This window comes from Martinezella sp. CNPSo 3957 (assembly GCF_057784395.1).
Map to the genome: position 1 here is coordinate 1 of NZ_JBXSOU010000004.1, position 56,519 is coordinate 56,519.

Annotated in this window: 52 protein-coding genes and 1 pseudogene (1 of these 53 running past the window's edge); 14 read left to right on the top strand and 39 right to left on the bottom strand. The window is 60.3% G+C overall.

Going from position 1 to position 56,519, the window contains the following annotated elements; translation table 11 throughout:
* Positions 1-218: 218 nt before the first annotated feature.
* The 7 genes and pseudogenes from AC13QE_RS11415 to AC13QE_RS11445 all read right to left on the bottom strand — a co-directional run.
* Positions 219-1,283, bottom strand: a pseudogene (locus AC13QE_RS11415) (IS66 family transposase); the annotation flags it as partial.
* A complete protein-coding gene (locus AC13QE_RS11420; RefSeq protein WP_488483745.1) occupies positions 1,256-1,480 on the bottom strand; it encodes a transposase in 225 nt (74 codons plus the stop codon). The gene AC13QE_RS11420 and the pseudogene AC13QE_RS11415, both read right to left, overlap by 28 nt.
* A gap of 281 nt (positions 1,481-1,761) precedes the next feature.
* Positions 1,762-2,679, bottom strand: coding sequence for an SMP-30/gluconolactonase/LRE family protein (locus tag AC13QE_RS11425; protein ID WP_488483746.1), 918 nt, complete (start codon positions 2,677-2,679; stop codon positions 1,762-1,764).
* A 35-nt stretch (positions 2,680-2,714) separates the two neighbouring features.
* On the bottom strand, positions 2,715-3,665 hold the full coding sequence (locus AC13QE_RS11430; protein ID WP_488483747.1) for an ABC transporter permease: 951 nt from the start codon (positions 3,663-3,665) through the stop codon (positions 2,715-2,717).
* Positions 3,662-4,606: an ABC transporter permease gene (locus AC13QE_RS11435; protein ID WP_488483748.1), complete on the bottom strand. Its 945-nt coding sequence runs from the start codon at positions 4,604-4,606 to the stop codon at positions 3,662-3,664. The genes AC13QE_RS11430 and AC13QE_RS11435 overlap by 4 nt, the downstream gene beginning before the upstream one ends.
* Positions 4,603-6,093 (bottom strand): ATP-binding cassette domain-containing protein, encoded by a 1,491-nt coding sequence (locus AC13QE_RS11440; protein ID WP_488483749.1) that lies wholly within the window; start codon positions 6,091-6,093, stop codon positions 4,603-4,605. The genes AC13QE_RS11435 and AC13QE_RS11440 overlap by 4 nt, the downstream gene beginning before the upstream one ends.
* 81 nt (positions 6,094-6,174) lie before the next feature.
* Positions 6,175-7,191, bottom strand: coding sequence for an ABC transporter substrate-binding protein (locus tag AC13QE_RS11445; protein WP_112337679.1), 1,017 nt, complete (start codon positions 7,189-7,191; stop codon positions 6,175-6,177).
* A 297-nt stretch (positions 7,192-7,488) separates the two neighbouring features.
* Between AC13QE_RS11445 and AC13QE_RS11450 the strand changes: the two genes are divergently transcribed.
* From AC13QE_RS11450 to AC13QE_RS11460, 3 genes are all read left to right on the top strand, one after another.
* Positions 7,489-8,727 carry a GAF domain-containing sensor histidine kinase gene (locus AC13QE_RS11450; RefSeq protein WP_488483750.1) on the top strand — a complete coding sequence of 413 codons (1,239 nt, stop codon included), beginning with the start codon at positions 7,489-7,491 and terminating at the stop codon, positions 8,725-8,727.
* On the top strand, positions 8,724-9,455 hold the full coding sequence (locus tag AC13QE_RS11455; protein ID WP_112413301.1) for a response regulator transcription factor: 732 nt from the start codon (positions 8,724-8,726) through the stop codon (positions 9,453-9,455). The genes AC13QE_RS11450 and AC13QE_RS11455 overlap by 4 nt, the downstream gene beginning before the upstream one ends.
* A gap of 100 nt (positions 9,456-9,555) precedes the next feature.
* Complete coding sequence (locus AC13QE_RS11460) at positions 9,556-11,085, top strand: UxaA family hydrolase (protein ID WP_488483751.1); 1,530 nt, start codon at positions 9,556-9,558, stop codon at positions 11,083-11,085.
* A 12-nt stretch (positions 11,086-11,097) separates the two neighbouring features.
* On the opposite strand, the gene AC13QE_RS11465 is transcribed toward AC13QE_RS11460, so the two are convergent.
* The 3 genes from AC13QE_RS11465 to AC13QE_RS11475 all read right to left on the bottom strand — a co-directional run bounded on the left by AC13QE_RS11465 (position 11,098) and on the right by AC13QE_RS11475 (position 14,043).
* On the bottom strand, positions 11,098-12,093 hold the full coding sequence (locus AC13QE_RS11465; RefSeq protein WP_488483752.1) for a GntR family transcriptional regulator: 996 nt from the start codon (positions 12,091-12,093) through the stop codon (positions 11,098-11,100).
* 337 nt (positions 12,094-12,430) lie between these two features.
* Entirely contained in the window at positions 12,431-13,072 is a 642-nt protein-coding gene (locus AC13QE_RS11470; protein WP_488483753.1) for an alpha/beta hydrolase, read from the bottom strand.
* 14 nt (positions 13,073-13,086) lie between these two features.
* Positions 13,087-14,043, bottom strand: coding sequence for a VOC family protein (locus AC13QE_RS11475; RefSeq protein ID WP_488483754.1), 957 nt, complete (start codon positions 14,041-14,043; stop codon positions 13,087-13,089).
* Between the two features lie 170 nt (positions 14,044-14,213).
* On the opposite strand from AC13QE_RS11475, the gene AC13QE_RS11480 reads away from it, so the two are divergent.
* On the top strand, positions 14,214-15,203 hold the full coding sequence (locus tag AC13QE_RS11480) for a LysR family transcriptional regulator (RefSeq protein ID WP_488483755.1): 990 nt from the start codon (positions 14,214-14,216) through the stop codon (positions 15,201-15,203).
* 88 nt (positions 15,204-15,291) lie between these two features.
* Here AC13QE_RS11480 and AC13QE_RS11485 read toward each other — a convergent pair whose 3' ends face one another.
* The 9 genes from AC13QE_RS11485 to AC13QE_RS11525 form a co-directional block, all read right to left on the bottom strand.
* Complete coding sequence (locus AC13QE_RS11485; RefSeq protein WP_488483756.1) at positions 15,292-16,179, bottom strand: intradiol ring-cleavage dioxygenase; 888 nt, start codon at positions 16,177-16,179, stop codon at positions 15,292-15,294.
* A gap of 9 nt (positions 16,180-16,188) precedes the next feature.
* Positions 16,189-17,943, bottom strand: coding sequence for an FAD-dependent oxidoreductase (locus tag AC13QE_RS11490; RefSeq protein WP_488483757.1), 1,755 nt, complete (start codon positions 17,941-17,943; stop codon positions 16,189-16,191).
* Positions 17,936-19,054, bottom strand: coding sequence for a branched-chain amino acid ABC transporter permease (locus AC13QE_RS11495; protein ID WP_488483758.1), 1,119 nt, complete (start codon positions 19,052-19,054; stop codon positions 17,936-17,938). The genes AC13QE_RS11490 and AC13QE_RS11495 overlap by 8 nt, the downstream gene beginning before the upstream one ends.
* Position 19,055: 1 nt before the next feature.
* A complete protein-coding gene (locus AC13QE_RS11500) occupies positions 19,056-19,919 on the bottom strand; it encodes a branched-chain amino acid ABC transporter permease (protein WP_488483759.1) in 864 nt (287 codons plus the stop codon).
* Positions 19,916-20,626: an ABC transporter ATP-binding protein gene (locus tag AC13QE_RS11505; protein WP_488483760.1), complete on the bottom strand. Its 711-nt coding sequence runs from the start codon at positions 20,624-20,626 to the stop codon at positions 19,916-19,918. The genes AC13QE_RS11500 and AC13QE_RS11505 overlap by 4 nt, the downstream gene beginning before the upstream one ends.
* Entirely contained in the window at positions 20,626-21,345 is a 720-nt protein-coding gene (locus AC13QE_RS11510; protein WP_488483761.1) for an ABC transporter ATP-binding protein, read from the bottom strand. Before AC13QE_RS11510 ends, AC13QE_RS11505 begins: the two co-directional genes overlap by 1 nt.
* Positions 21,346-21,425: 80 nt before the next feature.
* Positions 21,426-22,709 (bottom strand): ABC transporter substrate-binding protein, encoded by a 1,284-nt coding sequence (locus tag AC13QE_RS11515; RefSeq protein WP_488483762.1) that lies wholly within the window; start codon positions 22,707-22,709, stop codon positions 21,426-21,428.
* Between the two features lie 35 nt (positions 22,710-22,744).
* Entirely contained in the window at positions 22,745-23,806 is a 1,062-nt protein-coding gene (locus AC13QE_RS11520) for a maleylacetate reductase (protein WP_488483763.1), read from the bottom strand.
* Complete coding sequence (locus AC13QE_RS11525; RefSeq protein ID WP_488483764.1) at positions 23,803-24,684, bottom strand: dioxygenase family protein; 882 nt, start codon at positions 24,682-24,684, stop codon at positions 23,803-23,805. Before AC13QE_RS11525 ends, AC13QE_RS11520 begins: the two co-directional genes overlap by 4 nt.
* A 79-nt stretch (positions 24,685-24,763) precedes the next feature.
* Here AC13QE_RS11525 and AC13QE_RS11530 point away from each other — a divergent pair, with 79 nt between their 5' ends.
* Positions 24,764-25,714: a LysR family transcriptional regulator gene (locus tag AC13QE_RS11530; RefSeq protein WP_488483765.1), complete on the top strand. Its 951-nt coding sequence runs from the start codon at positions 24,764-24,766 to the stop codon at positions 25,712-25,714.
* Positions 25,715-25,730: 16 nt separating this feature from the next.
* Here AC13QE_RS11530 and AC13QE_RS11535 read toward each other — a convergent pair whose 3' ends face one another.
* The 10 genes from AC13QE_RS11535 to AC13QE_RS11580 form a co-directional block, all read right to left on the bottom strand.
* Positions 25,731-26,327 carry a flavin reductase family protein gene (locus AC13QE_RS11535; RefSeq protein ID WP_488483766.1) on the bottom strand — a complete coding sequence of 199 codons (597 nt, stop codon included), beginning with the start codon at positions 26,325-26,327 and terminating at the stop codon, positions 25,731-25,733.
* A complete protein-coding gene (locus AC13QE_RS11540; protein WP_488483767.1) occupies positions 26,324-27,550 on the bottom strand; it encodes an acyl-CoA dehydrogenase family protein in 1,227 nt (408 codons plus the stop codon). Before AC13QE_RS11540 ends, AC13QE_RS11535 begins: the two co-directional genes overlap by 4 nt.
* Before the next feature lie 43 nt (positions 27,551-27,593).
* Positions 27,594-28,373 carry an alpha/beta fold hydrolase gene (locus AC13QE_RS11545; protein ID WP_488483768.1) on the bottom strand — a complete coding sequence of 260 codons (780 nt, stop codon included), beginning with the start codon at positions 28,371-28,373 and terminating at the stop codon, positions 27,594-27,596.
* 23 nt (positions 28,374-28,396) lie between these two features.
* The gene (locus AC13QE_RS11550) at positions 28,397-29,410 is read right to left on the bottom strand and encodes a zinc-dependent alcohol dehydrogenase (protein WP_488483769.1); all 1,014 of its coding nucleotides are present in this window, start codon (positions 29,408-29,410) and stop codon (positions 28,397-28,399) included.
* Complete coding sequence (locus tag AC13QE_RS11555; protein WP_488483770.1) at positions 29,407-30,444, bottom strand: branched-chain amino acid ABC transporter permease; 1,038 nt, start codon at positions 30,442-30,444, stop codon at positions 29,407-29,409. Before AC13QE_RS11555 ends, AC13QE_RS11550 begins: the two co-directional genes overlap by 4 nt.
* A gap of 4 nt (positions 30,445-30,448) precedes the next feature.
* Positions 30,449-31,306, bottom strand: coding sequence for a branched-chain amino acid ABC transporter permease (locus AC13QE_RS11560; protein ID WP_488483771.1), 858 nt, complete (start codon positions 31,304-31,306; stop codon positions 30,449-30,451).
* On the bottom strand, positions 31,293-32,021 hold the full coding sequence (locus AC13QE_RS11565) for an ABC transporter ATP-binding protein (RefSeq protein ID WP_488483772.1): 729 nt from the start codon (positions 32,019-32,021) through the stop codon (positions 31,293-31,295). Before AC13QE_RS11565 ends, AC13QE_RS11560 begins: the two co-directional genes overlap by 14 nt.
* Positions 32,018-32,746 carry an ABC transporter ATP-binding protein gene (locus AC13QE_RS11570; protein ID WP_488483773.1) on the bottom strand — a complete coding sequence of 243 codons (729 nt, stop codon included), beginning with the start codon at positions 32,744-32,746 and terminating at the stop codon, positions 32,018-32,020. The genes AC13QE_RS11565 and AC13QE_RS11570 overlap by 4 nt, the downstream gene beginning before the upstream one ends.
* A gap of 132 nt (positions 32,747-32,878) precedes the next feature.
* The gene (locus AC13QE_RS11575; protein ID WP_488483774.1) at positions 32,879-34,180 is read right to left on the bottom strand and encodes an ABC transporter substrate-binding protein; all 1,302 of its coding nucleotides are present in this window, start codon (positions 34,178-34,180) and stop codon (positions 32,879-32,881) included.
* 68 nt (positions 34,181-34,248) lie between these two features.
* Positions 34,249-35,067: an SDR family NAD(P)-dependent oxidoreductase gene (locus tag AC13QE_RS11580; protein ID WP_488483775.1), complete on the bottom strand. Its 819-nt coding sequence runs from the start codon at positions 35,065-35,067 to the stop codon at positions 34,249-34,251.
* A gap of 328 nt (positions 35,068-35,395) precedes the next feature.
* Here AC13QE_RS11580 and AC13QE_RS11585 point away from each other — a divergent pair, with 328 nt between their 5' ends.
* Positions 35,396-36,997 (top strand): XylR N-terminal domain-containing protein, encoded by a 1,602-nt coding sequence (locus tag AC13QE_RS11585; protein WP_488483776.1) that lies wholly within the window; start codon positions 35,396-35,398, stop codon positions 36,995-36,997.
* A gap of 141 nt (positions 36,998-37,138) precedes the next feature.
* Here AC13QE_RS11585 and AC13QE_RS11590 read toward each other — a convergent pair whose 3' ends face one another.
* The 7 genes from AC13QE_RS11590 to AC13QE_RS11620 form a co-directional block, all read right to left on the bottom strand.
* On the bottom strand, positions 37,139-38,830 hold the full coding sequence (locus AC13QE_RS11590; protein ID WP_488483777.1) for a dihydroxyacetone kinase subunit DhaK: 1,692 nt from the start codon (positions 38,828-38,830) through the stop codon (positions 37,139-37,141).
* A gap of 11 nt (positions 38,831-38,841) precedes the next feature.
* A complete protein-coding gene (locus AC13QE_RS11595) occupies positions 38,842-39,837 on the bottom strand; it encodes an ABC transporter ATP-binding protein (RefSeq protein ID WP_488483778.1) in 996 nt (331 codons plus the stop codon).
* Positions 39,830-40,927: an ABC transporter ATP-binding protein gene (locus AC13QE_RS11600; RefSeq protein ID WP_488483779.1), complete on the bottom strand. Its 1,098-nt coding sequence runs from the start codon at positions 40,925-40,927 to the stop codon at positions 39,830-39,832. The genes AC13QE_RS11595 and AC13QE_RS11600 overlap by 8 nt, the downstream gene beginning before the upstream one ends.
* A gap of 3 nt (positions 40,928-40,930) precedes the next feature.
* A complete protein-coding gene (locus AC13QE_RS11605; protein ID WP_488483780.1) occupies positions 40,931-41,119 on the bottom strand; it encodes a hypothetical protein in 189 nt (62 codons plus the stop codon).
* A complete protein-coding gene (locus AC13QE_RS11610) occupies positions 41,116-42,057 on the bottom strand; it encodes a carbohydrate ABC transporter permease (RefSeq protein WP_112337709.1) in 942 nt (313 codons plus the stop codon). The genes AC13QE_RS11605 and AC13QE_RS11610 overlap by 4 nt, the downstream gene beginning before the upstream one ends.
* A complete protein-coding gene (locus AC13QE_RS11615; RefSeq protein WP_132720190.1) occupies positions 42,054-43,001 on the bottom strand; it encodes a carbohydrate ABC transporter permease in 948 nt (315 codons plus the stop codon). Before AC13QE_RS11615 ends, AC13QE_RS11610 begins: the two co-directional genes overlap by 4 nt.
* 101 nt (positions 43,002-43,102) lie before the next feature.
* Positions 43,103-44,437, bottom strand: coding sequence for an ABC transporter substrate-binding protein (locus AC13QE_RS11620; protein ID WP_488483781.1), 1,335 nt, complete (start codon positions 44,435-44,437; stop codon positions 43,103-43,105).
* Positions 44,438-44,688: 251 nt separating this feature from the next.
* Between AC13QE_RS11620 and AC13QE_RS11625 the strand changes: the two genes are divergently transcribed.
* The gene (locus AC13QE_RS11625; protein ID WP_488483782.1) at positions 44,689-45,711 is read left to right on the top strand and encodes a LacI family DNA-binding transcriptional regulator; all 1,023 of its coding nucleotides are present in this window, start codon (positions 44,689-44,691) and stop codon (positions 45,709-45,711) included.
* Positions 45,712-45,779: 68 nt separating this feature from the next.
* On the opposite strand, the gene AC13QE_RS11630 is transcribed toward AC13QE_RS11625, so the two are convergent.
* The 3 genes from AC13QE_RS11630 to AC13QE_RS11640 all read right to left on the bottom strand — a co-directional run bounded on the left by AC13QE_RS11630 (position 45,780) and on the right by AC13QE_RS11640 (position 48,711).
* On the bottom strand, positions 45,780-47,183 hold the full coding sequence (locus tag AC13QE_RS11630) for an aminotransferase-like domain-containing protein (protein WP_488483783.1): 1,404 nt from the start codon (positions 47,181-47,183) through the stop codon (positions 45,780-45,782).
* A gap of 354 nt (positions 47,184-47,537) precedes the next feature.
* The gene (locus tag AC13QE_RS11635) at positions 47,538-47,801 is read right to left on the bottom strand and encodes a hypothetical protein (protein WP_112412537.1); all 264 of its coding nucleotides are present in this window, start codon (positions 47,799-47,801) and stop codon (positions 47,538-47,540) included.
* Positions 47,802-48,195: 394 nt separating this feature from the next.
* On the bottom strand, positions 48,196-48,711 hold the full coding sequence (locus AC13QE_RS11640; RefSeq protein WP_488483784.1) for an NUDIX hydrolase: 516 nt from the start codon (positions 48,709-48,711) through the stop codon (positions 48,196-48,198).
* Positions 48,712-49,040: 329 nt separating this feature from the next.
* Between AC13QE_RS11640 and AC13QE_RS11645 the strand changes: the two genes are divergently transcribed.
* The 7 genes from AC13QE_RS11645 to AC13QE_RS11675 all read left to right on the top strand — a co-directional run.
* Positions 49,041-49,904 (top strand): DMT family transporter, encoded by an 864-nt coding sequence (locus AC13QE_RS11645; RefSeq protein WP_132720195.1) that lies wholly within the window; start codon positions 49,041-49,043, stop codon positions 49,902-49,904.
* 351 nt (positions 49,905-50,255) lie between these two features.
* The gene (locus AC13QE_RS11650; protein ID WP_246699022.1) at positions 50,256-51,056 is read left to right on the top strand and encodes a class I SAM-dependent methyltransferase; all 801 of its coding nucleotides are present in this window, start codon (positions 50,256-50,258) and stop codon (positions 51,054-51,056) included.
* 94 nt (positions 51,057-51,150) lie between these two features.
* A complete protein-coding gene (locus AC13QE_RS11655; protein WP_488483785.1) occupies positions 51,151-52,176 on the top strand; it encodes a prephenate dehydratase domain-containing protein in 1,026 nt (341 codons plus the stop codon).
* Positions 52,173-53,600 carry an FAD-binding oxidoreductase gene (locus AC13QE_RS11660; protein WP_488483786.1) on the top strand — a complete coding sequence of 476 codons (1,428 nt, stop codon included), beginning with the start codon at positions 52,173-52,175 and terminating at the stop codon, positions 53,598-53,600. The genes AC13QE_RS11655 and AC13QE_RS11660 overlap by 4 nt, the downstream gene beginning before the upstream one ends.
* Before the next feature lie 36 nt (positions 53,601-53,636).
* Positions 53,637-54,860 carry an alpha-hydroxy acid oxidase gene (locus AC13QE_RS11665; RefSeq protein WP_488483787.1) on the top strand — a complete coding sequence of 408 codons (1,224 nt, stop codon included), beginning with the start codon at positions 53,637-53,639 and terminating at the stop codon, positions 54,858-54,860.
* Between the two features lie 38 nt (positions 54,861-54,898).
* On the top strand, positions 54,899-55,879 hold the full coding sequence (locus AC13QE_RS11670; RefSeq protein WP_041678433.1) for an ABC transporter substrate-binding protein: 981 nt from the start codon (positions 54,899-54,901) through the stop codon (positions 55,877-55,879).
* Positions 55,876-56,519, top strand: partial view of an ABC transporter permease gene (locus tag AC13QE_RS11675; protein ID WP_488483788.1) — the 5' portion only. 289 nt of this gene lie beyond the right edge of the window; the window shows 644 of its 933 coding nt (coding positions 1-644); it begins with the start codon at positions 55,876-55,878; the stop codon falls past the right edge of the window. The genes AC13QE_RS11670 and AC13QE_RS11675 overlap by 4 nt, the downstream gene beginning before the upstream one ends.

Sequence of the window (56,519 nt, forward strand, 5' to 3'; positions counted from 1 at the left end):
GCCGCAGCACCTGGGGAAGATTCAAACGGCACTATTGGGGAGTATTGCTCCGGTACTGACACTGGGCGCTACTTCCTCCGATCGAGAGTCCGCGTGCGAGCCCCCATCCACGCCATTTAGCACCAGAGGTAAGATAACACGGCCGTCCGCATCTGTCGGGGAAGCGACAGCCTACTTCCTCAATTTCAGGGGTCAAGAGCAGGCGTATGCTGAGCAGGTCAGGCCGCGTGAGCGACGATAGTGGACGGTGTCCAATTCCAAGGAAGCAGTTGCTCCAGCTTGGTAATCGGCGCGTCTGCTATACGGGCAAGAATGTCGGCAAGCCATACCTGCAGATCAATGTCGTTGAGCTTCGCCGTCATGATCAGCGTGGCCATGAAGGCTGCACGATCTGCACCGCGGTCTGATCCAGCAAGAGCCACGATTTTCTGCCGAGCGCAAAGCCTCTGAGCGCTCGCTCGGCGGCATTGTTCGTCAGGCAGATTCCGCCATCCTCCAGGAATGACGTAAAGCCATCCCAACGCTTGAGCATGTAGTCGATCGCCTCTGCGACCGGAGAACTGCGTGACAGCTTTAACCGCTCGGTTTGAAGCCAGTCCCTCAGATCGCCGACGAGCGGCAGACTGTCTCTCCGGCGACGCTCCAGGCGTTGATCGGCGGCAAGCCCGTTGATCTCCCGCTCGATATCGAACAGGGCGTCGATCCGTTTGACGGCTTCCAGCGCGATAGGCGAGATCGGCGCAGCGTTTCAACGCCGCGGCACATGCTCCGATCTGGTCGGCCAACGTTGAGAAACTAAGGTCGACGCCCTCGCGGGCATAGCGTTCGCTCTGGCGATTGAGCGGCTGGTGCTGAGCGAACTTCTCGAACAGGATCATCGCGAGCAGGTTTAGCCCGGCAAAGCCGAGTGGCGTCACATAGAAGGGAGCCGGTGGCTGCGTGATCTTCTCACACTCGCGGCAGGTAAACTTCTCCCGCACCGTCTGGATGACCTTCCACTGACGCGTGACGACCTCCAGGGTCTCGGTAACGTCCTCACCAAGCTTCGACAGTTTGGTGGAGCCGCAGCAGGCGCAATTTGCGGGAGCGGCGATAATGACGCGCTCACGCGGCAGGTGTTCCGGGAAGGGCTTGCGTGAAGGACGCTTGCGCTCGAAGGCTTTGACGGCTGAAACTTTGGCTGCGATCTCCTCCGCCGCCAGTTCATCCTCACCGGCGTCCGCTTCCAACTCCTCGAGTTGCAGTTCCATCTGCTCTAGGAGCCGCGCCTTACGCTCTGACCTACTGTTGGCCCCTCGATCCGGCAAAGCTCCTTTCGCCAGCGAAAGAGTTGACTGACATGAATGCCAGCTGCGCGGGCAATCTCAGAGATTACCGCGTCTGGCTCAAAGCAGGCAGCGACGAGGCGCTCTTTATCTTTGAGCGACCACCGCCGACGGCGCTCTACCGACGTGATCACCTCAATCGGATGCTTCATCATATAACTACTCCTAGTATTACCACTAGGACTGGCAATCAGCAGCCCGTCATCGCAAGGCGGCCCTCACCGTGGGCTTACAACCTAATTGAACATGACGTGCTAGCACGCGGAAAGATCGTCATCGATCTTCACGAGACTCTTCCGATGCAGTTTAAATCGCGAAGCTCCCCTCGCTCATCCATGGAAAGCCAATCACAGATCAGCGTGGACGGTACATCGTGGGATGTAGAACATCAGTTACCTATCAACGCAAACCGTTTTATTTGCAATACTCCAACCATTCAAAGCATCTCCACCCCAGTCGTCGTCGTAAAGACACGATAAAGCGACCGCGTTGCCGCAACAAAAAGCTGGTTCCGCTTCGGGCCGCCAAATGTAAGATTGGCGACCGTCTGGGGTATCTTGATCTTGCCGATCAAACCGCCGTCCGGTGCAAAACAATGAACGCCGTCGCCGGCGCTTGTCCATATGTTGCCGTCTATGTCGGCACGGAAGCCGTCCGGAATGCCGGTGTCGATGTTGCAGAAGACCTGGGCGTTTGCGAGTTTCTTGCCGTCTGCGACATCGAAGACACGAATGTGGCGGGGGGCGCTGACGTCGTGGCTTGCGGCGGAGTCGGCGACATAGAGTTTCGTCTCGTCCGGGGAAAAGGCCAAGCCGTTCGGCTGGCGGAAATCGTCCGCCATGACATCCAGTTCGCCGGTGGCCGGATCGAGGCGGTAGACGTTGCAGGTCGGCTGCTCCGGCTCCGCCTTGTAACCCTCGTAATTGGAGAGAATGCCGTAGGTCGGGTCGGTAAACCAGATCGTTCCGTCCGAGCGGACGATCACGTCGTTGGGTGAATTCAGGCGCTTGCCCTTATAACTGTCGGCAAGAACAGTGATGGAGCCATCGATCTCCGTGCGTGTGACACGCCGGCCGCCATGTTCGCAGGATATCAATCGCCCTTGGCGATCGCGCGTATTGCCGTTGGCGAAGTTCGAGGGCGCGCGAAAGATCGAGACATTCCCGCCCGGCACCCAGCGCAGCATGCGCTCGTTGGGAATGTCGCTCCAGATCAGGCATCCGGCATCGGCAAACCAGACCGGCCCCTCGGCCCAACGGCAATCCGAGTAAAGTTCCTCCAGGCCGGCGCTCGGGACGATCAGATTGCGGAAGCACGTGTCGTAGATTTCGTAAATGGAGGCTTCGGTCGGCATCGCAGTTTTCCTGTAGGGGTCTTGGGAGAAAAGTGTCAGCGCCCGCCAGCGGGGCGACCGCCGGCAACGAGAATGACGGCAATAATGATCAGGCCGGTCAGAACAAGCCTTGGGCCTGCGCCGAAACCGTAAGTGTTCAGCATGGAGACGACCAGAAACATGAACAGCGAGGCGCCCCAGATGCCCGGTACGTTGGAATCGCCGCCGGCAACAGCCGTCCCGCCGATGATGACGACGGCAATCGACATCAGCAAATATTCCGCGCCCATGTTGAGGGCCGCACCGCCGGAGAAGCTCGCCAGCAGATAGCCGCAGATCGAGGCGAGGATGGCGCAGAGCACATAGGTCGCAAGACGCGTTCCGTCGACGGGAATGCCGGCCATGCGCGCCGCGAACATGCTCTGGCCGATCGCCGAGATCCAGCGGCCATAGATGGTCTTTTCCAGGAGAACCCACGCAAGCGCCGATAGCAGCAGGGCGACGATGGCGACATTTGGTATGCCAAACACCCCCGATGTCGTGAATTCGGCCAGATATTCGGGCGGCTTGATGCGAAGGCCGCGGTTGCTCCAGATGGCAGTCGACTGAATGATGAAGCTCATGGAGAGTGTTGCGATGATCGGCGGAATGCGCAGCAGCTTGATCAGGGCATAATTGCCGATCCCGATGCCAAGGCCGATGACGACCGACACCAGCAGGCCCGGCACGATCATGCCGTCTTCGACATTCATGAGTTTCAGCGCGAGCGTACCGGCAAGCGTCATCGTTGCCGGCACGGAAAGATCGATATTGCCCGGCCCGAGCGTGATGACGAACATCTGCCCGATGCCGACGATAACAGAGAATGCCGCAAAGGTGAGTGCCGCCTGCGACAGGCCGATGGAACTGGCGCCGCCGGTAAAGAGAACGGTGATGATCCACACCGCGATTGCGGCGACAAAGGACCATATCCAGGGTTTGCGGCCGAGCACGGCAAGCGCGATCATGATTGTTTCTCCCGCTTTTCGAAGCGATTGAGCAAGAGCCTGAGGGCGAGCACAATAATCAGGATTGCGCCCTGCGCACCGATCTGCCAGTCGGGCGATATCCGCAGAAACGATAGGAAGGAGCCCGCCAGGGTCAATGTCAGCGCGCCGATGACGGCCCCCACCGGCGAGACGCGGCCGCCGGTAAACTCTCCACCACCGAGGATGACGCCGGCGATCGACAGCAATGTGTAACGCAGCGCGATATTCGCATCCGCCGAAGTGGTCAGCCCGACCAGCGCAATGCCGGCCAATACGGCAAAGAAGCCCGCCAGCGCATAGGCCGCGGCACGCAGGCTGACGACGGACCAGCCGGCACGCTGCAGCGACCGCTGATTGCCGCCCACACCGCGGATCAGCACCCCGAAGGAAGAGCGCATGACGATCAGATGGGCGAACAGCGCGATAAGGAGGCTGGCTATGATCGCAATGGGGACGAGCGGCGGCTTCGAAGTCATCAGCCAGCGCGCCCAATCGGGCGCAGTGCCGCCCGGCGCCGGCAGCAGCAGGACAGCCAGGCCGCCCCAGACGAAGCTCATGCCGAGCGTCACCACGATCGATGGCAGATCTCTGATATAGATGACAATGCCGATTGCGGCATAGACCGCAATTGCAGCCGCCAGAATGAGGATACCGACGAGCGGAGCAGATTGCAGATAGGTCGCTGCCACACAGGCCGTGAAGCTGACGAAGGTCCCCATCGAGAGATCGAGATCGTTGACCGACATGATCATCATCTGCGCAATCGTCGCCAAAGCAATCGGTACGGCGAGATTGAAGAGCAGATTGAGGCCGATATAGCTCATGGCGCGCGGCTGCAGATAAAAGACCGCAGCGAGCAGGACGGCGAGCGATAGCGCCGGAATGAGCAGGCGCAGGGTAGCGGAGGACGGACGGCTCATGCGCCCTCCCCGGCAAAGGAAGCCGCCAGCACATTTTCCTCCGTGATGTCTTCTCCGACCAGCTCGGCGACGATGGCGCCGTCGCGAAAGACATAAGCGCGGTCGCAGAGCCGGATCTCGTCCATTTCCGTCGAATACCAGATAAATGTCCGGCCGGACGAAGCCTCGTCGCTCAATATCCTGTAAACTTCCTGCTTGGTACCGATGTCGACACCGCGCATCGGATCATCCATCAGCACGATCGGCGCGGTCGTCGCCAAGGCGCGGGCGAAGAGCACCTTCTGCTGATTACCGCCCGACAAGGACAAGATGCCGCTCGCCATCGTCGGCGTACGGATTTCGATACGGCCCTTCCAGTCCGCTCCGAGGCGATCCTCGCGCCCGCGATCGACGACCGACAGACGCGAAAAATCGCTGAGCGAGGCAATACTGAGATTTTTCAGGATGCTCCAAAGCGGAAAGGTGCCGTTCAAGCTGCGGTCGCCGGCGACGAAGGTGATATTGCCTTGCCTACCCGGCAGCCAGTTATGTGAAAGCGAACGATGAAGATCGAGCAGCATGTCGGTCTGGCCATGGCCGGCAAGCCCGGCAAGCCCTATCACCTCGCCCTTCCGAGCATTGAAGCCAAGGCCTCTGCCTCCTCGCGCCGGAAGCGCCAGCAGAGGAGACGATGCGGCGCCTTCCCCGCCCCTGCGCGAGCGGTCCTGCTCCTTGACGACACTACCCATCGCCTGGACCAGGCTATGGACGGTGAAGTCCCGAGCGATGCGATCGGCGACGACGCGGCCGTCCTTCATGACAAGAATTCGGCTTGCAGTCGAAAGGATCTCACCGAGAATATGCGAGATCAGCATGACCGCACCGCCTGCTTGCACGAAGCTGCGCACATAGGCCATCAACTGGGCGGCAAGTCCGGCATCGAGGGATGAGGTCGGCTCATCGAGGATGACCAGCTTCGGCTTCTCGCCAACGGCACAAAAGGTGATCGCGATCTCCACCATCTGCCGCTCGGCGATCGAGAGTTCGCCGACGGTCCGCATGACGTCGATCCTGTGACCGGCGAAAATTTCGTCGAGCTTGGCGCGAACGATTGTGGCCGCCTGCCGACGCCAGCTCCAGCCGGCAAGGCCGCGATGGACCACCCGCATGTTCTCGACGACGGTGAGATTCGGCGCGAGTGACAATTCCTGAAAGACGCAGCGTATGCCGTGGGCGCGCGCCGCATTGATGCCGTGCACGCTGTCGTCTCCCTCATAGGCAACGCTGCCCTCGTGCGGGCTGAGGCCGCCGTTGATGACGTTGACGATCGTCGATTTTCCGGCGCCATTATGGCCAACAAGCCCGATGCACTCGCCGGCAAGAACCGTCAGATCGGCGCCATCGAGCGCTTTTACTGCGCCGAAATGAACCTTGATGCCACGGGCGGAGACGACGGCCTGCGGGCCGGCATCCTGTCTCTTCAAAGTATTGTCTTTGGCTGCAATCATGGATCGTCCGGGTTGGGCGTTTGATCGGCAGGCGCCGCCTTTTCATCGGCGGCACCCGTCTCTATGGCTCGCAGATATCGGTTACTTCGCCGCGGCGATCACCTTCTTTGCGTCGTCGAGCGTATATTCGACATTCGCGACACCGCCGGCCTGCGTGTTGGCAAGATTGGTTTCGAGATTGTCCTGATCGATGCGCAGGAACGGAACGACTAGGTCCTTCTTCACCTCTTTGCCATCAAGAATCTGCTGGGCGACCCAGAAGGCGAGCGTGGAGACGCCGGGTGCGATCGAGACCGACATGGTCTCGTAGCCGCTGGCATCCTTCTCCTTCTTCCACCAGGCAAGTTCATCCTGGCGGTTGCCCATGACGATCGTCGGCATGGGGCGCTTGGCGGCGGCGAAAGCCTGTGCCGCACCATAACCGTCACCGCCCTGGGTCACGACTGCGGCAATATCGGGAAGGCTCGGCAGAATCCCGGCAACGGCGCGCTGGGCGACATCCTGAGCCCAGTCGCCGTGAACCGAACCGACAATCTTGAACTGCGGATATTTGGCGGCAGCCGCATGGATACCCGCGGAAATCTCGTCATCGACGGAGACGCCGGCAAGCCCGCGGATTTCGAGCACATTGCCACCCTTCGGCATCTTCTTGGCGAGATATTCGATCTGGCTGGCACCCATGCCCTTGAAATCGACCGCGATGCGCCAGGCGCAGGGTTCGGTCACGATGCCGTCGAAGGAAACGACGACGATCTTGGCATCGCAGGCTTCCTTGATCGCGCCGTTCAGCGCCGTCGGCGAGGCAGCATCGATGACGATCGCATCATAGCCCTGCAGGATCATGTTCTGGATCTGGGCGGCTTGCTCGGTTGCCTGATTTTCTGCCGTCGTGAACGGATCGGCCGCGGCAACGACACCGGTCTTGACCGCTTCCCCCGTTACCTTCTGCCAGCTCGTCAACATGGCCTGGCGCCAGGAGTTGCCGGCATAATTGTTCGACAAGGCAATTTTCTTGGATGACGTATCTGCAAAGGCAGCACCCGGCGCGGCAACGCAAGCGATAACGGCGGATGCCATAAGCATCTTGGCAATATTCATTTTTTCCTCCCAAAGTGCCTGTACTTCATCTTCCAGGCCAAGATTTCCGAGCGCGCTCCTCAACGAACGATCGAAAATAATATTTGCACTGAAGGTTGCCCTGTCAGTAGAAACAGGATGTCCGAGATTGTGACGCTTGTACAGGCGCTTAAAGGGCGGGACCTTGCGGGATCCCGCAGAAAAGATGCGCAAGTCCGCAAGACGGATCGCTCGGATCGGCGCTTAATAGCGTCGGAAATTTGCATGCTGCGCGGCCGGAGGAGCAGAGGTCGGCGCATTGCCTGGGAGGGCTTGTCCTTGCGCGATCTGGCGCCGCAATCGGTCTTTGACCATTATCTCAACATATCGAGGCTTCTTGCCGGCCAGCTCGACTTTCACTCGGTCATCCAGGCTGTCGCTGCCGAGATCAGCCATGTTATCCCGCATGACCATCTCGACGTCTGCATCATCCTTATGGACGAACAATTTCATACTGCCTACGAGAGCGGCCTGGAAACGGATTGGGGTCGCCGCTTTCCCGCACCCGTGAGCAACAGCCCCATCCGCACGCTTCTCTGGGGCGAGACCGATTACCTCTTAACCGACGATGCCTGGAGCGATCCCCAATTCCATTTTCAGGGTTCTTTCTCGCACCCGATCTTTCACCAATCGCTGCATAGCCGTCTGCACGTGCCCCTTAAAGTTCAGGGTCATATCATCGGCGCCCTGTCCTGCTCCAGTCACCAGAGCGGCCTCTACACGATGCGAGATATCGAAAGTGCCCGCGTGATTGCCGATCTCCTCGCACCCCACTTCTTTGCAATCCGCGCCGCCGACCAGGCCAAACGATCGGCGATCGTCGAGGCCGAGGCTCGGGCCCGCGAAGAGGGTCTGCGTCTCGGTGCCCTGAAGCTGACCGAGGCGCTGGAAGCGGAACGCCAGCGCATCGGCATGGATCTGCACGACCAGATTCTCGCCGATCTGACCCGTCTCTCCCGACGGCTGGAACGGCTTGCCCGCCAGCCCGATGTCACCGGTGAAGCGCTTGAGCCGCTCTTTCGCGGGTTGCAACACAGCATGCACGATCTTCGCCAGATCATCGAGGAGGCCAAGCCCTCTGTCCTTCAACTGTTCGGTTTTGCGCAGGCGATCGAGAACCATCTCGAACGATCGATCCAGGAAAGCGGCGCGACTTTGTCCTGGACACTGAATGACGAGACCGGCGGCGCGATCGACTGCCTTGAACAATCGGTGTCGATTGCCCTGTTCCGCATCGCGCAGGAGGCCATCAACAACGCCATTCGCCATGCCCAGGCTGAGAGCATCGCTGTTCATCTGAAAGCGGCCGAGGGTGCGGTCACCATTGATGTCGTCGATGACGGTGTCGGACTGGGAAACACCCGCAGATTATCTGGCGGCGGCATCGAAAACATGCGCACGCGAGCGCGGCTGATTTCAGCGCGTTTCGCGATCAAGGCCGCTGCGACGTCCGGTGGAACGATTGTCAGTGTCAGCCTGCCTGCCATCGCGCAAACGGCCGGAGGAGCTGCCGCATGAAGGTTCTGATTATCGAGGACGATCCGCTCCATCGCTCCTATCTCAATGAAGCGATCCGCGCTGCACTTCCCGAATGCGATGGCGTGCTGGAAGCGGAAAATGGCAATACGGGCGAGCGGCTGGCGCGGGATTTGAGGTCCTCTCATATCGTCATGGATCTGCAGATGAGCCAGCGCAATGGCATCGAGGCTGCCCGCACGATCTGGAAGGAGCGACCGGAGACGCGCATTCTTTTCTGGTCGAACTATTCGGACGAGGCCTACGTTCGCGGCGTTTCGCGCATCGTGCCTGCCGGCGCCGTCTATGGCTACGTCCTGAAATCGGCCTCGGACGACCGCCTGAAGCTCGCGCTTCGCAGCATCTTCATCGAAAGTCAGTGCGTGATTGACCGCGAAGTGCGCGGCATGCAGCAAAAGAGCCTCGGCAATGTCAACGGGTTCACCGAGGCCGAATATGAGATCCTGATCGATATCGCTCTTGGATTGACCGATCGTGCGATCGCCCAGCGGCGCAATCTCTCGGTCCGCAGCGTCCAGAACCGATTGCAGCAGCTCTATGTGAAACTCGGCGTCTATCAGCCGCTCGGCGGTCAGGATGATGATGGTCGTTTCAATCTGAGAGCGCGCGCGGTGGCCGTGGCCTTCTTAAGAAAACTCCTCAACCATAGCGCGCTCGAACGTGCGGAAGCCGATCTTTCCGCTTGGCTGGCGCGCCAACCCCGAGACTGAAAGCAAGCCCTGCCCGCTACGTCGATCTTGCTTGACGTCTTCCCTCGAATAATTGTCTATTGCTAGCAATAGACATTAATCCAACCATACGGAACTTCCCATGTCCGCCGTTTCGCCTGTCATCCTTCTCAACCCCATTGACGATGTTGCGGTCGCTCGCGTGATGATCCGCGCCGGCAGCCCGACCGGCATCGATGGCTTGATTACCGCAGACCAGATCCCGCGGGGCCATAAGGTCGCGGTTCGCGACATCCAGGCAGGTCAGGAGATCCGCAAATTCGGCCAGCCGATCGGCGTCGCGACACAGTTCATTCCGGCCGGCGGCCACGTCCATCTGCAGAACCTGGCTGTGATCGAATCCGACCATCCCTACCAGTTCAGCGTCGATATCGAAGAGACCGGTATGCTGCCGCGCGAGGAATGTCGGACCTTCATGGGCTTTGACCGCGGTGCCGGCGGCGTCGGCACGCGCAATTTCATCGGCATCATCACGACGGTCAATTGCTCGGCAACCGTCTCGAAATACATCGCCGAACATTTCAATCGCACCGGCGGGCTCGAGGGCTTCGACAATGTCGATGGCGTCGTGGCGCTGACCCACGGCGGCGGCTGTGCCGTCAGCACGCAGTCGGAGGGCTACCGGTATCTGGCCCGTACCCTCCAGGGCTATGCGCGGCATCCGAATTTCGGCGGTATCCTCATGATCGGGCTTGGCTGCGAAACCAATCAGATCGCGCCCATTCTGGAGCATTACAAGCTGGAGGAAGGAAACCGGCTGCGCACCATGACGATCCAGGATCTCGGCGGTACCCGCAAGACGATCGCTGCCGCATCCGAAATGATCAAGGACATGCTGCCGGAGGTCAATTCCGCCACCCGCACTGTCCAGCCGCTTTCCGGCATCAAGCTCGCCCTGGAATGCGGTGGCTCCGATGGCTATTCGGGCATTTCGGCCAATCCGGCGCTCGGCTATGCCTCCGATCTCCTCGTGCGCAATGGCGGCACCTCGGTTCTGGCGGAAACGCCGGAGATCTATGGTGCGGAACACCTGCTGACGCGCAGGGCGGTCACGCCCGCGGTCGCCGAAAAGCTGCTCTCCAGAATCGACTGGTGGCGCGATTATACCCGACGCAACGGAGCGGAACTCAACAACAATCCGTCCTATGGCAACAAGCTCGGCGGATTGACGACCATCCTTGAAAAGTCGCTCGGCGCGGTCGCCAAGGGCGGCTCCATGCCGCTCAAAGCCGTCTATGAATATTCTGAGATCGTCGACGAACCCGGCTTCGTCTTCATGGACACGCCCGGCTACGATCCCGTCGCCGTCACCGGCCAGGTTGCGGGCGGCTGCAATGTGATCTGCTTCACGACGGGCCGAGGGTCCGTCTCCGGCTTCAAGCCGGCACCCTGCGTCAAGATCGCCACCAATACAGAGATGTATAACCATATGCGCGAGGATATGGACATCAATTGCGGTGACATCGTCAGCGGCGACGATACGATCGAAGCGGCGGGTGAACGGATTTTCGAGGAGATCATCGCTGTCGCCTCCGGCAAGAAGACTCTGAGTGAGACCTTCGACTACGGCGACAATGAATTCGTCCCCTGGCAGGTCGGCGCCATCACCTGATGGTGCCGCGCATCAGACGATGAATGGGTATTCGTCCGGCTGGTATTGCTCGCGGATATAGGCGGCGCGTGCCTGTACACTCGGTTGCGAGTTGTGAATATGATCTCGCATGGCTTTGCGCAGCCCCTCCCCGTCTCGGTTTTGCACCATTTTAAAGACACCGATGTGCTCCGACAGGAAGGGCTCGTATTCCGGCCTCTTGATGCGACTGCCGACGATATGCTTGCTGAGCGTAAGGATGCAGTGCGTCCGCTTCAGGATGCTCAGGAACTCCTTGTTCGGGCAAGCCTGAAGGCTGCGCAGATGAAGATCGAGCTCCAGTTCATACATGGTCGAGGCCGAGACATCGGGATAATCCGCAAGCGCCTGCGACAGCCGCGCGAGCATTGTGTCGACGTGGTCTCTGGAAAGCCCGCCCAAGGCGCTTGCGAGCGCCACAGGCTCGATCTGTTCGCGCACCTCATAGAGGTCACGGATACGCTGGCTGTCGAGCGGGACGATCGACCAGCGAAAATTGTCGTCCTTTTCGGTGATACCAAGCGTCTCGAGCCTCAGCAGCACATCGCGCGCCACGGCGCGCCCGACGCCGAAATGCCGTGCCAACTCGTTTTCATTGATGCGATAACGGCCGAAAAAGGAGCGATGGACGACGATGCGTTCGACATCCTCGTAAAGCGCCTGCCATGCGAATACCGGCCTATCGCCATCTTCATCGAACAATTTACCGAGATAATCGCCGAGCTTGATCCGCTTCGGTGGTGTCCCCGCCCTACCAACGATAAAGCCCCGCCCTTCGAGACGCGCGATCAGGCCGCCATCGAACAACATCTGCAATGCCTGACGAACCGGCGCCCGGCTGCTGCCGACCAGATCGGCAAGGGCGGCCTCGGTCAAGACAACACCTTCAGGCACCGCTCCAGCGAGAATCTCTGCCCTCAATCGCTCGTGAAGCTGCTCATAGAGCCTAATTTTTCTAAGGCCGCTGCTTTCGACTTGGGATGGGCTCATCTCGTTCCATATTTCATCAAAGGGTCAGCATCTTCGCCGTCCTCATTACCACATCCAGTTCAAAACCTCCTCCATGTCCTACCGCAAGGCCTTTTTCGCAAGAAATCGACGTGAGCCGACAATTCGCACCATCGAAATCGTTGATCACGACAGGCTATCGTCCCACTTCCGCGGCGCAATGGCGGTTCGCGCCACGCCCCTGGCGACAACCCTAGCCGCTAATCGGACGATTTCAGGTTGAGCTTTAGCGGCCCTTTTCCGCGCTGCTTTTGGCAAGACAATTGCTGTCGCCGCTCATTTCAAAATTGTCGACGTGTTGTCTAGCGCAGCTTGCCGGTTACAGAACCACGCCGTCACCGCGGACAAGGGTCGAGAGCATAGTTTCAAGCCCCGCAATCTCTTGGGGCGAGACCTCGTGCGCGCGGTCGGGCAGAACGTCGCAACGTAAACTCGCCCGTGCCCGTGCAAGACTTTCGGCAGCGTCGGCAAAAGCATCGACAGGAATCCAAGGATCCTTGTCGGATCCGGTCAAATAAACCGGCATGCGATCAAGGTCCGCAAAGGGTCTGTCGCACTCCGAAGTGCCGACGCGGCAGCCAGTAAGATTGACCATGGCACCCCGCCATGGCCCGCATTTCATTGCATATTCCAGAGCCAGGCACGCGCCCTGGCTGAAGCCGCCGATCAGCAGAGGCGTGGCGTGACGGCGACAGGTCAATTCGTCGGTAACTCCGCGAATATAAGCCAGCGAGGATTCCAGTTCCTCTCGCGTTGCCGACGTCAACCGTTCCGTAGCTCGCGCGCCGTACCAGCTTCTACCGGCAGCGCGCGGCAGTACAAAAGCCACGCCCAACGTCTTAAGCCGACCGATCACCTGCTCGTGCATGTCTTCAGGCGACTGGGTACGCCCATGGATGAAGACGCAGTGGACTTTGGCCTCCTCGGGTGCAGCGCCGAGCAGGAGAGGTTCATGATGCATCGCCATCTCCCAGCTTAGAAGTTCGCCGGTTCCAGGCCAGCGATCAGCTCTTCGCGACGGTTCTCGAACCACGGCGGGAAGACTAGGGTGGTGCCGATCTGGTCGGCCGGTTCGTCAAGCGCCCAGCCGCCCTCGACCGACCAGGCGATCTCGAACAGCGCGCCGCCCGGCGAACGGACGTAGCAGGACTTGAAGTAGTTGCGGTCCTTCTGGTCGGAAACGTCGGTGAATCCCAGTCCCTCCAGATGCGCCTTCAGCTGCAGCTGGTTCTGCTCGTCGCCAGTGTTGAGCGCAAGATGATGAATAGTGCCGCCGGCAAGCGTCCACGTGCCCTGCGGGCTATTTGCTTCGTGCAGGATTTCTACCATGCTGTTGGGACCGTTTGCGTTTGGGACGGAGAACATCAGTCCCTCGTTGCTGTCGGCTTCCTTCGTCATCGACAGGCCGACAGTCAGGAAGTCATCCATGGCGGTGCGGTCAAACACGGCAATCGCCGCGCCGTAGATACCCTTGATACCATGCTCGGCCTTAACCCCTTGCGCCTCGTTGACGATGGGCGGTCGGTTGTCGGAAGGGCTTTCCACCAATTCATGCGGAATGCCGCAGGGATGTTTGAAGGCTACGCGCGCGATGCCGAAGCGAGATATCTTCGCAGCCTCGATGCCACGGGCATTGAGCCGCTCGACCCAGTAGCCGCACGCACCGGCGGGGATCGCCTGCTGGATAATCTTCGACTGGTTCGTACCACGCCTGCCGAAAACGGCGGGTTTGCGGAACGGAAAGGTGGTGATGATCGTCGAAGCCTCGCCACTGCGAGACCCGTAATAGAGATGATAGACAGGGATGGTGCCATCGAACAGCACGGTACGTTTGACCGAATAAAGGCCCAACGCTTTGGTGTAGAAATCATAGTCCTCTTGCACACCGTCGGTGCAAAGGGTCAAGTGATGATAGCCGCTGACAAGTGCCATCGTTCTCCTCCTTCTGTAGAACAATCGATCGTCCCCGGGGAGCGGCTCCTCCTCCGCATTCCTCCCCATCGGTTCGCAATCAGCTCTTAGCCACTCGCCAACCACTGCAAATATAGCCTATCTAAAACGGCCGTTGATGAGATTGTTCATAAATACTATAGCATTTTGCTATGAAAATCGTGGAACATCACCTTGTTCAGCTCGCCGCCGTCATCGAGACTGGAGGCGTAACGGAAGCCGCCGCCATGCTCGGCATGACGCAGTCGGCCGTATCGCGAACCATCTCCATCCTGGAGAAGCGGGTGGGTGAACCGCTATTCGTCTCAGGGCGACGGCCAATGCAGCCGACACCGCTCGGCGAACAGCTCGGCCTGCAGGGCAAGGCGATCCTCGCGTCCTCGCGCAAGGCGATGGAAATCATCCGCAGTTTCAAGTCGGGTTCGTTCGGCCGCGTGCGGATTGGCGGCGTGCCTTTCTTCATGGATGCGGTTGTCTCGCCGATGATCGCCTCGTTCCAACGCGACGAGCCGGGGATCATGGTGCACCAGTCCTACGGCAACTATTCCGACCTGGTAAGCGAGCTCGAATCCGGTCAAATCGATGTCGCGGTCACACCGACGGGCTCCGCCGATCTTCGGGCCGACCAGCAGTTCGAACCACTGCTGCCTGCCCGAAACGTGCTGGCCTGTGGCGCTGGCCATCCGCTGATGCGCAAGCGCAATCTGGCAACCGAGGACATCCTCAACTACCCTTGGGTCGCTCCCCTGCCCGGCTCGCCGCTGGTACTGGACTTGCACAATATTCTGCTCACGCTCGGCATAGAGGAGGTTTCGATCCGTTATGCCGGAGGCTCTCTGATGAGCGTCTTGAATTATCTGATCGGAACGGACGCTCTGGCAATCCTGCCGCTTTCCGTCGCTTACTCGTTGCGCCGGGAAAACAGGATCAGCGTCATTCCGCTTGATATCCCGCAGCCGGAACGGGCACTGGGGATCATGACGAGAACGAAGCCCTATTCAAATCCGGCCGGACGCAAGCTTGTTGGACATCTGCGGCGCGAATTCTCCGAGCTGCGTCGATCAGTCGAAAAGCACGAGCGCGAAATCCATTGGGCTCACGGGCCTTTCATGGCCGAGCGCGAACGAAAGGGCCCGGGCTGAGCCGAGCATGAGCACACAGACAGCTCAAGATGCAAGAGAGTCGAAACGCGAGTTGTCGCGTCCCGGTCCTTCGCATCGTCCGCAGGGCTTAGCTCTTCTTCGAAGGTGCCAGCACGAAATCGTACTCGACCTCCCAGAACCAGCCCGGAAACTCCAGCTCGTGAGCCCGCACCGCATCGTCGACTCGTTTGAATTCGGCCAGCAGGCTTTCCTTGACGCCGAAGACGGCGTCGGAATTGATATAGGGATCGTGAGGGTCGAATATGTGTGTCGTCAGAGTCTCGAACCCGTCGGCCTTGAGGATGAAATGCAGGTGGGCCGGGCGGTACGGATGGCGGCCGAGCCCCGCCAGGAGCTTGCCGACCGTGCCGTCGTCGGGGATCGGATAGAACTTCGGCTTGACCGCTCGGAACCAGTAGCGACCGTCCTCGCCGGTGCGGAACACGCCGCGCAGATTGAAGTCGGGCTGAATACCCTTCTGTTGGACGTCATAGAATCCTTCGTCATTAGCCTGCCAGACATCGAGCACGGCATTGGCAACCGGCCGGCCGTCGATATCGAGAATGCGGCCATGAATGACCATATCCTCGCCTTTCTGATCGAGGCAGATGTTTGCCCCCATCGGCAGTTCGGGCGCGTCCGCTACATGGAACGGTCCGAGCACGGTCGATTCCGACGCACCCGAAGGCTTGCGGTTGTTGATCGCATCGACAAGCATCGACACGCCGAGCACGTCCGAAAGCAGAATGAACTCCTGCCGCCACTCGTTGCAGAGATGACCGGTCTGGGTCAGGTACATGATCGCTTTGAACCATTCATCCTGCGTCGGCTCGATTTCCTTGACCGCCTCATGCAACTTGCGCGTGATGACCTCCATCACCTGCTTCAGACGCGGATCACGTGCATTGGCGTTGCGCCCGGTGACGACCTCGACGGAGTTCTCCTCCGTGAAAAATCCCTTTTCATGCGTTTCCATAGTGAAATCTCACAGAGCTAGAACAAAGGACAGTGCGCGGCGGAGCTCCGCCACCGGGTCTTCCGCGATGGTTTCGCGACGCCAGCAGACATGTTGGTCGGGTCGCACGAGAATGATGCCGCTGTCGCGGACCTCACGCAGATTGGCCCAGTCGCCGGTCAGATCCTGCCAATGCTGGCGCGGCCCGATGACATGAGCTTCGATGTCGAAGCCAAGTTCACGGCCGAGCTGCTTTGCTGCCTCGACCCAGCCGCGGCCGCCAATGCCGGTGAGCACCGTAAAGCGGCCCTTGCCGCAAAGATCGAGCGTCGAGGCCTTGGTTCCGTTGTCGGCAAAGATCCAGGCATGCGGCAGCCGCGCACCCGGCCAGGTGGTCGGCTGGTAATGCAGCTCCGCATCCTTCTCGAAGGCCGGCTCGGGCTGACCGTCGGTGAGAACGGCGTCCGACCGATAACGTTGGTTCATCTCGACGCCGTGAGCATCGAATTCATAGACCTTGGCTGCGATCGCCTTACGGATGGCAGCACGCTGCGTTTCGGCTGCCGACGTATCGTCGCAGCGCGCATCCATGTTCTGCTGCATTTTCACGGGGTCGATGGAATCGAGCAGGCCAAGCGCCTTGAAGATCGGCCCGAACTCCTCGATCGACTTGTTGGCTCGGGTCACGATCTGCTTGGCGATCGGCGCGCGCTCGCGTTGGTAGCTGTCGAGCAAGGCGGGACCCGCCTTGCCTTTCAACACGTGACTGAGTTTCCACGCGAGATTGAAAGCATCCTGGATCGACGTATTGGAGCCCAGTCCGTTCGACGGCGGATGCCGATGGGTAGCATCCCCCATGCAAAAGACACGGCCGTTCTGCATCGTCGTTGCGTAGAGGTTATTGACAGTCCACGTCGAAACCGACTGGATTTCCACCGCCAGCTCGTGGTCACCGACGAGGTCACGCACCACTTTGGTGGCGAAGGCCGTGTCTACGTCCGGCGCTGGCTGATTGATGTCGTATCCCCAGACGATCAGCCATTCATTCCACGGCCGAACCATGCGCACCAGACCCATGCCTATGCCGCCGACGTCTGCGCCTGGCTGGACGACCCAGTAGAGCACCGAGGGGCGATGGGCGACGTATTTCGAAAGGTCGGCCTTGAAGAGGATGTTCATTGATCCGCCGACGCCCATACGGCCCTCGAATGTGAGCCCCGCATCTTCAGCCACCTTGGAATTGCCGCCATCGGCGCCAATCAGGTACTTGGACCGGACCGTGAGTTCCGCGCCGGTGAGCCTGTCGCGGCAGGTCGTCGTTACGCCGTCCGCGTCCTGCTCGTGGCGAATATATTCGGTCGACATGCGCGCCTGCGCGCCGCGCGAGCATGCCGTCTTGAAGAGCAACGGCTCCATGAAGGTCTGGGGCAGGTCGTTCATGTGCGAGGGCGACGACAGCTGATGCTCGGCCCGGCTGACCGGATGCGTGCCCCAGCTGCGCATCCGGCCGATCTCTTCGCCGGCAAGCGAGGTGCAAAAGACGTTCTGCCCCATCAAATCTTGCCCGGTGGCAAAGAGATAGGCCTCGTCCTCGACATCCTTTCCCAGATCGCGCAAAACCTCCATCGTACGTTGGTTGGTGATGTGCGCACGCGGCGTGTTGGCCAACCAGCGGTAGCGGTTGATGACCATGGTTTCGACGCCGTAGCTGGCAAGCAGCGCCGCTGAGGCCGAGCCGGCAGGGCCTGTCCCTATGATCAAAACGTCAGTGTTGATGTCAGCCATGCGGCCCTCCTTTGATAGTCTTGGTCAATGGTCCGCCGGCAAGGATGCGGCGAACGGGGAAAAGTTGAAGTGCGGTGCGCTCGGTAAAGAGGCCCCACAGTCCGCGCGGGGCAAACAGCATGACGGCAATGCCGAGAAGGCCGAGAACGAGCAGATACCAAGAGCCGTAATCGGCAAAAAGCTTCTGTAGAATGAAGAAGACGATGACGCCAACGATCGGTCCCTCGATCGTGCCGATGCCGCCGATGACGACGATGAAGATCACATAGGCGGTCCAGTCGGTGACCGAGAAGGCGGCGTCGGGCGAGATGCGCGCCTTTTGCAGGTAAATGAGCGCGCCGGTCAGGCCCGTGACGAAGGCCGCGGCGAGATAGACGGCAAATTTAATGCGGTTTGGATCGATGCCGACCGATCTTGCCGCCTCGCGGTTGTCACGCACGGCGGCAAGCCCCAGTCCCTGCTTGGAACGCAACAGCCGATAGGCAAAGCCAATGGCGGCAAACGCCAGCAAAAGCGCCAGCCAATAGCACACCATATCCGCGGCCTGGGCAGGCCGCACGCCGAACCATTCGGCGACGAGGCGGGCGCCCGGCAGATCGCGCGTGATGCCGGAAGGCAACGACGTTCCCGTGCCACCGCCGAGCGCCTTCCATTGCGCCAGAGACAGCCGCACTACCTCGGCGATCACCCAGGTCCCGATCGCGAAATAGGCACCGTGTAACCGGAAGACGAAGAAGGCCGTCGGCACGGAAAGCATCATGGCGGCAAGCCCGCCGAGCATGATCGCAATAACAGGATTGAGCCCGCTGAGGATGACGGCGGCGGACATAGCGTAGGCCCCGAAGCCGACGAAGGTCTGCTGACCAACCGAAACGAGCCCCGCATAGCCGGCAAGCAGGTTCCAGCATTGCGCGAGCGTCAGCATCGTCAGGATGAAGAAGAGATCCTGCAGCACAGCGCGTGGCGCGAAAAACGGAGCGGCAACGCCTGCCGCAATCATCGCAACGACGAGAAGCACTGCAAACGACGAGGCGCGGTCGCGCGTCGATACGGTCCAGCCGGGCGGCGGCGCGGGCGAAGCGGAGTCCGAGGAAAGCGTATCGTGCACCATGTCAATCCACCGCCCTTGGAAAAAGTCCGCGCGGCCGGAGCAGCAGCACGAGAAGAAACGCCACATGCCCCGCGAGGATCTGCCACTCGGGGTTGACGGCTGCGCCCATCGTTTGTGCGACGCCGATGATCACGCCGCCTGCGAGCGTACCCCAGAAGGAGCCGAGTCCACCGATGATGACCGCCTCGAAGGCGTAGATCAGCCGCGCCGGCCCCATCGTTGGGTCGAAATTGGCGCGTGTGCCGAGAAAGAGGGCGGCGATCGTTACCACAACCATCGCAAGGCCCGTCGCGGTCGCGAAGATGCGGTCGGAGCGGATGCCCATCAGACCCGCCGTGGCGCGATCGTCCGAGGTGGCGCGGAAGGCGCGGCCAAGGCTTGTCTTGTAGAAGACGAGGTTGAGGCCGACGATGACGGCAATCGCCGCCAGGAAAGTCAGCAGCGGCATGGTGCCGACGCTGATCGGCCCGATCTTGAGAGACGCGGTTTCCAGCGTGCCCACCGAAACGCGGCGGCTATCGGCAGAAAAGCCTTCCAACAGCGCGTTCTGAATAACGACCGAAAGGCCGAAGGTGACAAGCAGCGGCGGCAGTATGTCGTCTCCGATGGTGCGATTGAGCACGAGGAACTGCATGCCCCAGCCGACCGCATACATCACCGGAACGGCGACGAGTGCCGCGGCGAAGGGATTGAGCCCGAGCGCGCTGACCAGCACCAGAAGCAAGAAGGCCGCCAGGACGATAAGATCGCCATGCGCGAGATTGACCAGCCGCATAATGCCGAAAACGAGGCTCAGGCCGGCCGCGAACAGCGCGTAAAGACCGCCAAGCAGAACGCCTTGTATGATCGTGTCGAGCCAGTTCATCCCGCATGCACTCCGAAATAGGCAGAATGGATGTCGGCGCGGCTAATTGAGTCCGGCGTTCCGGTCAGCGTCACGCGTCCCTCCATCATGCAGTAGAAGCGGTCTGCTACCTTGAGCGCCTGGCCGATATCCTGCTCGACAATTACGATGGCAGCGCCCGCGGCGCGGATTTTGGGAAAGGCCGCGTAAATATCGCGGATCACCACCGGTGCCAGGCCGAGGCTGATTTCGTCGCAGAGCAACACCCTTGGATTGGACATCAGCGCCCGGCCGATCGCGACCATCTGCTGTTGGCCGCCCGATAGCACCGTGCCGGGATTGTTGCGCCTCTCCCTCAAGACCGGAAAGAGCTCGTATATTGTCTCAAGCGTCCATGTCCCTTTGACGCTGCGTCCATATTTACCAATCAGCAGATTTTCCTCCACCGACAGAGACGGGAAGAGCTTGCGACCTTCCGGCACCATGGCGACGCCGAGCGCCATGACCTCGGGGGCTGGCAGCGCGCCGATGGGCCTTCCATCGAAGCTGATCTGGTCGGGCTCATTGGCGAGCATGCCCGAAATCGAGCGCATCAGCGTGGATTTGCCGGCGCCATTCGCGCCGATGATTGCCAAAGTCTCACCGGCATCAAGCGTGATGTCGACTCCGAAGAGCGCCTGGAAGTCGCCGTAGAAAGCCGTTAAGCCCTGTGTTTCAAGAAGAGCCATCAGACGTCAATCCCAAGATAGATCTGGCGGACCGCCTTCGATTCCATGATCTCGGCCGGCCTGCCGAGGCCGACCACCTTGCCGAAATTCAGCACGAGAAGACGGCTCACCACGGAGTTGAGGGCATGAAGCACGTGCTCGACCCAGATGATGGCGACACCGGCTGCGTGGATCGTCCGGATTGTCTCCACCAGCTCGCCACACTCGCCCTCCGTGAGGCCACCGGCGATCTCATCCAGCAGCAGCACCTTGGGCTCGGTCGCCAGCGCCCGCGCAAGTTCGAGGCGTTTGCGTTGAAGCAGGCCGAGACTACCGGCGGCCTGATTGGCGCGCGCGATCAGGCCGGTGTTCACCAGAATATCCGCGCAGCGCGCCGACACCTCCCGCTCGGTCTTTCGCGAACCGTAGGCTGCGGCGACCAGAAGGTTTTCGAAAACGGTCAGCTGCTGGAAGGGCTGCGGGATCTGGAATGTGCGGCCGATCCCCGCCAGGCATCGCGCCATCGGCGGCTGGCGCGTCACGTCTTCGTTGCGATAGATAATCCGCCCCTCATCGACGCGCAGATTGCCGCCGATGAGATTGAACAGGGAAGATTTTCCGGCACCGTTCGGCCCGATGATGCCGAGCGCCTCTCCGCTCTCCAGCGCAAACGACACCTCATCCGCGACCTTTAGGGCGCCGAAGCTCTTCGAAACGTTTTCGAGGGCAAGTATGACCATCTTCTTCCTGATCGGTGTCTGTTTCGTCCATTCGCCGAATCCGGCGCATGACCGCCTCCGGCGCACCCTCCGGCAGCGCATCACGCCGAGGCGATCGGCTCCATCTTGCCGCCCGTGGGAATATTGGGAGCGGTCTTGTTGTCGGTGATGACGAGATCGTAGCCACCGCCGTCCTTCAATCTCCACTGACCGCCAACGAGCGGTGTCTTGGCCACGTTCTTCGCGGCAAAAGGCGGAACATTGGCACCGTCCCAGGCGACCGGGCCGACGATCGTGTCCAGCTTGGTCGCCGCGATCGCCTTGATTACAGCCGCGCTGTCCGTCGGGTCCGCCCGCTTCATGACATCCGCAGCAACCTCGAAGAGCGCATGAACGAAGCCGATCGGCTGCGTCCAGGGCCGGCTGGTGGCTTTCGTAAAGCCTGCTGCGAGTTCGGCGGCGCTCTCTCCCGTCAGCGAAGACTTGAATGGATGACTGGCCGACCACCAGACCTCGCAGGACAGATTGTGACCGCTTTTGCCCAGGGCCTCGACCGCCTGAGGGAACAAGATGGCCTTGCCGATGGAGGCGATTTTCGGATGGAAGCCCTGCTGTTTGGCCTGGTTCCAGAAGGTGGTGAAATCCGGCGGGATCATGACGCCAGTGATGACCTCACAGTTGCCGGACTTGAAGGCATTGATCTGTGCGGAAAAATCATCGGTCAGGTTCTGGTAGCGGCCGGGATCGGCAAGGGTGTAGCCGCCTTTTTCGAGAACCGGCGGGAAACCGACCACTTTATCGCCCCAAGCATTTCCATCCCCATCGTTCGGGAAGAGGCCGCCCACCTTCTTGTTAGTTTCCAGCTGTTGCCACATGTTTGTGTAGACAGCGATCACATCCTCCAGGCCCCAGAAGAAATGAAAAGTGCTGTTGAAGGGCTTCCACGATGAGGGATCGCCTGGATTGGCTTGCTGACCGATGAACCAGGGCTGCCAGGGCGCGGCCGTCGAGATGCAGGGCATCTCTTCCGCCTCGCAGGTGGTGGCGACCGGATTGGTGGTTTCCGGCGTCGATGCGACGAGGACCAGATTGACCTCGTCCTTGACGATCAGCTCCTTGGCCACTTCGGCGGCGCGGTTCGGGTTGGACTGGCTATCCTTGACGATGATTTCGTAATCAAGCCCGGCGGCCTTGGTCTTGGCCAGGAAGCCATCGAGGATGAACTTGTCGGCCTCGGCGAAGGCGGCAAGCGGCCCGGTCTGCGGGCTGACATAGCCGAGCTTGATCGCCGCGCCCTTGGCGATCGCGGGCATGGACAGGCTGGATGTCGCGGCAAGCGCGCTGGTCGCTGCTGCGGTTTTCAGCAGATCACGTCTCGTAAACATTTTGGTTTCCTCCTCCCAAAGTAAACACAAGCGTTTTAGAGTGGCGGGCGTTCTCCCCCCCAGGCGTTCTGAAGCAGTGTGCGGATCGAGGCCCGGTCGATCGGCCGCGGATTGGCATAAGGGTTGCGCGTGGCGATTTCGGCGGCGCGGTCGAGATCGCTCTCGGTGAGGCCGAAATCCTTCAGCGCCAGCGGCGAGCCAACGGATCTGGCGAAATCGTAGAGCCCCTGGCCCGGCGTGCCACCGAAAATGTCCCCAATTGGTGCAAGCAGCTCCGGCACCGCCGCAGCATTGAAGCCGATCGTGTGCGGCAGCATGATCGCATGCGTCTCAGCATGCGGCGTATCGAAACTACCGCCCAGCGTGTGGCAGATCTTGTGATGCAGCGACATGGAAATTTGCCCAAGCACGGTGCCGCAGAGCCAGGCGCCGTAGAGTGCCTTTTCCCGCGCCTCGGCATCCCGCGGCGTCTTGACAATCACCGGTAGCGCCTCGGCAAATGCGCGCATACCCTCGATCGCCATCATGGTGGTGATGGGGTTGCGGTCGTCGGCATAGAGACCTTCGGCGGCGTGCGCGATGGCATTTAGCCCGCTCGTGACGCTCATGGCGACCGGCAGGCCAAGCGTCAGTTCGGGGTCGTAGACGACCACTTCGGGCACGATCTTCGGATTGCGAACCGTCGTTTTGATGCCGCCTTCCGTCTGACCGAGGATCGGCGTTACTTCCGAACCGGCATAGGTGGTCGGCACGACGATCTGGTGAATGTCGGTACGGTAGGCCATTGCCTTGCCAAGACCGGTGGTCGAGCCGCCGCCGAGCGACACGACGCAATCGGCCTGAAGCGCGGCCGCGCGCGCCAGAGCCTCCTCGGTGACATCGACCGGGGTGTGCATCGTCGCACCCGCGAACGTGCCCACGGCAAGCGCGCCAAGACGAGCGGCCAGCGCCTCGCCGTCAGCGGCTTGCTGCGGCGTCGTCAGCACCAGCGCGCGGCGGCAACCCAGCGTCTCGATCCATTGGGCAACGCCAGCGCTCGCTCCGGAAGCAAAGACGACGCGTGTCGAATGCGGCTGATAGGAAAAATCGAGTGTCATGCTGACCTGCGCTCCTCTCGCGCCCGCACCATTACGAAGGTGAAATCGAGCGACCAACCATTGTCCCTGGCCGGCGCCGGCGCATCGAGGCTGCCAATGGGCAGGAAGGTGCCAACCAGCTCCTGCTTGACGCCAAACAGTGCGTCCTGCGACAGATGCGGATCACGCCCGTCATAGACGTGAGTGCTGATCGTCTGGAAGCCGGGCGCAGTGATAGTGAAATGGAGATGCGCAGGGCGGCGCAACGGATAGCCGATCGCATGCAGTGTCCGTCCGACCGGTCCGTCGCAGGGCACGGTATAACCGCCCGGTCGAACCGTCCTGTAGGAAAAGCCGCCATCCGCGTCGGTGCTGAAAACGCCACGCAGATTGAACTCCGGCTGGAGATCCGGCTGCTGGTTCTCGTAAAATCCCTGCGCATTCGCCTGCCATGTCTCGACCTTCGCGCCGGCGACGGGATTTCCGTCGAGATCGGTAACGCGAGCATTGACAGCCAGCGGCTCGCCGATGCCGTCGAGCGATATGTCCGCACCCGACATAAGCCGCGGTGCATCGGCGCGATAGAACGGGCCGCGCACGGTGTTGGGCGTTGCGCCCTTCGGACGGCGGGTGTTGATCTCCTCCACCAGCGCCGTCACACCCAGAAGATCGGAGAGCAGCACCCATTCTTGCCGCTTATGATCGCTTGCGTGACCAACTTCGGTCAGAAATTCGATGGCGTGTCGCCAGTCCGCATGGGTCGGCCGTGTTTCCTTGACGGCCTGGTGGATATGTCCGACCAGCGCGGTAAGGAAGGCCGGCAGCGGTCCGGCGCACTGCGCCAGTCGCTCTGCCACAAGGGCAGCCGAATCCGCTTCTGTAAAAGACGTGATCCCCATGCTTCCTCCTCAACGGCACGCTATCAGTTCCAAACGTAGCAGTTGATGATTTTTCTCCTATTTAATATACCTGATTGCTATGAAGCTCGATGAACGACACCTGATTCAGCTTGCCGCCGTCGTACAGGCCGGTGGTGTGACGGAGGGCGCGGCCCTGCTCGGGCTCACCCAGCCGGCGGTGTCGCGTACCCTTGCCATGCTGGAAAAGCGGCTCGGCGAACCGCTGTTCGTTAAGGGGCGTCGGCCGTTGCAGCCGACCCCGCTTGGCAGGGCGCTCGCCGACCACGGTCAAGCCATGCTGGTGGCTGCGCGCAAGGCCTCGTCGCTTGTCGACGGCTTCCGACACGGCCGGACTGGCGTGGTTCGCGTCGGCGGCACGCCCTTCTTCATGGATGCGCTGATCTCCGGCATGATCGCCGAGTTCCAGAATGCCATACCGGACGTGCGCATCGAGCAGAGCTACGGTTACCTTCCGGATCTGCGGGCGGCGATCGACGCCGATCGCATCGACCTTGCCATTTGCCCGATCGACGTGCTGGACGAGGGCTCGGGCATGCGCTTCCAGGAGTTGCTTCCCGGCCGCAACGTCGTCGCCTGCCGTGTAACGCACCCTCTGCTTCTGAGACGCAAGCTCTCGCCCACGGAACTCCTCGACTATCCTTGGATTGCTCCGCCCACCGGTAGCCCGCTGTTTGCCGATCTGCACAGTCTCGTCCTCTCGCTCGGCGCCACCGAGGCGAAAATCCGCTATTCCGGCGGCTCGCTGGTGAGCGCAATCAACTATCTGAAGGCGAGCGATGCTCTCACCATCCTGCCGCACAGCGTCGTCTTCGCCTATCGCAACGACAAGTCGATCACAGCGCTACCCGTCAAGATTCCTCATCCCGAGCGAGCGCTCGGTCTCCTGCGGCGCACCGAGGAAATCCGCGTGCCGGCAGTCGAGGCCTTCTGCGCCCACATTCGCAAGAGCTTCGAAGACCTCAGACACCTGATCAAGCGCCATGAGCAGGCGGTGATCTGGAGCCTCTGACAGCTTACGGCGCCCTTCAGAAGGTCGCCGAATCGTCAGGCCACAGGAACAACGGTGCCAAGCCGGCGTCGGCGATCGAGCGCAGTCCATGCCAGGCGCGATTGGCATAGACCAGCGCGTCATCCGCCAGCCCCTCTTCTGCCCCGGGTGAAGCTTCAAGAAGTTCGGCCGAGACAAGGCAGGCTCCGGGAACCGGAAACAGTCCGCGAACCGCCGCCCGGAACCAGAGGCCGACATCCGGATAATACGGCTCGCCGCTTTCGAGCCTTGCCCAACGGATGTCAGGCCCGAAACGGTCCTTACCACGGGTGGCGCAGAGCCGGGCAAGCTCCATGTCGCTGCGGCGCACGAAATGCACGACCACCGTCTCAGCCCGGCGCACTGCGTGCGCACTGGAGGAATTATCCGACAGGGAGAAGGCAACAGTCGGCGGCGAGGCGCTGATCGAGATCAGCGAGCTTACCGTCAGAGCCACTGGCCCGTCTCCCGGATCGGCGGTGATGATGGCGACACCCGCCGGATGGTGGCGGAAGGCCACCATAAACGCCTCCGTCACGCCGGCGCCGGCCGTCGGCTGAGCTGCCCGCTCCTGCTTTTCGGACCGCGCCGTCATTTCTTCTCGACCAGATCGTAGAACTGCCAGACGCGATCGCTCCATAGCCCTCCGATCTCGCGGCCGGCGGCACCGACAATGTTGGTGTTGATCGTAAAATGGTTGGCCGCCACCAGCATCTCGCGGTAGGTGCGTTGCATGACGCCATCGCGCAGCGACGCACCACCGGCAGCGCGGTAGACGAAGTGGCAGGCATCGACGCCCGCTTCGTGCACTTCCGACTTGGCGAGATGCACGAGGGTGATCTGGCGCGTGGACACCCGGTTCCCGGCCTCGATGGAGGCTTCCACATCGCGCCAGACCTCGAACAAAAAGGCGCGGGCGGCGCGGACACGGGCTTCCGCCCGGCCGAAGTCGAACCAGAACTTGTCGCTTTCGCCCAGCAGGCCGGCACGCCCGGTCTTGGTCACGGCGAACTTGGCCATCTCATCCAGAATGCGGCGGGAGGCGCCGATCGCCCAGCCCGAATGGCCGATTGCCGCAAGGCCGACGACACCGAGGCTGAAGAATTCCTTCTGGCGCTGCGGCTCGGCGGTCATGATCGGGAAAACCATGTCGTCGGCGATGAAGACGTCCTTGGCGTCGTAGTCGATGCTGCCGGTTCCCTGCAGGCCGAGCACATTCCAATTGCCGAGCAGTCCATGCTCGCCGACCGGTGCGTGGGCGCAAAGCACTACCACGTTACCATTCTCATCCTTGGCCGGATGACCATTGCCGTCGTCCAGCAGGGCGGCGGTATGGGTGAATGTGGCGTGGTGAATGCCGCTTGCATAGGACCATTTGCCGTTCAACAGATAGCCGCCATCGACCTTCTTCAGCATGCCGGTCGGCGTGCCCTGCCCCGAAAAACGGTTGTCGGTGCCGCCGCCGAAGAGCCGCGAGATCGCGGTGTCGGGCAAGAAGGCGGCAGACATCGCCCCGATGCAGGCATGCACCATCGACACCCAGCCGGCAGCGCCACTGTGATAGGTGATGGCTTCGATCAACTGCAGGCCTTGCGTCGGCGAAAGCTGTGCGCCGCCGAGCTCTTCGGTCGCGAAGATATGCGACATACGCAGCGGCTTCAGCGCCTCGAAAGTGGGCTCGTTCAGCTTGCCGAGCTTTTCGGTGGCCACGGCGTTTTCTTCAAGAACCGGCCCGATCTTGCTGATTTGCTCGAGAAGGCTGGCGAAGTTTGTCTTGGTGCCCCAATATCCGGCACTATGTTTCAAAGGTGCGTTCATCTGTTCCTCCTGACAATCTGGTGTGTTCTCGCGGCAAGCTGTCTCAGCCGGCGAGGAAATCGCCGATGGCGGTCACCACGCGCGGGTCCTCCTGCATGGCAAAATGGCCGACCTCCGGCACCATGAGGGTGCGGGCATTCGGGATGCGTTTCTCCCAGAGCGGCGCCTGCGAAGCGGGCAGCATTTTGTCCTTCTCGCCCCAGACGATCAGCGTCTCGTTCGGGATACGGGAAAGCCAGCGGCCGAGGTTGGGATGACCCATGCCGTGAGCTTTAACGATATTGCCGACCGCCCGCGCCTCTTTCTCGCGGGCGGCAAGGAAGGCGTCGAGCGGCGGGCATTCGGCGCCGCCCGGAAAATAGCGCAGGGCAACGTCGACATTATGCGAGAGATAGCCGGGTAGCGCCTCAGGCCCTATCGCCGACAGGTCGGCGCCGGGGTGATCTGGATCGTTGAGGCCAGCGGGCGCATTCAGCACCAGCTTGCCGAAACGCTCGCCGGCGACGGCGGCCATTTCGGCAGCCATCCAGCCGCCCATGGAGTGGCCGACGAGATGCGGCCGATCGAGGCCGAAGGCGGCGACCAGATGCAGGTTATGGACAATGATATCCTGCATGCCGGTGACATGCGGCGCCTCGCCGCTGTCGCCAAAGCCAGGATGGTAGGGTAAGTAGACGCGGAAGCGATCGGCGAGGCCCCGCGCCCATTCCGTGCCTTCGATGGTGGCGGCGCCATGCAGCGCGAGCACGGCCGGGCCTTTGCCGATAACGCGGACAGCGGTCGAAACACCCTCGATGTCGTAGCGCACCGTTTCGAAATCCATTCCAATCCTCCTCCAATGCCGTTTCAGCCGACTGTCGGCGTAATCAGCACCTTGCATTGCATTGTACGCCGCCTGAGCGCCTCGAATGCGTCTGGCACGGCGGCAAGACCGATCCGGCCGGTCACCAGTGCCTGCGGCCGATGGCGGCCGGGGCCGAGCGCCTGCAGCGCCATGTCGAACTCCGCCATGGTAAAGAACACGGCGAAGATCACCTGTATTTCCTTGGAAATCGCGGCAAACGGATCCCATGTGTCGCCGCCGACGCAGAGGCCGACCGCGACCACCGTGCCATGCACACGCACCAGCCGGCAGGCAGCATCGATCAACCCGCGTTTGCCGACGCATTCAAAGACGATGTCCGGTGCGCCTCCGGTCAATGCGCGAAACTCCTCCGCCAGCCCCTCACCCGAGAAAGCAAAGGCGGTAGCGCCTATTTCTGCCGCGCGCTCTGCCTGATGGCGGTTCAGATCGGCAACGACGACATGAGCCGCCCCCAGCCGCCTCGCCCAGAAGGCGGCGAGCAGGCCGATCGGGCCTGCACCGAGGACCAGCACACGGTTGCCCGGCTTCAGCCCCGAACGCACGACCGCATGCAGGCCGACTGCAACCGGCTCGGCCAGAGCCCCCTCCTCGGTCGGCAAATCGTCCGGCAGCCGACGGCACTGACGGGCGGCAACGGTGACGAATTCAGCATAGCCGCCGCCGATCAGTCGCATCTCGGCACACCACGCGGGTTCGCCGCGCGAACAGCTATCGCAATGACCGCAGCCGCGCATCGGCGCGATGGCAACCCGGTCGCCGGATTTGAAATTCGCGACCTTAGCGCCACAGGCGACCACTTCGCCGGAAATCTCATGGCCGAGGATGCCACCTCTTTTGAGCGCAAAGGTTTCGGGATCTTCCGTCATGTGCAGGTCGGAGCCGCAAATGCCGCAGGCGGCAACGCGGAGCAATATCTCTTCGGCGTCAGGCTCCGGCGTTTCGATCGTTTTGACATCGAGCGGTCGTCCGACTGCCTCGAATAACGCCGCCCTCATCGCGGGTCCTCCAGAAGCGTGCGCCTCGTCGGGAACCAGGAGGCGTTTGTGGCCTTCTGGATCAATCCCCAGAGGCCACCGCGAGCAAAAAGCGCCATGATTAGGGTGAGTAGCCCGAGGACGACGAGATAGGTGGCGCCGTACTGTCCGAATAGACGGTCGGCGACAAAATAGACAAGCGCGCCGATCAGCACCCCTTCGAGCGAGCCGAGCCCGCCGACCATGACGATGAAGATCGACACGTTCGCCCAGGTCGGGCTGTAGGCAGCCGGCGGCGTGATGCGTAGCTGCGCCATGAAGTAGATGGCACCGGCAAGGCCGGTACCGACGGCGGCTGCCACCCAGATCAGGAATTTCAGGAGGCCGACGTTGACGCCCTGGCTTGCCGCGGCAATCGGATTGTCGCGAACGGCGACCAGCGCCAAGCCATAGCGCGAACGCAGCAGCACATAGCTGCCACCAACGGCGACAAGCAGCATCAGTGCCGCCAGTATCGAAATGCCGATTGCGCGTTCGCCAGGCGTATAGCTAGACATGACACGCAGGCTCATGCCGGCGCCGGCATTGACATAGCTGAAGACGGACGTGGCAAGGCGCATGACTTCCGCCACCACCCAGGTACCGATGGCGAAATATGGACCGTCGAGCCGATGCAGCAGGCCATAGGTGAGCGCCGCCAGTATCGCTGGTGCGATGATCGACAAAGGCACGGCGAGGAACGGGCTTAGGCCCCAAAGCTGCGCCATGATGAACATCGCATAGGCGGCCGCACCGACGAAAGCCTGCTGGCCCACGGAGACAAGGCCACCATAACCGGCGAGCAGGTTCCACATCTGCGCGACGGTGATGTAGCAGCACAGTTCGACGACGTCGCGGATGAGGCCCTGGCTTGCCCAGAGCGGCATCGAAGCGACGGCCGCGAGCAGCGCGACGCTGATAACGAGCGCAATCAGGCTCGAGCGCGTCTGGCGCTGTACGCGCACGGCGGGGCGCGGGATGGCATCGGTCAAACGGGCGGCGAACGCATTGGTCACGGCTTCAACCCCTTCCTAGGAAGCCCTGGGGACGCAGGGCAAGGATGATCAAAAAAACGAGGTGGCCGGCGAGGATGCCGAAGCCGGGGTCGATGCGGAAACCGACGGACTGACTGACCCCGAGCGCCATCGCCCCGAAAAAGGCGCCCCAGATCGAGCCCATGCCGCCGATGATGACAGCCTCGAAGGCGTAGATCAGCTGGAACGCCCCGTCGGCAGGCGCCACGGTCGAACGCAACGACTGGAAGACCGCGGCAAAGCCGAGGATCGCGACAGCGATTGCCGTTGCCCCGGTGTAGACCGTCTTCGGGTTGACACCGGTCAGCGCCGCAGCTTCTACATCGGCCGAAGCTGCGCGCAGGGCACGGCCAAAGCGTGTCGAGCGCAACGCCACGTCGAGGCCGCCGGTCAGCACGGTCGCCGTCAGAAGCACGATCACTGGCAAGACGCCGACAAAGAGCGGCCCGAGTTGGAAGGAGGCATGCACTATGTCGCCGCCGCCCAGCGAGCGGGTGTCGGCCGACCATATCTGCAGCATGGCGTTCTGCAGGGCGATGGAGAGCCCGAAAGTGGCAATCAGCGACGGAAGCGGATCGGCGCCGACGACGCGGTTGAGGATGAGCCGCTGCAGGATGACGCCGATGACAGCCCCAAGCACCACGAGGATCACCAGTACCGACCACGGGCCGAACGAGAAAGTGGTGGCCAGGCTGATGCCGATCAGCGCCAGGAGGATCACCAGGTCGCCATGGGTGATGTTGACGACACGCATGACGCCGAACATCAGCGCCATGCCGAGCGCGTATTGGGCATAGAGGCCGCCGAGAAGAATGCCCTGGATGAGCCCGTCAAGCCACTGCATGAGCCCCTCCGAAATAAGCTTCGCCAATCGCTTCGCGCGAGACGTCAGCCGATCGGCCGGTGAGGCTGACGTGTCCCTCAAGCATGCAGTAGAGCCGGTTCGACGAGGAGCGGGCGAGCCCGACGTCCTGCTCCACCAGCACGATCGCCGTACCGGTTTCGCAGATCGACGGCAGCGCCTGGTAGATTTCCTTCACCACCTTCGGTGCCAGGCCGAGGCTGATTTCGTCACACAGAAGTACGCGCGGCTGGCTGAGCAGCGCCCTGCCGATCGCCACCATCTGCTGCTGCCCGCCGGACAGGGATTCTACAGGCACGGCCTGCTTTTCCTTCAGGAGCGGAAAGAGTGCGAACAAGCGCTCCAGCGTCCACCCATTGGCAGCGGATTTGCCGGCGTGGTCGATGGCGACGCGCAGATTGTCGATTACCGACATGCCGACAAAGAGGCGACGGCCCTCGGGCACGATCGCTACGCCGTCGGCTACCATCCGATGCGGCTTGGCGCCTCCGACCGGCCGGCCATCGAGCTGTACCATGCCTGGCGCAACGCTCAGAAGGCCCATGATCGATTTCAGAAGCGTCGACTTGCCGGCACCATTGGCCCCGATCAGGGCGACGACCTCGCCCGCGGCAATCTCGAAGTCGATACCGTAAAGAGCCTGAAAATCGCCGTAGCGGGCGACCAGTCCGTGTGTGGAAAGCAGTGCTGCACTCATGCCTCGACCCCCATATAGACCCTTCGAACCTCCGGACTTTGGATGACTTCGGCCGGCACACCTTCCGCGATCTTTTCCCCGAAATTCAGCACCAGCATGCGGTCGGCAACGGCGAGCAGCGCGTGCAGCACATGTTCGATCCAGACGATGGTGACGCCACTGTCGCGGATGCGGCGAATAAGCGAGACAAGCGCCCTTCCCTCCTCGTCGGTGAGCCCACCGGCAATCTCGTCGAGCAACAGGAGCTTCGGCGACGAGGCGAGCGCACGCGCGAGTTCCAGCCGCTTACGGTCGAGCAGCGTCAGCGAGCCGGCTGAACGGTTCGCCTTGTCGGACAGCTCGCAGGCCCTGAGGATATCAGCGCAACGCCGATAGCTCTCGGCATCCTTGGCGCCGCCGCCGAAAAAGGCGGCGACGAGCAGGTTCTCGAAGGTCGTCATACCGACATAGGGACGCGGGATCTGGTAGGTCCGGCCGATGCCGATTTTGCAACGGCGATAGGGCGGCTGGCCAACGAGTTTCTGCCCGTCAAAGATCAACTCGCCGCCATCGACACGCATGTCGCCGCTGATCAGGTTGAATAGGGTTGTCTTGCCGGCTCCATTCGGCCCGACGATGCCCAGAACCTCGCCAGAGCTGACCGTAAAACTCACCTCGTGCAAGACCTTGAGGGCGCCGAACGATTTGCTGAGGTCGCGTGCCTCGAGTAGTACGCCGTTTTCCATGCTCCTCCACCCCGGCTTTTTGCCGCCGGCGGCGCGTTTGGGCGCGCCCTTCCGATCCTCCATCCAATCCGCCCCGGCCCGATCGCATCGAGCAGGAGCGGCATCTCGCTTTGCCTTGGCTTCACGCCCCGCTCAGGCAGTCCGCCAGGGCAGCGGCACGATCTTGCGTTCCGGCTGGAAGAGCTTGTTGACGGTATTGTCGACGATCTTCAGGTCGTAGGGCCACTTGTCGCCCTTGACCCATTGCCCGCCGAAAATCGGTGAGGTCGCCACATTTTGGTGCGGTCCCTTGGCAAAATTGACCGGGCCGATCAGTGTCTGCATGTTGGTGGCAACAACCGCCTCGAGGTTGGCGGCGCGGTCGAGCGGATTCTTGGACCGCTTGAGAACGTCGACCGCCACTTCGAGGATAGCGTGGCTGTAGCCGAGCGGCTGCGTCCACTGCTTCTTCTTTTCCGCTTCCCACTGGTCTGCGAGATCCCGGCTCACCTGACCGGTCAACGTCGACTTGAAGGGAAAGGCCGGTGTCCACCAGACTTCCGAGGACATGCCCTCACCGAGCGAGCCCATGGCTTCCACGCCCGAGGCGAAGAGCAACGCGGCCGCGACCGTAATCGCCTTCGGCTTATAGCCCTGCTGAGCGCACTGGTTGACGAAGGTCTTCAAATCGGCCGGATAGGCGATACCGCCGATGATATCGCAGTTCGCTTGCTTGAAAGCCGATATCTGCGCCGAAAAATCGTTGGTGCGTGGCTGGAAGAAGCCGGGAACGACGATTTCGAAGCCGGCTTTCTTGGTAGGGGCAGGCAGGCCGTAATCCATGTTGCCCCATGTTTCACCATCCGCGTTCTGCGGAAAAAGCATGCCGACCTTGCGGTTGCTTTCCAGCGTGTTCCAGAGGCCGACATAGGTGTTCAGCGCTTCGTCCAGGCCCCAGAAGAAGTGATAGGTCCACTTGAACGGCTTGTCCTTGCCTCCACGCGGGAAGATGATCGCCTGCCAGGGCGCGCCCGTCGAGATGCAGGGGCATTCATTGAGTTCAGCCTGATCGGCAGCAGGACTTACCGTATCGGTCGTCGAGGCCGGCAGCAGCAGGTGAACGCCCTCATTGAGGATGAGATCGCCGGCAACTTCCGCGGATTTGTTGGGGTCCGACTGGCTGTCGCGGATCAGGAATTCGACATTGAAGTGGCCGGCCGCCGTATCCAGCCCACCCTTGAGTTGCTCCTTGATCTTTTCCAGCGCCCAGCCGTCGGTCTCACCGAAAAGGGCGAGAGGCCCGGTCGCTGGCGTGATGAAGCCGACCTTGATGGTGCCGGCCGATTGCGCGCGGGCAATCATCGGCGCAGCGAGCGCCGAGGCGGCGAGGCCAGCGCCTATTCCCTTCAGCACCGTGCGGCGCGAAGGCATCGACAAACTGCTTTTCGATTCCATTATTTTATCCTCCCTCTGAATCTCATTCGCCGGCTGCGATTTCCTCCTCCGCATCCGGCAAAGTTCATTTATTTGATGCGATGCATCGAACCTCCGTCGATGACAATCTGGCTGCCTGTGACGTAGGACGAGCAGGGCGACGCCAGATAGAGAGCAAGTCCCTTGATGTCCTCGGGATCGCCGATCCGCCCGATCAGGGACTGCTGTTCGAACGCCTTGCGGTCCGCCGGTATTCGCAACCTGCCGCCGGCAATGTTGGTCATGAAGGGACCAGGCGAGATACAGTTGACGAGAATACCGAACTGCCCCAATTCCATCGCCATCTGGCGTACAAAATGGTCGACGCCTGCCTTGGCTGGCATATAGGGCGTACCGACGATTGCCTCATTGATCTGGGCGGCGATGGACGAGGTGACGATGATACGACCGCCTCCCGTCGCCTTCATATGGCGGGCCGAATGCTTGACGGTTGTGTAGACCGAGGAGAGATTGACCTCGATCACTCGATCCCAGTGATGATCGTCGAGAACATCGATGGCTCCGTCCTTGAGCCGCTCGCCTGTCGTAGACAGAAAGCCAGGCCCGGCATCGATTCCTGCATTTGCAAAGACGACGTCGATCCGTCCATGACGCTCGGCTACGGCATCGAAAGCAGCCGTCATGGTCGCCCGATCCGAGACATCGATCTCCAGACCGGAGACTTCAGCGCCATCTCGGGCGATTTCCGCCACCACACGGTCGAGATTGTCCGCATCCATATCGAAAATGCAGACACGCGCTCCATTGTCCGCCATTACCTCCGCATAGGCCCGTCCTATGCCACTCGCACCGCCGGTCACAATGACCGATTTGCCGCGAACGTCGAACATATCCTGCAAGCTCGTCATTTTTCCTCCCGTGCCGCCAGGGGCGGCATGCCCGAGCCTTGGCTCGAACTCCTCCATTCTGCCTTGCCCTCCCCGACGCAGCAGAATTGGTTCATTAGGACGAGAAATCTGAGCGGCCTGTCAAATAACGCTGACAGCGAATGCGGAGAAGTTCTCCCGGTAAACTCCAATGACTTGAAACAGAACGATATTCTTTAAAAGAACTCACCTCGCTAGGTGGACTTGTCAAGGCGACCACTTGCTGAAATGGTGAAGTGACTTCATCATTTCATAAAGCGGCAATCCTAAAAGGGATCGCCGAACCGCTCGCTGCGCAGAAGAGGTATCAATGCAGGGATTGATCGAATCTTCCAGGATGCTGGATCGAGGCGGTAATCCGACCGTCCGGCAGCTTCTCTCCAGCCTGGTCTTCAATCCGAATGACGGAACGATCCAGCTGAATGGCGCGCGCATCGTTATGCAGCGCGCATCCGCCCTTTCCGATCTGAGGCGGGAACTCGTGCGCTTGCTCGGAGAGAAGGAGGCGCGCGTCTTCCTTTTGCGCCTGGGCTTCATGTCCGGCCGCTCGGATGCACGCTTCGTGCGCGCCGGCTGGCCAAATCTCGACATAGGCGATGCCTTCACGGCCGGAACGCGGCTGCACACTTTCAGCGGCGTTGTGCGTGTCGAGACGGTCTTCAACTCATACGACTTCCGCAAGAAGCGATTTTCTGCCGAATTCCTTTGGCGCGATAGCGTCGAAGCCGCCGAATTCAGTAAGACGCGACTGGCATCTGAACCCGTTTGCTGGACTCAGCTTGGCTACGCGTCAGGTTATGCCAGTGAGTTTTTCGACACCCTGATCGTTTACAAGGAGATCGAATGCGCGGCGCAGGGCCACAGCCATTGCCGGGTGGTCGGAAAGCCAGCCGATAGCTGGGGCCTCAACGATCCAGAGGTGATGCTTTTCCGCGAGCGCATCGATGTTGCCGACGACATCAGCACTGCTTCGCGCAGCAGCGCCGCGCGCGCTGCCAGCACGCCTCTCTCCAGGCTCGACAGCCTGATACTTATGCCGGTGCGCGACCGACTCGACCGCCTCGCGGCCACAACCCTGCCCGTACTGATAACCGGTGCGCCGGGGACGGGACGCGGCATTGCCGCGCGCTATCTGCATCGCGAATCTGCTACCACTGCGACCAATCTACGGCGGGTAGTAGGGATGCAAGTCGATCTTGCGCTTTGCGCCGAGGTCGCACGACCGGTTAAGGCAACCCGCCGGTCGCCTCAGCGCGAGACGATCGTGATCGACGCTGTTGAAACCATACCCGCCGACATTCAACCGCATTTTGCTCGGGCCGTCGAGGAAGGCATGGCGGAAGGAGGCCCGCGCATTCTTGCGATTGCGGACGAATGCCAGGAATCGGAGATGCCGGCCTTTTCAACCGAGCTTCACTCGGTCTTATCGCCGCTGCGCGTTCGTATGCCACCGTTGGCCGAGCGGGAAGGCGAGCGGCTGGCACTCGCCAACACCATGTTACAGGAACTTGCGGTTCGCATGGGGCTAGAGCCTCCAAGCTTTGAGGCAGGCGCCAAAAAGCTGATTGAGACGCAACTTTGGCCGGGCAATCTGCGCCAGATGCGTGGCGTCCTTATCGCCGTGCTCAATTCGCTGATCACCGGCGCGACGATTTCCGCCGCTCAGATCGAAATCGCATTGGCGCATCTTGCTCCCAATCCACGCAATAGCGCCACCGGATCCGGAAAAAGCGCAATCGATCCGAACCAGCTATTGGGATCCGACGGATTTTCGCTCAACGCTCTCGAGCACTCTTTGTATGAGATCGCCATGGAGCAGGCACAAGGGAACCTTTCGGCGGCCGCTCGCATGCTTGGCCTGACACGAGCGCAGCTCGCCTATCGTATCGACAACGCGCGGCGCAGCAAGTAACGGCATTCTAGCTCGAGAGTTAGCTATGCCGCAGCCTACGATGACTCGGGCAACGTCGCGGCATTTTCGATCAAGCCAGCAAGTTCACAATCAACTTTTCCATCGAGAAGTCCCGCGTCAAACTCACCCATGGTAGGCGCTTCATTGTCGATAGCCAGCCGGCGATGCGCTGGCCGGTCGCTTGTCCAGTGCGTGCTGTCCAGATAGATCGCTGCGACCTGCCAGATATTCAAACAACCGAGCGACCGCTTCCGCGCCGGGATCGATGTGGCCCTCAAGTTGCTTGGCATTGATGTAGGCGGCGCGTCCGGCCTTGGCATGGACGAGCGTGGCAGTCATGTCCGCGCCGGCGCGAGCTGCATGCGCCGCTGCTGCCAAACCGCCGTTGAGCGCATCCAGGGCCGGCAAGAGAGCATCGACCATGGTTCGGTCTCCCAGACGAGCGCCGCCGATCTCCTGCATGCGGTAAAGCCCGGCCTGCAGCGCCTCGCGAATGGCGAGCCCACTCGACGCTCCGTCGCCGGCAGCTGCAAAGAAGATCGCTAGAAGCACCCCCGACGATCCGCCCATGGTCTGACTGAGTTCCTGCCCCATAGCCCGGAAGAGTTGCGTATAGTCTGAAAGAGGCAGGCGGTCGAGCGCGTCGATAAGCGCGCGTGCCGCGCCGGCTAAGGTCGACCCCGTATCACCGTCTCCCGACTTCGCGTCAAGCGCGTTCAGATCCATCTCTGAGAGGATGAGAAGATTGCAGCAATCCGTCAAAAACTGACGGGTAGGTTCGTGCCTCGATGCGAGAGGAGCAATCGGCGTCAGCCCATCTGGGAGTGCAAGCGCCGCGACCGGTTTGATCGCTGCCAAGCCTGGCCAAGCCGGTAGCGCGACCGGCTTGGCCAACAGCGCCAGTTCTTTCTTGTCGGCAGGAAAGACCGAGATAGAGAAACCGTGCATGTCAAGCGACGTCATCATCGCAGCAGGTCCGATCACGTGCGAGATCTTTCCCGAAATAGCCGATCGGGCAATTTCGTGGACAATGACCGACATTTCCAGCATCGATGCCCCGCCCAGATTATTCACGAGCACGACATGGGGCCTATCATCCATGGTTGCCGCAAGACGCTCAACCATGGCGGCGACCGCAGTTCGAACGCCGGTATACTCTACCAGCTCGACACCGGCCTCGCCGTGGATGCCGAGCCCGAGTTCGGCGCGGCCTTCCGGAATCCTATGTTCCTTCGGCGAACCAGGCACGGTGCATGTGTCGAGCGACATTCCGATCGACCGCGTGCCCGCAATGACATGGCGCGCGGCTTCAGTGATAGTCTCCAGATCAGCATCGTTCTCCGACAAGGCTCCCGCGATCTTGTGGACAAAGAGCGTGCCCGCCACCCCGCGAGATTGCGGGAGATGCGGTAACGCGATGTCATCATCCACAATGACCATGCTGACATTCAAGCCAAAGGCGCGAGCACGCTCCGCCGCCAAACCGAAGTTGAGGCGGTCGCCCGTATAGTTCTTGACGATCAGGAGGCAGCCGGCCGGCCCTGTGACGGACAGGATACCGGCGAGGATTGCATCGACGCTGGGAGACGCAAAAATATCTCCGCAGACGGCTGCGGTGAGCATCCCCCTGCCGACGAAGCCCGCGTGAGCCGGCTCATGGCCCGATCCGCCTCCAGAGACGATCGCGACCTTGCTCTTATCCCAATCCGAACGCACGACGACACGGATATGCGGAAAACCATCGAGGCGGCTCAGGGCGCCGCCCGATGCAACGAGAAGGCCCTCGATTGCTTCGGTGACCGCCTTTTCCCTGCTGTTGAGGAACTGTGACATTCTCGCCTCCCTTAAACCAAGCGCATGCCGGCCGCGTCGAAATAAAGCGGCTTGTTCGGCTGGATCTTAATAATCTCGCCACCTCTGAGGGCGGTATGAGCCTCGGTGACGGTGATCAAATTGTGTTTCTTGAACGAAAGATGCAGGCGCGTCTGATCGCCCAGATGCTCGACACGGGTAACAGTCGCCTCCTGGCCATCGCCTTGAGCGATATGCTCGGGACGCAGGCCTATCGATTTGGCGTTTGGCGGGGCACCGGGGAAAAGCTCGGCAGGCAGCACGTTGATGCGCGGTTGTCCGAGGCGAGTGGCGGCGTAGACGCTCACCGGCTGTTCATAAATTTCGCGCGGAGAACCGAACTGGGCGAGCCTACCCTCGTGAAGGACGCCGACATGTGTTGCCATCGTCATTGCCTCGACCTGATCGTGGGTGACGTAAAGCAAGGTTGCACCGGATTTGGCCTGAATGCTCTTGAGCTCGATACGCAGATCGGCGCGCAGCTTGGCGTCAAGGGAGCTCAGCGGTTCATCCATGAGATAGATCTGCGGGTTTCTCACCAGTGCGCGCCCGATGGACACGCGTTGCATTTCACCGCCGGAAAGAGCCGTCGCCTTATTGTCGAGCTTGTGGGAGATCTGGAGAATTTCGGCGACTGCATTCACCTTCTCGTCAATCGTGCGCTGCGGCGTCTTCAGCAAGGGCGACTTCAGCGGAAATTCAAGGTTCTGGCGTACCGAAAGGTGCGGGTAGAGCGAATATTGCTGAAACACCATCGCGACGTTGCGCTGCGCCGGTGTCAGCCCGCGCATGGATCGTCCACCGATCATGATCTCGCCAACATCAGGGTTATCGAGGCCCGACACCATCCGCAAAGTCGTCGTCTTGCCCGCACCCGTCGGCCCCAGAAGAACGACGAACGAACCGTCGGGAACGATCACGGACAGCTCATCGAGTGCCCGGTGACCGGCGAAAGATTTCGTAATATTCTTCAAGATGACCTCAGCCACGGCGCAACACTCCCTCGTTGGCCTCGGAAACAAGCGCCGCTCCGGTCGCAGAGTTGAAGACCGTCAGGCTTCTGGAATCGAAGTCCAGTCCGATCAGTTCTTCGACATGTGCGACCTGGTGGGATGGTGTACGAACCTTGACCTCGCCATGCGGCGTTTCGATCGTGACGATCTGCGTCGTACCCAAATATTCCACGGCTATGACCCGCCCTCTGTAAGCAGAATCGTCGTTGAAGCGGATGTGTTCGGGCCTGACGCCCAGCGCCAGCTTGCCGGCATGTTCTTCGCGAGACATCGGCACCCTCACCATGTGTCCGGCCAGGCTGACATGAGTTCCGCCGGTTCCGACCGAACCATCGAACTCCAGGAAATTCATGGGCGGCGAGCCGATGAACTTTGCCACGAATTTCGTCGCCGGCCAGTCATAGATCTCCTGCGGCTTGCCGAACTGCTCGACGACCCCGTGGTTCATCACCACGATCTTGTCGCCCATCTGCATGGCTTCCAACTGATCATGGGTGACATAGACGGTGGTGGCGCCCATGCGGTCGTGCAGTGCCCGCAGCTCTTGCGCCATGTGTTCGCGGAATTCGGCGTCAAGGGCGCCTAGCGGTTCGTCCATGAAGAAGGCTTTCGGGTTGCGGACAATGGCGCGACCTACCGCCACACGCTGCCGGTCGCCGCCGGAAAGTCCGCCGATCGGCTTGTCGAGAATATTTTCGATCCGCAGGATCTTAGCTACTTCCGCGACGCGCTTTGCAACCTCAGCCTTTCTCATGCCCTGGCTGACCAACGGATAGGAAATATTTCTTCGGACATTCATATGCGGATAAAGAGCAAACATCTGGAAAACGAATGCGATATCGCGCTCGCTTGCCCTCTTCATCCCAACCTCTTCGCCACCGATATAGATTTCACCGCTGGTTGGCAGCTCGAGACCGGCCATCATCCGCAAGGTGGTAGTCTTCCCGCAGCCGGAAGGCCCAAGCAGCATAAAGAACTCCCCGTCTTCCACGGTGAAGGTGGAAGACTTCACCGCGTTGAAAGCTCCAAAGTCCTTGCGCACATTGTGAATTCTGATTTGCGCCATGATTCACTCCGGGAAATGGCTGACGATGATGAACATGACTGTTCCTGTCAGCGTCACGAGGAAGGAATAGGAGTAAAGCGACAGCCACAACGGCTGCATCAGCATGACGACGCCGAGTGCGATCAGGACCGAAGCGAGAATTTCCCACGCACCGCGACGCAGGCGTATCAAGCGATTGAGAAACGTCGTCATTTGCGTACCGCTCCGAAGGTGATGCCGCGCAGCAGATGTTTGCGAAGCAGGATCGTGAAGACCATGACGGGAACCAGGAAGATCGTTGCGCCGGCGGCAACCGCTGGCCAGTCCTGGCCGCTGACGCCGATGATGGTCGGGATGAAGGGCGGCGCCGTCTGGGCATTTCCCGATGTGAGCAATACGGCAAACGCATATTCATTCCAGGCGAAGATCAGACAGAAGATTGCCGTTGACGCGATGCCGGTAACGGCCTGGGGCAGCACGACCTTGTAGAAGGCCTGGAACCGCGTATAGCCGTCGATCAACGCGGCCTCCTCGTATTCAATCGGGATTTCGTCGATAAAGCCCTTGAGGAGCCACACCGAGAGCGACAGGTTGACGGCGGTGTAGAGCAGGATCATGCCCGCATGCGTGTCGCTGAGGCCAAGCGATCGGAACATCAGGAAGATCGGAATTGCAACGGCGATCGGCGGCATCATGCGGGTCGAAAGAATGAAGAACAGCAGGTCATCCTTCAACGGAACCTTGAAGCGGGAAAAAGCATACGCCGCCGTCGTGCCAAGCACGATGCAAAGAACCGTCGAACCAAACCCGATGATGACGGAATTATAGAAGCGCTCGGCGAAGCGCGAGGCACCGGTGATGATCAGCCCGTCCTTGCGCACCAGCTTGTCGTACCACGTCGTAGGTTCACCAAGCGCCCTGAGTTGATCCTCAGGCACACGAGTCCGGGTGGTAAAAAGATTGACATAGCCCTCCATCGTCGGCTGGAAGACCAGTTTCGGCGGATAGGAAATCGCATCGGCTGGTGATTTGAAGCCGGTCGCGATGATCCACAGCAGCGGGAGGAGGGTTATGACGGAATAGAGGACAACCAGAATACCGGCAAACCATTTCTGACGCGCGGAGGGCTCGGTTACGGAATAGCTGCTCATCGTTGTTTGACCCTATTTAGAGCTTTGACGTAGATCGATGCCAAGCCGAATACGGTGACGAAAAGAATGACGGCGTAGGCGGATGCGTAACCGGTTCGCCATTGTTCGAAAGCGGCGCGCTTCAAGTTGATGGATGTCAGCTCTGTGATCGATCCCGGGCCGCCGCCGGTCAACTGTACGACGAGATCGAACATCTTGAAGTTCTCGATGCCACGGAAGAGGACCGCCAGCATCAGGAACGGCAGCACCATCGGGATGGTAATGGTCCAGAACTGACGCCATTTACTGGCACGGTCGCATTCGGCAGCCTCGTAAATGCTGCTGGGAATGGAACGCAATCCCGCCAGGCAGATCAGCATCACGAAGGGCGTCCACATCCAGGTATCCACGATGACGATGGCCCATGGTGCCAACGTGGTGCTCGCAATCATCGAGAAGCTGGAAGGATCGTTCCCGGTCAGGAAAGCGATCACATAGTTGAAGAGGCCGATTTGCGGCTGGTACAGGAAGGTCCAGAAGTTGCCGACAACAGCCGGACTAAGCATCATCGGAAGCACGATGATCGTCGTCCACAGATCATTGCCGCGAAACTTCTTGTTGATCAGATAGGCAAGCAAGAAGCCGATCAGAACCTGCAGGATGATGGTCCAGATCAAGAAATGGGCGGTTGCCTGCATGCTCCGCCATACATCGCCATCCGTCAGGATATTGATGTAATTCCTCAGGCCGACAAACCGTATCGGCTCGTTGGGTCGGTTCACCCGGAAGTTCGTGAAGCTGAGGCGGATCGTCCAAATCAATGGAAAGATGTTGATGGCAAGCAGCAACACGATCGAGGGCGCGACGAAAAGCCAGGCTATGGCGCGATCAGAAAGACCTTTGACGCGCGCTGCGATCGCGGGCGGCGTCGCACCGGCAATCCGATCGATCGGTGAGTGGAGCATGTCCGTCTCCTTGGCATGAAATTGGTGGTGGGCAGAGCCAGCCTGGTCGGCACGGCTGACCCTGCGTGACGCCACTATCGGGGAATACCCCTATGCCGGCGTCAATATTTTCCGTCGTCCTGGAAGACACCCTTCCAGTCCCTGACAAGTCCGTCGAGCGCGTCCTTCGCGCTACCTTGGTTTGCGACCACATAGTCATGAAACCGCTTCTGCGATGCCTGCAGGAGGGAGGCGTAGGAAGGCTCGGCCCAGAAATCTTCGACGATTGCCATCGAATCGAGGAACGGCTTTGCATAGGGCTGGCTTGACGCAAAGCCCGGATCGTCCACGACAGCCTTCAGTGCCGAATAGCCGCCAAGCGCCCACCATTTCCGCTGGATCTCAGGTTGCGCGAACCATTTGATGTAATCGAGCGCCTCGGTCTTTTTATCGGAGTTGGCAACCACGGAGATGCCCTGCCCTCCGAGCTGGGCGAACTGTGCACCCTTCGGCCCGGCGGGGTTTGGGAAATAGCCGGTCTTTTTGCCACCGACATTGGCATCGGCATTGATGCCCGGCCAAGTGAAGGTGAAGTTCATCTGCAAGGCGACCTGCCCTGACTTATAGGCATCGACGTCTTCGGTCATATAGGCATCGGAATGACCGGGAGGCGTGCAGCATTCATAGAGCTTCTTGTATTTCTCCAGGCCCGCAACTGCTTCCGCCGAGTTTACGAAGCCTTCCAGATCATAAGGTTTGTTCGGATTCTGATATTGGAAGCCGTAGCTATAAAGGGCATTCATCGCCCCCATGGTGATGCCTTCAGAGCCACGCTCGGTGTAGATTGCCGCGCCATAGACTTTCTTGCCGTCGATTTCGCGCCCCTGGAAGAAGGCAGCGATGTCCGTCAGCTCGTCCCAGGTCTTCGGAACGGCAAGGTCGCGGCCGTACTTCTTCTTGAACTCCGCCTGAAGCTCTGGGCGGGAGAACCAGTCCGCGCGATAGGTCCACCCGACGACGTCGGCGAATGCCGGCAGCGCCCAGTAATTCGGTGTATTCTTTGGCCATTCGGCGTATCCGACCACAGTCGCGGGGATGAAATCGTCCATCTTGATTCCTTCCTTATCGAAGAAATCGTTGAGCTTGACGTATTGACCGTTTTCCGCCGCGCCGCCGATCCACTGGCTGTCGCCGATCATCAGGTCGCAAAGCTTGCCGCTGGAATTCAGTTCATTGAGCATACGGTCTGCGAAATTCGGCCAAGGCACAAATTCATAGTGCATCTTATTGCCGCTCTTCTTCTCGAAATCCTTGCTCAGCTCCACCAAAGCGTTGGCGGGATCCCACGCCGCCCAGCACAGCGTCAGATCGGCGGCTTGAGCGTGCGACATCGCGGCCGCGGATACGGCAACATACATCCCGGCAGCAACCGCCGGGCTCAGCAAAAGAGACCTCATGGCTTCAATCCTCCCGTTGAACCTCTCGACCTCCATCGAGAAGATAAGTGAAAGCGTGACAGCCGGCATGTTGCGAAACGCACTCCAAACCCGGCCTATCTCCCTTCGATCCGACCCAATGGCCGGATAATAAAGAAATAACTGAGGTGCGCACCTCAATGCAAGCAGTTTTTGAGGTCCGCACATCAATTCTTGCCTTTCTCTCGTTTTTGAGGGAAATGTCTGCTGTCTGTAATTCAAATGGAGCTATCATGCGGCCAACAGCAAAGGACCTTGCGGAAGCCGCCGGCGTAAGCCTTGCTACAGTCGACCGGGTTTTGAACAATCGCCCCAATGTGAGCAAAAAAGCCGCCCACAGCGTTCAAGAAGCCATTGAACGCATTGGTTTTATTCGAAACCCTGCCGCCGTCAGCCTCGCACGCAACAAGAGCTATAAGTTTCGGTTCATCCTGCCAAAGTCGGGGGATCTTTATCTTGGCGAGCTGTTGCGTCGGGTGGAGAATCTGGGAGCGGCACTCAAAAGCGACCTGACCGATATAGACTGCGTTCAGATCCCCACCGAAGACGCCCACGGTATTGCGAAATATCTCACCGGCATCAGCGAGGACACCGTCGACGGCATAGCCGTGATGGCGCCGGAATCGCCCCAAGTACGCGATGCCTTGATGCGGCTTCTGGAAAGGAACATTAAGGTCGTCCAATTTCTGTCCGGTCAGGAAAAGCTTCCTGCCGCGGATTTCGTGGGCGTTGACAACTTCGCGGCAGGTGCAACGGCAGGACGATTGATCGGCACGTTTGTCCGTCAGACACGGGGCAAGGTGATGATCGTCGCAGAGACCATGCAGTCACTGGACAGTATTCAGCGGCGTCACGGCTTCGATACCATAATCAATGAGCAGTTTGCGAACCTCACCTGCCTTCCATCGATCGAGACACACGCTGACGAGAAGCGGGCAAGCCAGATTATCGGCCGCGTACTTGAGAGCAACAAAGATGTTGTTGCCGCCTACATACTGAGCTCAGAGGCGCGCATCCCCCTCTTGGCAGCCGCGGCGACAAGCGATCTGCGCAATCTTTCGGTCGTGGTCCACGAGCGCACCCCCTTTACTGAAGAAGGATTGCGCGACGGCAGCATCAATGCGGTCATCGCGCTGGATCCGGGTCATGCTGTGCGCAGCGCGGTTCGCATCATGCGCGCTCGTGCCGACGCACGCGAGCTGTTGGCCGAACAAGAGCGGTTACGCATTGAGATCCTCCTGAAAGAAAATCTCTAGGCTTCCTCCGCTCAGAACGCCCGCGCCCCGAGTTCCTGATGTGCGTAGCTCATATGGTTCTACGATGCCTAGAAGAATGAGGCGGACATTTCCGGTGGGCCTTCGAGCGCATGCGCCATGAAATCGAGCGCGCCTTTCAGTCGGTCGCGGCCGATCGGCCCGCCAAGGCAGATGCGCACGGCCTCACTGACCGCACCATCGACGGCAAAGGCGTCGCTCGCCACTACGCCGATGCCGGAGGAGCGCATGTGACTGCTGAAAGTCGATCGGGTCCAGCCGTTGGTTAGCGGCATCCAGATGTTGAAGCTGATCGGATCGGCCTTGTAGCTGCCTTTGGGCAGAATATCGGCCACCATCTGCTGGCGGGCAGCCGCCTCGGTGCGGATGAAGCGCAGGATCGAATCCGCCGTGCCATCCTCGATCCAGCGCGTGGCGAGCGCAACCGTCATCTGCGAGGCCATGACATTGTTTGTGCGCATGGCGCTGACGAAGGGCCAGATCGCCTTGGTGTCCGGAGCAACCACATAGGCAAGGCGCAGGCCGGCGCCAATGCATTTTGCAAGACCACCAATATGCCATGTCAAGTCTGGCGCGATGGCGCCAAGCGGCGGCGGCCCGTGCAAAGGAATGAAGCCGTAGGCATCATCCTCAATGATGGGCACATGATATTTACGGGCGACGGCGGCGATCTCCTCGCGACGCTTTTCGGGAATGGTCAGCGTCAACGGGTTCTGCAGCGTCGGATTGAGATAGAGCGCTTTCGGCTGCAGCCGCTCGCAAGCCTCGGCAAACGCATCGGGCAATATACCCTCATCATCCATCTGCAAGCCTGAGAGATTGAGGCGCAGTTGGGCAGCGATCGAGCGCATACCCGGATAGGTAATGATTTCCGACAGGACTGTCTCGCCAGGCTTTGCCAGAAGACCGAAGATCGCCAGCAGCGCCGGATGCGCGCCTGGCGTTACGAAGATACGCTCCTGCGAAGGCACCAGGCCGCGACGGCTGAGCCAGGCGGCAGCGGCATCCTTATCCATGCCTGATCCGCCGAAGGCCTGGTATCGCAGCAGCGGAACCAGATTGCTTGCCACGGCTGACAGGCCTTCGCGCATGCTGGCAACCAAATCCGCATCGTCAGGCTCCGGTGGAAGGTTCATCGACAAGTCCACCAACGAAGCGCGACGTGGATCGGGCGCGGCATCGGACACGAAACCACGCCTTTCGCGATCTTGCCCGCCTGTGACGAAGGTGCCCCTGCCGACGTGCGAATCCACCAGGCCGCGCTTCTGCGCCTCGACATAACCGCGAGCCACCGTGGTGAAATCGATGTTCAGCCGCTTGGCCATCTCTCTTTGCGGCGGCAAACGGTCTCCCACCGCCAGCACGCCACTTCTCAGATCCATTTCGATCAGGTCGGCGATAGCCATATAGCGAGGGCTGGAGGAGCGACTAAGGTCAGGATGCCAGTCTTTCATGTCGTGATCCGCAATGTGTGAGGCGCGTGGGCGAGTCACCATTGACCATATATTGTTGCAAAATTCCCTGTCACGGGAAAACGCCTGCGCATAAGTGCGATGCTTCACGAACAGCTGTTGGTGGTCATCATCACAATGGCAAATTGCCTCCAAATTGATCTCTTAATTGAATGTCTCTTTGAAGAAATTGGATGCAAATTATGCAGCATCAATTTGGCGCGGCGCTTGTTATTTCATGGCACACCGCCACACGAGCTCTTCTTGGGGGCGTCATAATCCGATGCGCTCTCACCTGATTGGCAGTGGCCATCGCCGAAGCCACGCTCGCCAGGACGGACTAGCCGGTGATAGGGGTCAATCGAACGGGTTATCGAGATATACCCGATCTACGAGCTTCAGGCTGCGGTCGGGCTGCAGGATGTAGGTCTCGCGCACTCGTTCGCCCCACTGATCTGTGAATGTGTGAGGAACAATGCTGCCGACCGGTGATTTTTGTAACCGTTGGCTCGGCTGCCCGCCGTAGGTGATGCTTCCGGGAATAGGCTTCAACCCTTCTTGGCTGGCTTGGCAGGCCGCAAGCATTCCCGCCAGAATTCCCGCTGCGACTATTCTTTTCATCGCCTGCTCCAATCTTGCTTCGATATACCAAACCAAATGTCGGCATGGAGGTTCCACCAAGTGGATCATAGATCAGCGAAGAGCATCAAGCCCGAATGTTCGCCCTGCCACTGGAGGTTCCTCCAATGACAGGGCAGACCGCCGACGGGTGATAATAGTGTCGGCGACCGGGGGCGGTCATCCACTATCCGAATAGATCTGCGTTGAACACGGACCTTAGTCTGATGACCAGCGACACTCTTGCCAAGATGAGCCGGAATTCGGTGGGTATCAGACCATCGCAACGGCCAGATGCCGATCACCGGCCCCGCGTCTGATCGACTTCGACCGTTTCGGGAGGCGAAAAACCGTGACCATTACTCTTCCAGCTGAGCAGACAAGATCGCACGGGTGATTATTTGCGCTGCGGCTTAAAGTTGACGAGCAATGATTTAAGCTCGATTTCGCGCACGCGGCGCGCCGCTTCGTCGGGGCTGACCCAATCAATCCGGCGCTGTCCTCGCTCCTTGAACTCCGCCCCGACTTCCTTCACCTCGATTTGGAACATGTCGACGACGCAGGGAGCGACTTTTCCGTCAGGGAGTTCTTTAAGATAGGTGTACCGGCCAAACGGCGCCTTCCTCACCTTGCCACGAACGCCCGCCTCCTCCCAGGCTTCGATCGCAGCCGCCTCGTGAGGCTCCCTGCCTTTCATTGGCCAACCTTTCGGTACAATCCAACGGCCGCTCTCGCGTGACGTAATCACCAATATCTCGATTTCGCCTTCATCACCCTTGTAGCGGAAACAAAGTGCGCCATACTGGTTGCGGAAAGCACTTGAAAACAGCTTCTCCGGCGTCCGAGCAAGCTGCTGCAATAAGTGTTTCGGTTTGGGTGATGCAGGCTTTCCGCCTTGCTTTTTCGACTTCATACCGTCCAGCTTGTCAGATTTTCACCCGTGCCTCAATTACGCTAGCGGCGTTTTGAACCCGAAGAACTGCTGGCGCCTACCTGATATGACGGGCAGGCGGCGCAAGTCGTTCCACCTGGCCCGCTCAAACATTGCGCGATCCATCAACCAAGATCCCCAAACGTCGGCAATCGCCATCGCGGAAACCGGTGCAGTAGCGGCATCGCGGACGCAATTTAATAATAATTGCGTTTTGCAAGTAAATGGTCGACATTACGCTTTGAGCCCTGTGCACCTTGTGCTGAACTCGCCGCTTGCCTGGATTACCGTCTGGCCACGAAGGATGTGAGATGACCGCAGCCCTGTTTCTCGCGACTGTACTTTTTTGGGGCTCGGGCGCCATTGTGACGTCCCTGCAGGCAAGCGTTTCCGCACCTGAGCTATCGGTCGCCATTCGCATGTTTCTCGTTGGGTCAGGCATGCTCGGCTTTTCGATCGCAACCGGCAAACCGATCACAATTATGCGCGGCGACCGTTCTTGGGTGGCAATGCAGGGCATATTGTTTTTCGGGCTTGCTTTCATCGCCTTTTACAAGGCAACGCAAGGTATACCGAGCGGGATCGCAGCTCTGGTGCTGTCGAGTTCCTCGCTTTTCGCCGCGGTAGCCAGCCGGTTTCTGCTGGATCTACGAATAAGCCGCCGCGCCGCGATCGGCATAATCTTTGGTCTACTGGGCCTCGGCATCGTGGCCGCCCCACAGATCTTTGCCTTGCATCTCAACCCGCAAACCATGAAAGGCTTCATATGGGCCGCCATTGCCGCGATAGCGACCGGCGCAGGGACGGCGATCGCTGCGCGCAACCAGCGGCGCGGCCTGCCCATCCCAGTCCTCATGGGTTGGGGCGCATTGTGCGGATGCGGCTTCGGGTTCGCCTGGGCTGTGGTTGTCGGCACGTCCCTGACAATACCTGTAACAACCGGCTATCTGGCACAGCTTGCCTATCTCGCAATTGTCGCCTCGTGCGTCACCTTTCTCATGTATTTCACGCTGATTGAAAAGGTCGGCCCAGCCCGCGCCGCTTATGCGCTAACCGTTGTTCCCATCGTTGCTATGACAATTTCCGTCATATTCGAAGGGCTGCACGTCGATACACGTCTCGCCCTCGGTGGCGCAACGATCATTCTGGGCAATATCCTGATCCTTAATGCCTGAAACCGGGCCGTTAACAATCATTTGAGATCAGGATCGTACCCGGCTGTGCGTTAGCAAGCATTGGGATCATGACCGGCTATAGCTTAGCGGCCCCCGCGAAATCCGGGATAGGGCTATCCCAATCAGGGAGAATGTCCTCTTCAGACAGCAATTGTCTCGGGTAAAACTGCCTCCAAAAAGATCGATTGCACAAAGCTTATGCATGTCTAAATTACTTGCAAATAGCAATTGATTTCCTATCAAATCTATGTTGTAGTTTTAATCATAAGAGGTAAATCGCATCGCGATTACCCGCATAACTAGAATCTAGGGAGATGTCCGAACCGCAACAATTTTGGAAGGCATATGTTCATGTATATGTCCTCGACACCGATTGAATCTGAGGTCGTCTTTTCGGGCCGCCGCTCGGCGACCTACCGCGATGCACTCCACCTCTTTCCCGATGCCTGGCTTGACGATATTGCCGCCATGCGCCGCTTCCTGCAGCCGGTCGACGGCCGACGAGTCTTGGAAATCGGCGCCGGCAACGGTCATTTCAGCCGAGCGATCGCCGAAGATGTAGGCCCTACAGGCTTACTGGTCGCAACCGATCCGTCCACCGAACAACTTGAGGATCTCGAAATCGAAAGTGGCGGCCGGATCAGGGTCTTCGGTCAGGCAGCGCACATGCTTGACCTGCCGATCCGCGATTTTGACATGGCCTGGTCGCGCGGCGCCGTCCACCATATTTCCGACAAGACAGCGGCTTGGACGGCTATCGCAGCCCATATGCGCCCCGGCGGCAAGCTGGTAGTTGCCGACATCTTCGCCGGAACGCGGCTTGCGGCCTATTTCGACGATTTTATCGCCCTGAGTTGCTGTACCGGCCACGAGGTCTCTTTCCTCTCGCGGGAATTTGCCACCAGCCTGTGCGCTTTGACGGGATGGGACAAGCCCCAATTTACCGATGTCACCACCCGCTGGCGCTTCGACACCAAGGCAGATCTTGGACACTTTCTGCGATTGCTGTTCTCGGCAACCGAGATCTTCACCGACGACGACTGCCTTGTTGCAGCGGAACGCCATCTTGACATCGTTTCCGACGGCAACGGCATAGCTCTGCTGTGGCCGATGACAGTGATGGAAACGACAAGGCTGCCGACCGCAAATTAATCATGGATGAGCGATCACAGGCGCTCGACGCGGGACGGGACAATCCTGCCCGCGGCGTGACCTGGCATGCGCAAATTTCCTTCGGAGTTCGCCTATGACATCGACCGCCGCAAACCGTGGATCCACGGCCCCTCGCCTCGCGATCCCTTTCGATACAGGTCCATTGGTTCCGGGCGCCAGGAAACCCGGTTCGGAGACCACAGTCCATAAAGTCGGCTATAATGGTCGGCCCGGCGCATTTGCGGATGTTGCCTGCAGGATGGCGTTCCCATCCGCCGACCGCGTCGCCCTGCCGAGCCTCGAGACGACGATTTCCAGCACCGTCCGCGGTGAAGTCGACCGGATCCTCCTGCCATGCGAAAACAGCCTGGTCGGGCGGGTGCCGGATGTGCATAGAATCGTGCCCGACAGTGGTTTGCACATCGTCGGTGAGCATTTTCAGCGCGTCGAACATTGCCTCATGGCGCCGCCAGGCGCTTCGCTTGCAAGCATCAGGCGCGTGCGTTCGCACCCCGTCGCACTTGGTCAGGTCAGCCGGCTAATTGCGGCGCTCGACTTGGAGGCCATTGCCGCTCCTACGACATCGCACGCCGCCGAGCTGGTGGCATCTTGCAAGGATCCGAGCGAGGCCGCGATTGCCTCGGATGTCGCAGCCGAGCTTTATGGATTGGATATCCTCAAACGCAATGTCGAAGACGATCCGCATAACACGACACGATTCTACGTGCTGTCTGCCGAACCTCAAGCGGTCGAGCAAAAAACACAGCTTCTGACGACGATCGTCTTCCGCACCCAGAACCGGCCGGGCTGCCTCTACCATGCCATTGCAGGATTTGCCGAAAACGGCATCAACATGACCAAGATCGAAAGCTACCTTGTCGGCGGACAGTTCGTGCCATCCCGCTTCCTTTGCGAGTTCGAGGGCGATCCAGCCACACCGGAGGTGGCCGATGCGCTCGATATTCTCGCCCACCATGCTCGCGAGCTGGTCGTGCTTGGGACATTCCCGATGGCAAGCCGCCACCTGCGCAACCGCAGTGAGGAAAATCTCTCGTCATGGGGGACCAAGCCTCCAGCCGCCTTTCGATGGTCCGATGGCCAGCAGGAGCCCGAGCGATGACGACGGCGGTAAACCACTACGGACGCCACGGCGATCTTGTCGATGCGGCGATCGCTAAATTGAAGCTGCATTTCGGCGAGCGGCTGACAACGGCGACGGCCGTGCGTGATCAGCATGGCCATGACGTGAGCTGGCATCCCTCCTATCCGCCGGACGCAGTCGTTTTCCCGGATACGGCGGATGAGGTATCACGCATCGTCGCGACCTGCCACGCCTTCGATGTGCCGGTGATCCCGTTTGGAACCGGCACTTCCTGTGAGGGTCATGTTGCCGCCCTTATGGGCGGAATATGCATCGATCTCTCGCGGCTGGATCGAATTTTGACGATTCAACCGGACGATATGACGGCGACGGTTGAGGCAGGCGTAACCCGCAAGCGCCTGAACGCCGAACTGCGCGATACCGGACTGTTCTTTCCCGTCGATCCCGGCGCGGATGCCTCGCTTGGCGGAATGGCCTCGACGCGTGCCTCCGGTACGAACGCCATGCGGTATGGCACGATGAAAGACAATGTCGTTTCACTCGGTGTCGTTCTGCCCAATGGCGATAGGATCCGCACCGCAAGCCATGCCCGCAAATCGGCCGCCGGCTATGATCTGACACGTCTCTGGGTGGGATCGGAAGGCACGCTCGGCATCGTGACCGACGTGACTGTCAAATTGCATCCAATTCCGGACCACGTCGTTGCGATTTCGGCGAGTTTCTCCACGCTGGAACAAGCGGTCGGCTTCGTGCTTGTTGCGACCAAGCTCACCGACACTTTGGCACGTATCGAACTGCTCGACGAACTGCAGGTCGAGGCCGTCAACAACTATTCAAAACTCTCCTTGCCGGTCGAGCCGACGCTTTTTATCGAACTGCACGACAGTCGCGCGGCAGTCGAGGCCGCCTTGCCGCTCATAGAGACGGAGGCAAATGCTGCTGGCGCCAGTCGATTTGACACGGCCGTATCGGCGGAGGCTCGAGGCAGGCTCTGGCAGGCACGCCATGATATCTGGTGGGCCAACCTTGCGCTGCGCCCGGGCGCAAGCGCCCTACCTACAGATAGTTGCGTGCCGGTATCCCGGCTTGTCGAGGCCATACTTGCCGCCAAAGATGACGTGCGGGATCTCGGTCTCCTCGCACCGATCTGCGGCCATGTGGGTGACGGCAATTTCCATCTTTGTGTCCTTTTCGATCCCGCCGATCCCGATGAGCGTCAGCGCGTCGAAACCCTGACCAAACGCCTTGCGGCCCGCGCAATCGCGCTGCAGGGGACATCGACCGGCGAGCATGGGATCGGCCACGGCAAGATGGCCGCACTCGTCGCAGAGCATGGTCCCGCCATTCGGGTGATGGCCGCGATCAAACGCGCCGTCGATCCTCACAACATCATGAATCCAGGCAAGATTTTCAATCTCGCCGAGGCACCGCCGTTCAATTGAGCAAGATCCATAAACCAGGGAGGGAATAGAATATTCATGTCCAGCCAGCATGGTCCGGCCTCCATCGCCGACTTCAGAATCGCCGCGCAACGCGCATTGCCGAAAATGGTTTTTGATTTCTTCGACGGCGGCGCCGGCTCGGAACTCACATTGCGCGAAAACAGGGCTGCATTGGATCGGATCCGTCTCGTCGGCTCTGCGCCGGTCGATGTCGGCCACCGCTCGGCGGCCATCTCGCTCTTCGGCAAGCCGCTCTCAATGCCGATCATCATCGGACCGACCGGGCTGGCGGGTGCCGCATGGCCCGCGGGCGACCAGGCATTGGCCCGGGCAGCCGCACAAGCAGGAATCCCCTTTGTCATGAGTTCGGCGGCCAGCGCGTCCATGGAAGCCGTGGCAGCTGCCGGTGAAGGCAGGAAGTGGTTTCAGCTCTACCTGTTCCGGGACCGCGAGGTGAGCCTCAGACTATTGCAGCACGCCCAGGCCTTGGGTTTCGAAGTAATCGAGATCACCGTCGACAACGCCATTCCCGGCAGACGGCTGCGCGACGCCCGCAATGGCTTTTCACTACCGTTCCGCTGGACGCCAAAGAAGCTCCTGAGCCTTGCCACCCATCCCGGCTGGGCATTGCGGATGGCGCGTGCCGGTGCACCGAGGCTGGAGGTCATGGCGGCCGAGTTCGACCTCAGGTCCGCCGCCACCATCGCCGAGGTGATGGAACAGCAGCTCGATCCGACCGTATCCTGGGACGATATCGCCTTCATACGCGACCGCTGGAAAGGCCCTTTGATCCTTAAGGGGCTACTCGATCCAGTGCAGGGGGCAAGGGCAGCCGAATTGGGACTGGACGGTATCGTAGTCAGCAATCATGGCGGCCGGCAGCTCGATGGAGCCGTTGCAAGTATCGATATGCTGCCGGAATTCGCCGCCGCGGTGGCCGGTCGGCTGGCCATTCTCGTCGACAGCGGATTTCGCAGCGGCACCGACATCATCAAGGCCCTTGCCCTCGGCGCCACGGCTGTGCAGCTCGGCCGCGCAACGCTCTATGCGCTTGCGAGCGGCGGAGAGGAAGCGGTCTCCCGCGCTTTGAGCATCCTCGCTGCAGAACTCGATGTCGCCCAGGCGATGACGGGTTCACCGACCATCGCCGATATCGGCCCTGCAAAGCTCCGACTGCCGCCACCTCTGATCCGAGCCGAAAGGGTGGCGACACCTAGTGAGCCCACTTCATCTCGCCCGCAAACCTTCGCAGCCGCTTGAACGAATTTTCCGAAAACCCTTCCGAGGAGATCATTCCCATGCGCCGTAGAACTGCTCTGTTTCACGCCCTCGCCCTCTCAGCATTGCTGATGCCATTACCCACAGCGACCGCATTTGCGGCCGACAAGACGGTTGCCCTGACCTATATCGTCGAACACCCGGCCATCGATGCGGCCCGCAAAGGGATCGTCGATGCGCTGGCGGATGCCGGCTTCGTTGACGGCAAAACCATCACGCTCGATGTCGCCAGCGCTCAAGGGAGCATGCCGACGCAAACGCAGATCGCAAAAACATTCGCCGGTAAATCGCCCGACCTGATCGTCGCCATTTCCACCCCCTCCGCCCAGGCTTGCCAGGCCGCGGCCAAAGGAGCGATCCCGATCGTGTTTTCTGCGGTAACAGATCCCGTTGCGGCAAAATTGGTCAAAAGCTTCACGCAGCCCGACGGCACGCTGACCGGAACCAGCGACAGGCAGCCTTTGAACCTGACCTTTGAACTGATCCACAAACTGACGCCAACGGCAACGAAGGTCGGCGTTCTCTATAATGCCGGCGAAGCCAACTCCGTCGCACAGGTGGCGGACATGAAGGCGGCAGCGGCGAAATTCGGCATAAGTATCGTCGAGGCGACGGCCGCGCAGTCGGCCGCCGTGCCGGATGCTGCACGCAGCCTGGTCGGCAAGGCCGACGTCATCCTGCTGCCGACCGACAGCACAGTGGTTTCGGCGGTTGAAAGCGTGGTCAAGGTCGGTGTCGACGCAAAGATCCCGGTCTATGCCAGCGACACCAACTCCGTCGAACGCGGCGCAATGGCTGCGCTTGGCTTCAATTACTATAAGCTCGGACGGCTGACGGGCGAGATCGCCGCCAAAGTGCTGAACGGCGCGAAGCCCGCCGACATCCCGGTTGGAACTCTGGACAGCGAGGATCTCTATCTCAATCTCGTCTCGGCCAAGAAGATGGGCGTCACTCTGTCCGAGGCCACGACGCAAAGCGCAGCAAAGGTGATCGCACAATGAGCCTGATTGCCCTTTCCGGCGCCTGCGAGGCAGGCCTGCTGTTTGCCCTCGTTGCCCTTGGCGTCTATCTTTCGTTTCGGGTGCTCGATTTTCCCGATCTGACTGTCGATGGCAGCTTTCCGCTGGGCGCCGCAGTCGCAGCATCCGCGATTATGGCCGGCGTGCCGCCCATCGCCGCAACGCTCCTCGGATTTGCGGCGGGTGCGGTCGCCGGCTTCGTAACAGCATTTCTGTCGGTTCGATTGAAGATCATGAACCTGCTGGCGGGTATCCTGACCATGGTTGCGCTGTTTTCGATCAACCTGCGCATCATGGGCAAACCGAATATATCGCTCTACGGCACCGACACCATATTTTCCTGGATCGGTACGGTCGCCGCACTCGGTGTGTGGGGCAATACAATATTGCTCCTCTGCATCGTGGTGGCCGCAAAGGTTCTGGTTGACTGGTTCCTCGCGACACACATGGGACTTGCCTTGCGTGCAACCGGTGCGAATCCGAAGATGGCCGAGGCGCAGGCCGTCGACAACGGCCGTATGGTCATGCTTGGCATGGCTCTCGCCAACGGCCTCGTTGGCCTTGCCGGAGCGCTGTATGCCGAAAGCCAGGGTGTTGCCGATGTCTCCATGGGTATCGGCAC

What these genes read in the sequence shown, in the direction of transcription:
- AC13QE_RS11635 (WP_112412537.1), bottom strand. Translation starts at nt 47,801, where the DNA reads ATGAAAAGAATAGTCGCAGCGGGAATTCTGGCGGGAATGCTTGCGGCC.
- AC13QE_RS11485 (WP_488483756.1), bottom strand. Translation starts at nt 16,179, where the DNA reads ATGGAAACGCATGAAAAGGGATTTTTCACGGAGGAGAACTCCGTCGAG.
- AC13QE_RS11520 (WP_488483763.1), bottom strand. Translation starts at nt 23,806, where the DNA reads ATGACACTCGATTTTTCCTATCAGCCGCATTCGACACGCGTCGTCTTT.
- AC13QE_RS11445 (WP_112337679.1), bottom strand. Translation starts at nt 7,191, where the DNA reads ATGAATATTGCCAAGATGCTTATGGCATCCGCCGTTATCGCTTGCGTT.
- AC13QE_RS11665 (WP_488483787.1), top strand. Translation starts at nt 53,637, where the DNA reads ATGTCCAGCCAGCATGGTCCGGCCTCCATCGCCGACTTCAGAATCGCC.
- AC13QE_RS11435 (WP_488483748.1), bottom strand. Translation starts at nt 4,606, where the DNA reads ATGAGCCGTCCGTCCTCCGCTACCCTGCGCCTGCTCATTCCGGCGCTA.
- AC13QE_RS11505 (WP_488483760.1), bottom strand. Translation starts at nt 20,626, where the DNA reads ATGGCTCTTCTTGAAACACAGGGCTTAACGGCTTTCTACGGCGACTTC.
- AC13QE_RS11455 (WP_112413301.1), top strand. Translation starts at nt 8,724, where the DNA reads ATGAAGGTTCTGATTATCGAGGACGATCCGCTCCATCGCTCCTATCTC.
- AC13QE_RS11610 (WP_112337709.1), bottom strand. Translation starts at nt 42,057, where the DNA reads ATGAGCAGCTATTCCGTAACCGAGCCCTCCGCGCGTCAGAAATGGTTT.
- AC13QE_RS11655 (WP_488483785.1), top strand. Translation starts at nt 51,151, where the DNA reads ATGACATCGACCGCCGCAAACCGTGGATCCACGGCCCCTCGCCTCGCG.
- AC13QE_RS11645 (WP_132720195.1), top strand. Translation starts at nt 49,041, where the DNA reads ATGACCGCAGCCCTGTTTCTCGCGACTGTACTTTTTTGGGGCTCGGGC.
- AC13QE_RS11465 (WP_488483752.1), bottom strand. Translation starts at nt 12,093, where the DNA reads ATGAGCCCATCCCAAGTCGAAAGCAGCGGCCTTAGAAAAATTAGGCTC.
- AC13QE_RS11550 (WP_488483769.1), bottom strand. Translation starts at nt 29,410, where the DNA reads ATGAGGGCGGCGTTATTCGAGGCAGTCGGACGACCGCTCGATGTCAAA.
- AC13QE_RS11530 (WP_488483765.1), top strand. Translation starts at nt 24,764, where the DNA reads ATGAAGCTCGATGAACGACACCTGATTCAGCTTGCCGCCGTCGTACAG.
- AC13QE_RS11475 (WP_488483754.1), bottom strand. Translation starts at nt 14,043, where the DNA reads ATGGCACTTGTCAGCGGCTATCATCACTTGACCCTTTGCACCGACGGT.
- AC13QE_RS11600 (WP_488483779.1), bottom strand. Translation starts at nt 40,927, where the DNA reads ATGGCGCAAATCAGAATTCACAATGTGCGCAAGGACTTTGGAGCTTTC.
- AC13QE_RS11585 (WP_488483776.1), top strand. Translation starts at nt 35,396, where the DNA reads ATGCAGGGATTGATCGAATCTTCCAGGATGCTGGATCGAGGCGGTAAT.
- AC13QE_RS11575 (WP_488483774.1), bottom strand. Translation starts at nt 34,180, where the DNA reads ATGGAATCGAAAAGCAGTTTGTCGATGCCTTCGCGCCGCACGGTGCTG.
- AC13QE_RS11605 (WP_488483780.1), bottom strand. Translation starts at nt 41,119, where the DNA reads ATGACGACGTTTCTCAATCGCTTGATACGCCTGCGTCGCGGTGCGTGG.
- AC13QE_RS11650 (WP_246699022.1), top strand. Translation starts at nt 50,256, where the DNA reads ATGTATATGTCCTCGACACCGATTGAATCTGAGGTCGTCTTTTCGGGC.
- AC13QE_RS11540 (WP_488483767.1), bottom strand. Translation starts at nt 27,550, where the DNA reads ATGAACGCACCTTTGAAACATAGTGCCGGATATTGGGGCACCAAGACA.
- AC13QE_RS11560 (WP_488483771.1), bottom strand. Translation starts at nt 31,306, where the DNA reads ATGCAGTGGCTTGACGGGCTCATCCAGGGCATTCTTCTCGGCGGCCTC.
- AC13QE_RS11490 (WP_488483757.1), bottom strand. Translation starts at nt 17,943, where the DNA reads ATGGCTGACATCAACACTGACGTTTTGATCATAGGGACAGGCCCTGCC.
- AC13QE_RS11420 (WP_488483745.1), bottom strand. Translation starts at nt 1,480, where the DNA reads ATGATGAAGCATCCGATTGAGGTGATCACGTCGGTAGAGCGCCGTCGG.
- AC13QE_RS11590 (WP_488483777.1), bottom strand. Translation starts at nt 38,830, where the DNA reads ATGTCACAGTTCCTCAACAGCAGGGAAAAGGCGGTCACCGAAGCAATC.
- AC13QE_RS11460 (WP_488483751.1), top strand. Translation starts at nt 9,556, where the DNA reads ATGTCCGCCGTTTCGCCTGTCATCCTTCTCAACCCCATTGACGATGTT.
- AC13QE_RS11565 (WP_488483772.1), bottom strand. Translation starts at nt 32,021, where the DNA reads ATGAGTGCAGCACTGCTTTCCACACACGGACTGGTCGCCCGCTACGGC.
- AC13QE_RS11480 (WP_488483755.1), top strand. Translation starts at nt 14,214, where the DNA reads ATGAAAATCGTGGAACATCACCTTGTTCAGCTCGCCGCCGTCATCGAG.
- AC13QE_RS11495 (WP_488483758.1), bottom strand. Translation starts at nt 19,054, where the DNA reads ATGGTGCACGATACGCTTTCCTCGGACTCCGCTTCGCCCGCGCCGCCG.
- AC13QE_RS11630 (WP_488483783.1), bottom strand. Translation starts at nt 47,183, where the DNA reads ATGAAAGACTGGCATCCTGACCTTAGTCGCTCCTCCAGCCCTCGCTAT.
- AC13QE_RS11430 (WP_488483747.1), bottom strand. Translation starts at nt 3,665, where the DNA reads ATGATCGCGCTTGCCGTGCTCGGCCGCAAACCCTGGATATGGTCCTTT.
- AC13QE_RS11640 (WP_488483784.1), bottom strand. Translation starts at nt 48,711, where the DNA reads ATGAAGTCGAAAAAGCAAGGCGGAAAGCCTGCATCACCCAAACCGAAA.
- AC13QE_RS11660 (WP_488483786.1), top strand. Translation starts at nt 52,173, where the DNA reads ATGACGACGGCGGTAAACCACTACGGACGCCACGGCGATCTTGTCGAT.
- AC13QE_RS11525 (WP_488483764.1), bottom strand. Translation starts at nt 24,684, where the DNA reads ATGGGGATCACGTCTTTTACAGAAGCGGATTCGGCTGCCCTTGTGGCA.
- AC13QE_RS11545 (WP_488483768.1), bottom strand. Translation starts at nt 28,373, where the DNA reads ATGGATTTCGAAACGGTGCGCTACGACATCGAGGGTGTTTCGACCGCT.
- AC13QE_RS11510 (WP_488483761.1), bottom strand. Translation starts at nt 21,345, where the DNA reads ATGGTCATACTTGCCCTCGAAAACGTTTCGAAGAGCTTCGGCGCCCTA.
- AC13QE_RS11500 (WP_488483759.1), bottom strand. Translation starts at nt 19,919, where the DNA reads ATGAACTGGCTCGACACGATCATACAAGGCGTTCTGCTTGGCGGTCTT.
- AC13QE_RS11620 (WP_488483781.1), bottom strand. Translation starts at nt 44,437, where the DNA reads ATGAGGTCTCTTTTGCTGAGCCCGGCGGTTGCTGCCGGGATGTATGTT.
- AC13QE_RS11535 (WP_488483766.1), bottom strand. Translation starts at nt 26,327, where the DNA reads ATGACGGCGCGGTCCGAAAAGCAGGAGCGGGCAGCTCAGCCGACGGCC.
- AC13QE_RS11470 (WP_488483753.1), bottom strand. Translation starts at nt 13,072, where the DNA reads ATGCATCATGAACCTCTCCTGCTCGGCGCTGCACCCGAGGAGGCCAAA.
- AC13QE_RS11625 (WP_488483782.1), top strand. Translation starts at nt 44,689, where the DNA reads ATGCGGCCAACAGCAAAGGACCTTGCGGAAGCCGCCGGCGTAAGCCTT.
- AC13QE_RS11570 (WP_488483773.1), bottom strand. Translation starts at nt 32,746, where the DNA reads ATGGAAAACGGCGTACTACTCGAGGCACGCGACCTCAGCAAATCGTTC.
- AC13QE_RS11580 (WP_488483775.1), bottom strand. Translation starts at nt 35,067, where the DNA reads ATGACGAGCTTGCAGGATATGTTCGACGTTCGCGGCAAATCGGTCATT.
- AC13QE_RS11615 (WP_132720190.1), bottom strand. Translation starts at nt 43,001, where the DNA reads ATGCTCCACTCACCGATCGATCGGATTGCCGGTGCGACGCCGCCCGCG.
- AC13QE_RS11670 (WP_041678433.1), top strand. Translation starts at nt 54,899, where the DNA reads ATGCGCCGTAGAACTGCTCTGTTTCACGCCCTCGCCCTCTCAGCATTG.
- AC13QE_RS11515 (WP_488483762.1), bottom strand. Translation starts at nt 22,709, where the DNA reads ATGTTTACGAGACGTGATCTGCTGAAAACCGCAGCAGCGACCAGCGCG.
- AC13QE_RS11425 (WP_488483746.1), bottom strand. Translation starts at nt 2,679, where the DNA reads ATGCCGACCGAAGCCTCCATTTACGAAATCTACGACACGTGCTTCCGC.
- AC13QE_RS11440 (WP_488483749.1), bottom strand. Translation starts at nt 6,093, where the DNA reads ATGATTGCAGCCAAAGACAATACTTTGAAGAGACAGGATGCCGGCCCG.